Raw genomic sequence first — 56,962 nt, 5'->3', positions numbered from 1 at the left:
CGCTCACATAGGTCTGCACATTGCCGGTCTGGGCGCGCCGTACGGCGGCACCGAGCAGACGCGGTAGGGCGCCTGCGCCGCGTACGTAGGTCTCGACGACCTCGCGGTCCAGGAAGCGGACGAGACTCGCTCCGGCCTGGACCGGGCGGACGAAGAGGGCCGCGTACACCGCGTCGAGGTGGAAGCCGACGGCTGCGTGCCGGTGCAGCGGGCCGAGCAGCAGCCGCCCCGGGTCTGCCGGGTCGGGCGCGTATGCCACTCCCCCGTAGGCGGGCGCGTGACTGGCGATGGCCTCGGCCTCGACGAGTCCGGCGTCGCCCTCGGGGTGGGCCGCGACCGCACCGAGCGGGGCGCGGGACGCGAGGGCGGTGGTGTGCCGCCAGGCCGCATAGGTGACGATGCCGCCGACCAGAGCCATGCCCGTGCCGAGCACGGAAGTGGTGAGCGTCGGGGTGAGGTCACGGCCGTCGAACCAGTCGGGCAGCGAGCGGTAGGTGAGCCCGCCGAGCGCGAGGGAGGGGACGGCGAGGACCCACAGCACTACGGTCATGGTCAGTGGCTGGCGGCCGTGGTCGGGGGCCTCGGCACCCCGGCCGTGGAAGGCCAGCAGCCACAGGCGCATCGCGTACGCCGCGGTGAGTACAGCGGTGAGCAGGCCGGCTACAAGGGTGATCCAGCCTGCGACAAGGGGGGTGCTCCCGGTGTGGCCGGTGACCACGTGCTCGGCGGCGCCGAGGACGGACTCCTTGGAGAAGAAGCCGCTGAAGGGCGGGATCGCGGCGAGCGCGAGAAGCGCCACGGTCATCGTCCAGTAGGCGTCGGGGATGCGTTCGCGCAGGCCCTGCATGCGGGACATGGTGGCCAGGGAGTTGGTGCCGGCGGCGTGGATGATCACGCCGGCCGCGAGGAACAGCAGCGCCTTGAAGGCGCCGTGGGACAGGAGGTGGAAGACGGCCGCTCCGCGGTCGCCGACGGCGAGGGCGCCGGTCATGTACCCGAGCTGCCCAATCGTCGAGTAGGCGAGGACGCGCTTGATGTCGTCCTGGGCGAGCGCGGCGAGACCCGAGCCGACCATCGTGACAGCCGCCATGACGGCGAGGACGACCATCGCGGCCCGGGAGGCCTCGAAGACCGGGAGGAGGCGTGCGATGAAGTACACGCCGGCGGCCACCATCGTCGCGGCGTGGATCAGCGCGGAGACGGGCGTCGGGCCCGCCATCGCGTCGGGGAGCCAGGTGTGCAGCGGGAACTGCGCCGACTTGCCCGCCACCCCCGCCAGGAGCAGCAGGGCAATCAGTGTCGGGTGGTGGAGTCCACCGCTCGCGACGGTGCCGAGCACCTTGGTGATGCGGAAGGAGCCGGCATCGGTGGCGAGGGCGAACAGGCCGATGAGGAAGGGGACGTCGCCGAGCTTGGTGACCAGGAAGGCCTTGATGGAGGCGGCGCGGGCCTCCGGGGTCTCCCAGTAGTGGCCGACCAGGAAGTACGAGCAGATGCCCATGATCTCCCAGCCGACCAGCAGCACGATCAGGTCGCCGGAGTAGACGACGAGCAGCATCGCGGAGGTGAAGAGGGAGACCAGGGCGGCGTACGAGGGGTAGCGCGGGTCGTCGCGCAGGTAGCCGGTCGAGTAGATCTGCACGCAGGTGGCTACGACGCCGACCAGAACGGCGACGAGGACCGCGAAGCCGTCGAGGTGCAGGGCGAGTTCGATGGGAACGGAGCCGGTGGGTGTGAGTTCGGTGGCGGCGTCGATCGTCTGGTCGCCGCCCTGGCGCACGGCGACCAGCACCGCCAGCACGAGGGAGGCAAGGGTGGGCAGGACGGCGAGCGGGCGGACGAAGCCGGGTGCCGTGCGGCCCAGGAGCAGGCCGCAGGCGGCGCCCAGGAACGGCAGGAGGGGGACGAGGACGGCGAGGGTGGTCGTGGTCACGCGGTGGCCTCAGCCTTCCCGGTCTCTTCCGCCGTGAGGGCGCTGCCGTCGGGGCCGTCGCTCTCGTGGCCCTCGGCGCTGTCGCGGAGCTTGTCGATGGCCGAGGTGCCGCGGTTGCGGTAGACGGCGAGGACGATGGCCAGGCCGATGCCGATCTCGGCGGCGGCGATGGCGATGGTGAACAGGGTCAGGGCCTGGCCGGAGTGCAGCTTCTCCTGGGCGGCCTTGCTGAGCCAGACGTCGAAGGCGACGAGGTTGAGGTTGACGGCGTTGAGCATCAGCTCGACGGACATCAGGACCAGGATCGCGTTGCGGCGGGCGAGGACGCCGTACAGGCCGGTGCAGAAGAGGAGGGCGGAGAGTACGGCGGGATAGGCGAGGTGCATCAGCGGGCGCCTTCCTGCTCGGCCGGACTGTTTCCCTCGATCGGGTGATTACGGGAATCAGGGACGGATGGGGAACCACCGGTTGCGGCCCGGGAGTTCACAGGGGGAGAGCTCATCTCCGCCTTCGCCTTGCGGGACAGCACGATCGCGCCGACCAGGGCGGCGAGGAGGAGGACGGAGAGGGCCTCGAAGGGGAGGACCCAGTTCTGGAAGAGGCTCGCTCCGGTGACGGCGGTGGAGCCGGCCGCCGGGCCGTCCAGATCGATCCAGGTCGTGCGGAAGGCGTCCACGACGACCCAGACCAGGGCGGTGGCCGCGGCGAGGGCCACGGTGAGCGCGGCCCACCGGTTCCCGGAGTCGGCGTCCGGGGAGCGGCCGATCGGGGCCTTCGTGAGCATCAGACCGAACAGGAGGAGGACGACGACGGAACCCACGTAGATCAGGACCTGCACCCAGGCGATGAACTCGGCGGTCAGCAGGAGGTATTCGACAGCGAGGCCACCAAGGGTGACCACCAGCCACAGGGCGGCGTGCACCAGTTGCCGGGTGGTGACGGTGACCAGGGCTGCGCCGAAGGTGGCGAGGCCGACGAGGAGGAAGGCGATCTCGACACCGGTCGGCGAGAGGAAGCCGTGGGCGCCGGCGGCGGTCGTGGTGGCGTGGGCTGCCGTCGCGTGAGCTGCCGTGGTCTGTGCCACCGTCGCGGTGGCTGAGATGAGGGTCACGACGCGCCTCCCTCGGGTTCGGTCGGCCGGGGCGGCTCGGCGGCCTCGGTGGGCTCGGCCTGCGCGGCAGCGAGCTTCTCCGCGGTCTTGCGGGCGGCGGCGATCTCCTTCGGCTCCTCCGCGCCGGGGTCGAGGGCGGGCGGGGCCGGGACCGTCCACATCCACTCACGCAGCTTGTCGCGCTCGTGGGTGAGTTCGTGGATGTCGGTCTCGGCGTATTCGAACTCCGGGGACCAGAACAGGGCGTCGAAAGGACAGACCTCGATGCAGATGCCGCAGTACATGCACAGGGAGAAGTCGATGGCGAAGCGATCGAGGACGTTGCGGCTGCGTTCGCGGCCGCCCGGGGTGGCCGCCGGCACCGTCTCCTTGTGGGAGTCGATGTAGATGCACCAGTCCGGGCACTCCCGGGCGCAGAGCATGCAGACCGTGCAGTTCTCCTCGAACAGGCCGATGACGCCGCGGGTGCGGGGTGGCAGGTCGGGCTGGACGTCCGGGTACTGCTCGGTGACGGTCTTCCGCGTCATCGTGCGGAGGGTGACCGCCAGGCCCTTGGCCAGGCCGGAGCCGGGGATGCGGGAGCGGGTGGGCGGGAGCGGCTCAGCCATCAGGAGATCACCACCTTGACGATGCCGGTGAGGGCGATCTGAGCGAGGGAGAGAGGAACGAGGAGAGTCCAGGAGAGCTTCTGGAGCTGGTCCTCGCGTAGCCGGGGATAGGTGACGCGGAGCCAGATCACGAGGAAGGCGAGGACGGCCGTCTTCAGCAGGGTCCAGACCCAGCCGAGTCCGTCGGCGCCCCACGGGCCGTGCCAGCCGCCCAGGAAGAGGACGGTGGTCAGGCCGCACAGGACGATGATTCCGGCGTACTCGGCGAGGAGGAAGAGGGCGAAACGCAGGCCGGTGTACTCGGTGTACGCGCCGAAGATGATCTCCGAGTCGGCGACGGGCATGTCAAAAGGCGGGCGCTGGAGTTCGGCGAGACCGGCGACGAAGAAGACGATCGCGCCCACGATCTGCCAGGGCAGCCACCACCAGTGGAAGGCGTCCAGGATGCCGGGGAGGGAGACCGTGCCGGCCGCCATTGCGACGGAGGCGGCGGCGAGGAGCATCGGGAGTTCGTAGGCGAGGAGCTGCGCGGCGGTGCGGAGGCCGCCGAGGAGGGAGAACTTGTTGGCGGAGGCCCAGCCGGCCATGAGGGAGCCGAGGACGCCTACGCCCATCACCGCCAGGACGAAGAAGATGCCCGCGTCCAGGACCTGGCCGACGGCGCCCTCGCTGGGGCCGATGGGGATGGCGAGGAGAACCAGGAGGTACGGGAGGAGGGCCACGGCGGGGGCGAGCTGGAAGATGCGGCGGTCCGCGCCCGCCGGGACGACGTCTTCCTTCTGCGCGAATTTCACACCGTCGGCGACGAGTTGGGCCCAGCCGTGGAAGCCGCCGGCGTACATCGGGCCGAGGCGGCCCTGCATGTGGGCCATGACCTTGTGCTCGGTCTGGCCGACGATCAGGGGGAAGGTGAGGAAGACGACGAACACGATCAGGAGTCGCAGGGTGACGTCCAGAGCGTCGGTCACTGCGGGCCTCCTGCGGGGTCTTCTGGGTCCGGAGTCGGATCTTCGGGGGACGGATCTTCGGGGGTGGCGTGGGGGGACTTCTCGGCGGGGGCCTCTTTGGCGGAGGCCAGGCTTGAGGAGCTGTCACCGGGGGTTGACTCGGCGGAGGGGCCTGAACCCGCGTCGGAGTCGGCGCCGACGGACGGTTTCGGGCTGGGTTCGGCTTCGCTCGGCGGTTGGGCGACAGGCTCGGCATCGGGGGCCGACTCAGCCGCCGGCTGCCGCTCGGGCACTGGGCTCGGTTCGCCCTCCGACTTCGAGTCCGCGCTGGGCTTCGTTTCCGGGCTGGACTTCGTCCCAGGCCCCGCTTCGGTCTCCGGGGCAGGCCCACCCTCGGCCGTCGGCCCGCTCTTCAGCCTCGGCTCGTCCTCAGACCTCGGCTCCGGCTCGTCGAAAGCCGGGCGGGCGTGGTGCCACGGGGCGTCCGAACTGCGCGGGGCGGGTGCGGGTCGGGTGGTTGGGCTCTGTGGCGACTGGCTTCGGGGGGTCTGCGAGGCCGAGCCTTCGCTCGCGCTGCGTGTGCGTCGCGGCGCTGCCGCATCGGCGGCACCGGGCTGCCGGTCGGCCGGGGCACCCTCGGCCGGAGTCGAAGCCACCTGACTCGCCGACCCCTCCGCCGCCGACCGCGCACGACGCGGAGCAGCCGGTGCATCGGCAGAAGGCGGTGTCGCCACCTGGCTCGCCGAGCCCTCCGCCGCCGACCGCGCACGACGCGGAGCAGCCGGTGCATCGGCAGAAGGCGATGTCGTCGCCTGGCTCGCCGAGCCCTCCGCTGCCGAGCGGGCGCGGCGGGCCGGGCGGTCGGCTGCTGGGCGGGTCGGGCGGTCGGTCGGGGGGCGGCCTGCGGCTCGGGCTGGGCGTGCCGGGGCAGGGGGGAGTTGACCCTTCAGGGGGCCCCATTCGTTCGGGTCGGGGACGCCCGGGGGGAGCATCTGGCGGCGCTTGGGGCCGCCGTGGTCGGACTCGCCGGGTTCCTTGGCGCCCGGCCAGGCCTTGGCCACGCGGGCGGCCAGGACGAAGTCCTTGCGCAGGGGGTGGCCTTCGAAGGTTTCCGGGAGGAGGAGGTGGTCCAGGGCGGGGTGGCCCTCGAAGACGACGCCGAACATTTCGTGGGTCTCGCGTTCGTGCCAGGCCGCGCCCGCGTAGACGCCGACGGCGGAGGCCAGCGTCGGCGCCTCGTGCGGGACCGTGGTGCGCAGCAGCAGACGGCGCACGGGAGACAGGGAGACCACGTGCGCCGAGACGCGGAAACCCGTGCCCGGTTCGTCGACCGCGCTCAGCCAGTCGAAGTAGGTGCACGACAGCTGGTCGCGGGCCACCTGCAGCGCTGCCGGCCAGCTCGCCGGCGGGACGTCGACCGTCAGGAGCTCGTACGACTCCTCGGCGGTGGCCTCCGTACCGAACAGCTGGTCGGCGGGGGCGGGGAGCCAGCCGACCGTGCTCATCGGTCCTCCTCCGAAGGAGCGTCGGGCGACGGGGGCTTCACCAGGCCGCTCTGCAGGGCCGCCGCCGACGGGCGTGCCGGTGCGGTTCCGTACCGCTCCCCCAGCGACTCGCGGGCGATCTTCTCCTGGAGCTTGAGGATCCCCTGGAGGAGGGCCTCGGGGCGGGGCGGGCAGCCGGGGACGTAGACATCGACCGGGATGATCTGGTCGACGCCCTTGGTGACGGAGTAGGAGTCCCAGTAGGGGCCGCCGCAGTTGCTGCAGGCGCCGAAGGAGATGACGTACTTGGGTTCCGGCATCTGTTCGTACAGCCGCTTCACGGCCGGGGCCATCTTGTCCGTGACCGTGCCGGAGACGACCATCAGGTCGGCCTGGCGGGGGCCCGGTGCAAAGGGGATGACGCCCAGGCGGATGAAGTCGTGGCGGGCCATCGACGCGGCGATGAACTCGATCGCGCAGCAGGCGAGACCGAAGTTGAAGACCCACAGCGAGTACCGGCGGCCCCAGTTCAGGACCACCTTCATCGGTTCGGGGGCCAGGCGGGCGAGGGCGCCCAGCCGTTTCGGCTCCGGGAGGAGTACGGGCTGACCGTTGGTGTCCGGCGTCGTCACGTCCATGCCAGGACGCCCTTCTTGTATGCGTACAGCAGGCCCACGGCCAGGAAGCCGAGGAAGATGAACATCTCCACCAGTGTGGTCACGCCGTACCCGTGCGCGGCAAACACCGTCGCCCAGGGGAACAGGAAGATCGAGTCGACGGCGAAGATGACGTAAAGGAAGGCGTAGACGTAGTAGCGGACCTGGGTGTGGGCCCAGCCCTCGCCGACGGGGTCGACTCCGCACTCGTACGTCAGGAGTTTCTCGGGGGTGGGGACCATGGGCCGCAGCAGTCGGCCGGCGCCGAAGGCGACCGCGACGAAGAGCACGCCGACGACGGCGAGCAGTCCGACGACCGAGTACGACTGGAAGTAGTCCGCCGCGACGACGGTCGGACCGGCGACGGTCGATTCCCGCACGTCCGTACCCCTCGCTCCCTGCGACCTTGATGAACGCTGCTGTTCGACGATCTGTACGCACGGGAGTCTAGGCCCTGATAAAGACACGGTAAGCAGCCCGTCACCGCTTGAGACGACCTTGAGATGCCAGGAGGCCGCCGAGGAGCGGTCGGGGTGGGGTTTTCCCCAGGAGACGTGGGCGGCCGACCTCATGGCGCGGGCGTCCGGCGCGCGGCACGCTAGCCCATATGACCGAACGACACGCGCGCCCGATGGGGGCCCAGGAAGGTGACGGCGACCGTCTGCCGCCTGCCCGTTTCGCCTACGACCGGCACACCTGGAAGGAGATCGCGCATCTGCTGGCGAACCTTCCGGTGTCGCTGATCGGGTTCGTCTATGTCGTGACGGTGCTGTTCACCGGCTTCTGGCTGACCGTGACGGTGGTCGGGTTCCCGCTGCTGGCGGCCGGTCTGACCGGTGCGCGGCTGCTGGGCAGGATGGAGCGGGCGCGGGCCAGGAAGCTGCTCGGGGTGCGGGTGGAGGAGCCGAGCCGGCTGCCCGGAGGCGGCACCGGCTTCCTGCCGTGGCTGTGGATGCGGGTGAAGGACCCGGTGGGCTGGCGCACGGTGCTGTACGACTTCATCCGGCTGCCCTGGGGGATCCTGACCTTTGTCATCACGCTGACCTCGCTGTTCGTGCTGTGGCCGGTGCTGCCGTTCATCGCGCGGGCTCTGGCCAACGCCGACCGGGCGATGGTGCGCGGGCTGCTGTCGCCCTCCGACGAGCTGGAGCGGCGTATCGCGGAGCTGGAGTCGGACCGGGGGGTCGTGGTCGACACTGCCAACGCCGATCTGCGGCGGATCGAGCGCGATCTGCACGACGGGGCGCAGGCCCGCCTGGTCAATCTGGCGATGGGTCTTGGCCTGGCCAAGGAGAAGCTCCTGGAGGACCCCGACTCGGCGGCGGAGATGGTCGCGGAGGCGCACGGCGAGGTGAAGCTCGCGCTGCAGGAGCTGCGGGATCTGGCCAGGGGGATCCATCCCGCCGTACTGACGGACCGGGGGCTGGATGCCGCGCTGTCCGCGGTGGCCTCGCGGTGCACGGTGCCCGTGAAGGTGACCGTCGATCTGGCCTCACGGCCCGCCGCGGCCATCGAGGGCATCGCCTATTTCACCGTCTCCGAGCTGCTGCAGAACATCAGCAAGCACAGTGCGGCGAAGACAGCGTCGGTGGAGGTGTGGCGGGCGACGGACCGGCTGCTCATCCAGGTCGAGGACGACGGCCGCGGGGGCGCGCGCCTGGACGGCGGCTCGGGGATGCAGGGGCTCGCCGACCGGCTGGACGCCGTCGACGGACTGTTCGTCATCGACTCGCCGCAGGGCGGGCCGACCGTGGTCACCGCGGAGCTGCCGTGGCGCGACCGCGCTGCCGGCAAGGGGTAGGGAAAACCCCCCTTCCAAGAGGCCGACGGCCTCCATGGTCCGCGGACCTGCGGCGCAGCAGTGTGGGGATACGGCAGGACAGCCGCAGCCGGACAGGGCGAACGGGACGAGTAGAACGGACGACGCCGATGGCCACGGAGTACGGACAGGGCTACGGGCACGACAGCGGGCTCGGGTTCACCGAGGGGACGCGGCGCCGGCTGCCGGCCGGGCTGCGGGCCCCCTTCGAGGCGCGCAGCTGGCGCGAGTTCGGGTATGTGCTGCTGAGCCTGCCGATCGGCATCATGCTCTTCGTCTACGCCGTCACGATGGTGTCGCTCGGGGCGGGTCTGCTGGTGACGTTCCTGGGGATTCCGGTGCTGGCGGCGGGGCTGGCCGGCTGCCGGGGCTTCGGCGCGCTGGAGCGGGCGCGGGCGCGGGGGCTGCTGGGGCTCGAGGTGGCCGACCCGGAGCCGCTGCGGATGAAGAAGTCCGGCGTGATGGCCTGGATGGGGGCCGTGCTGAAGAGCGGCACGTCGTGGCGGGCGCTGCTGTATGCACTGGTGCAGTTCCCGTGGTCGGTGTTCTCGTTCGTGGTCGCCGTCAACTTCTGGGCGTACGGCTGGGGGCTGCTGACGTATCCGCTGTGGTTCTGGCTCTTTCCGATGTACGGCGGTCAGGGCGGGCTTCAGCTGTACGGCGACGGCAGCCACAGCATCTACCTCGACAACCCCTTCGAGATCACCGTCACCGCACTGGTGGGGCTGTTGTTCACGCTGGCCACGCCGTGGATCGTGCGGGCGCTGACCATGGTGGACCGGGTGCTGGTGCACGGGCTGCTCGGGCCGTCCCGGCTGGCGACGCGGGTGGTGGAGCTGGAGTCGGACCGGGGCGTCGTGGTGGACACGGCGGCTGCGGATCTGCGGCGGATCGAGCGCGATCTGCACGACGGGGCGCAGGCCCGGCTGGTGGCCTTGGCCATGGATCTGGGGCTGGCGAAGGAGAAGCTGGCGGAGGATCCGCGGGCGGCGGCGCGGATGGTGGACGAGGCGCACGGTGAGGTGAAGACGGCGCTGCAGGAGCTGCGGGATCTGGCCAGGGGGATCCATCCCGCCGTACTGACGGACCGGGGGCTGGATGCGGCGCTGTCCGCGGTGGCCTCGCGGTGCACGGTGCCGGTGCAGGTGGAGGTGGATCTGGCCGAGCGGCCGGCGCCGGCCATCGAGGGGATCGCGTACTTCACGGTGTCGGAGCTGCTGCAGAACATCAGCAAGCATGCGCGGGCCACGTGGGCCGCGGTGGATGTGTGGCGGGTGGAGAGCCGGCTGATGGTGCAGGTCGTGGACAACGGGGTGGGTGGGGCGGATGCCTCCCGGGGGTCCGGGCTGGGGGGGCTTGCCGAGCGGTTGGATGCGGTGGACGGGATTCTGGTGGTGGATTCGCCGGTGGGGGGGCCTACTCGGGTGACCGCGGAGTTGCCGTGGCGCGGGGAGCGGGCGGTGGGGTGAGCACCGGGGCCCGCGGCGGAGCCGCTGATGGATGCAGCTCGGCCCCGCCAGGGGGCTCCGCCCCCTGGACCCCCGATCGGCCTGACGGCCTCGTCCTCGACCGCCGGACGGGCTGAAAAACTCAGGGATTCCCGTTGGTCACAGGCACGCGGATCCGAATGCTGGAATGCTGGACCACTGGCAGACGGAGTCGGGCTGGGGGAGCCGGGGGAATCGTGGAGGACAGAGTGCGGGTGGTCATCGCCGAGGATTCAGTGCTGCTCAGGGAGGGGCTGACCCGGCTGTTGACCGACCGCGGGCATGACGTGGTCGCCGGGGTGGGTGACGGCGACGCGCTGATCAAGACCATCACCGAGCTGGACGCGCAGGGCGAGCTGCCCGATGTCGTGGTCGCGGACGTGCGGATGCCGCCCACGCACACCGACGAAGGGGTGCGGGCCGCGGTGCAGCTGCGCAAGGCCCATCCGGGCCTCGGGGTGCTCGTGCTGTCGCAGTACGTGGAGGAGCGCTACGCCACCGAGCTGCTGGCCGGTTCCAGTCATGGCGTCGGATATCTGCTCAAGGACCGGGTGGCCGAGGTCCGGGAGTTCGTGGATGCCGTGGTGCGGGTGGCCCAGGGGGGTACCGCGCTGGACCCTGAAGTGGTCGCGCAGCTGCTCGGGCGCAGCCGTAAGCAGGACGTGCTGACCGGGCTCACCCCGCGGGAGCGGGAGGTGCTGGGGCTGATGGCCGAGGGGCGGACCAACTCGGCCATCGCGCGGCAGCTGGTGGTGAGCGACGGCGCCGTGGAGAAGCACGTCAGCAACATCTTCCTCAAGCTCGGGCTGTCCCAGAGTGACGGGGATCACCGGCGCGTTCTCGCGGTCCTCACCTATCTGAACTCCTGAGGGGCTGACACTGAGTCAGTAAGCGCGCGTTCAGTCATCGATCCAGGATCCATCCAGCCTCCGTCCACGCACAGAACCGAACGAATCGCACGAAGCGTCTTCAAAGGGAGCGCCGAGGGGCGAGAAATCATGACAAGTCAGGGCGTCACACCGTCTCAAAACTGTGTCCATGATGCGAATGGCCACGGGAAGGCGACCCTGCCGGACGTAGGGTTGATTTTGGGAAGGCCTACGGGAAGGCCGGTCCCAGACAGCCGCCTCGAGGGAGGTCCAGTTCAGTGACCAGCCAGGTCAGCAGGACAGCGGAGCAGGCAGACGGAGCCGTCGTCGGAGAGCAGCGGGGGCCGGGCGGAACGAAGGACGTACGCAAGCTGGACCGGGTGATCATCCGGTTCGCGGGGGACTCCGGTGACGGAATGCAGCTCACCGGTGACCGTTTCACCTCCGAAACCGCGTCCTTCGGGAACGATCTGTCCACTCTTCCGAACTTCCCCGCCGAGATCCGGGCCCCTGCCGGGACCCTGCCGGGTGTGTCGTCCTTCCAGCTGCACTTCGCCGACCACGACATCCTCACGCCGGGCGACGCGCCCAACGTACTGGTCGCGATGAACCCCGCCGCCCTCAAGGCCAACATCGCCGACCTGCCGCGCGGCGCGGAGATCATCGTCAACACGGACGAGTTCACCAAACGGGCGATGCAGAAGGTCGGGTACGCCGCCTCTCCGCTGGAGGACGGCTCGCTCGACGGGTACAGCCTGCACGAGGTGCCGCTGACGACGCTGACGGTCGAGGCGCTCAAGGAGTTCGATCTCTCCCGCAAGGAGGCCGAGCGCAGCAAGAACATGTTCGCGCTGGGGCTGCTGAGCTGGATGTATCACCGGCCCACCGAGGGCACCGAGAAGTTCCTGCGGACCAAGTTCGCGAAGAAGCCGGAGATCGCCGAGGCGAACCTCGCCGCGTTCCGCGCGGGCTGGAACTTCGGCGAGACGACCGAGGACTTCGCGGTCTCCTACGAGATCGCCCCGGCCACGACCGCCTTCCCGACCGGGACCTACCGCAACATCTCCGGGAACCTGGCCCTCGCCTACGGCCTGATCGCCGCCTCGCGCCAGGCCGACCTGCCGCTGTTCCTGGGCTCGTACCCGATCACTCCGGCCTCGGACATCCTGCACGAGCTGAGCAAGCACAAGAACTTCGGCGTACGGACCTTCCAGGCGGAGGACGAGATCGCCGGCATCGGCGCGGCGCTGGGCGCGGCCTTCGGCGGCTCGCTGGGGGTGACGACGACCTCCGGTCCGGGTGTGGCGCTCAAGAGCGAGACCATCGGGCTCGCCGTCTCGCTGGAGCTGCCGCTGCTCGTCATCGACATCCAGCGCGGCGGGCCGTCCACCGGTCTGCCGACCAAGACCGAGCAGGCCGATCTGCTGCAGGCCATGTTCGGGCGGAACGGCGAGGCACCGGTCCCGGTGATCGCCCCCAGGACCCCGGCCGACTGCTTCGACGCGGCCATGGAGGCGGCGCGGATCGCGCTGACGTACCGCACCCCCGTGATGCTGCTCTCCGACGGCTATCTGGCCAACGGCTCGGAGCCCTGGCGCATCCCGGAGCTGGACGAACTGCCGGATCTGACCGTGCAGTTCGCGCAGGGCCCGAACCACACTCTGGAGGACGGCACCGAGGTCTTCTGGCCGTACAAGCGCGACCCGCAGACCCTCGCCCGCCCTTGGGCCATCCCCGGCACCCCCGGCCTCGAACACCGCATCGGCGGTATCGAGAAGGAGGACGGGACCGGCAACATCTCGTACGCCCCCGCCAACCACGACTTCATGGTCCGCACCCGGCAGGCCAAGATCGACGGCATCGACGTGCCGGAGCTGGAGGTCGACGACCCGCACGAGGCGCGCACGCTGGTGCTCGGCTGGGGATCGACCTATGGACCGATCACGGCGGCGGTACGGCGGCTGCGCACGGCCGGGGAGTCCATCGCGCAGGCCCATCTGCGGCATCTGAACCCCTTCCCGAGGAATCTCGGCGCGGTCCTGAAGCGTTACGACAAAGTGGTGATTCCCGAGATGAACCTCGGGCAGCTCGCCACGCTGATCCGGGCGAAGTACCTGGTCGACGCCCACTCGTACAACCAGGTGAACGGCATGCCGTTCAAGGCTGAGCAGCTCGCCACGGCTCTCAAGGAGGCCATCGATGGCTGAGACGTCCACGGAAGGCACGGGCACGATCGAGGCGCTCTCGCTCGTTCCCAAGGCCGAGGCCCGCCAGTCCATGAAGGACTTCAAGTCCGACCAGGAAGTGCGCTGGTGCCCCGGCTGCGGTGACTACGCGATCCTGGCGGCCGTCCAGGGCTTCATGCCGGAGCTGGGCCTCGCCAAGGAGAACATCGTCTTCGTCTCGGGCATCGGCTGCTCGTCCCGCTTCCCGTACTACATGAACACGTACGGCATGCACTCGATCCACGGCCGGGCGCCCGCCATCGCGACCGGGCTCGCCTCCAGCCGGCGGGATCTGTCGGTGTGGGTGGTCACCGGTGACGGCGACGCCCTGTCCATCGGCGGCAACCACCTCATCCATGCGCTGCGCCGCAATGTGAACCTGAAGATCCTGCTGTTCAACAACCGGATCTACGGCCTGACCAAGGGGCAGTACTCGCCGACCTCGGAGGTCGGCAAGATCACCAAGTCGACGCCGATGGGCTCGCTGGACGCGCCCTTCAACCCGGTGTCGCTGGCGCTCGGAGCGGAGGCCTCCTTCGTCGCCCGCACCATCGACTCCGACCGCAAGCATCTGACCGAGGTGCTGCGCCAGGCGGCCGCCCACCCGGGCACCGCGCTGATCGAGATCTACCAGAACTGCAACATCTTCAACGACGGCGCCTTCGAGGCCCTGAAGGACAAGCAGCAGGCCGAGGAGGCGGTGATCCGGCTGGAGCACGGGCAGCCGATCCGCTTCGGCAGCGATCTGTCCAAGGGCGTCGTCCGGGATGCGGCCACCGGCGATCTGAAGGTGGTCGACGTGACCGCGGACAACGAGTCCCGCATTCTGGTCCACGACGCCCACGCCGAGTCGCCGACCACCGCCTTCGCGCTGTCCCGACTGGCCGACCCGGACACCCTGCACAACACCCCGATCGGTGTGCTGCGGTCGGTGGACCGGCCGGTGTACGACACCCAGATGGCCGACCAGCTGGACACGGCGATCGTGCAGAACGGCAAGGGCGACCTGGCCGCGCTGCTGGCGGGCGGGGACACCTGGACGGTCGTCGGCTGACCGACACGTACAAGCGGAGGGCCCGGATGCGGCGGTGCGGCATCCGGGCCCTCCCGTGCGGTGTCACACGTCGGGGATGTCCTTCTTGGCACGGATGAGGGTCTCGCGGGTGATGACGACGATGCGTTCGTAGTCGGCGCGGGCGGCGTCCGGGGGCAGATGGGGGTCGAGGGCGGTGGTGGCTTCGGTGCCGATGACAGCGAAGTTGCCATCGGTCAGTTCGAACAGGTCGGGGCAGGTCTCGGAGGAATAGCTGCCTCTTTTGCGGGGTGGATCGCCGAGGCGGCGGGCTATCCGAACAGACATCGATTCGTCAGGCAACTGAGCGTCCCCTCCCGGAGTCACAGCCAACGTCCAGAGCATGACCGGGCCGACCTGTGCTCACACCCACCCGTCGGAGTACAGGTGCGGCATACGCCCTCAGCCGTGCGCCGGGGGCTCGGGCTCCGGCTCAGGCACGGCGCCCACCACCCACCACTCGTCCGGCTCCTCGGCCAGCTCCTCCATCATCACGTCGACGGCCGCGCCGATCCTCGCCTCGACGGAGTCCTGAGGCAGACTCCGCCGGTGCTCCACGGTCCGGTCCCAGTACTCGGCGAAGACGGAATTGATGCACAACACGCGGAGATGGCCGAGAAGTTCGTCCCAGCCGAGCGCTCCGACCCGGTGGGCGAGCACCAGGGAGCCGTACTGCTGGTTGGCGAAGATCATCTGACGGCGCCTGTCATCGGAAAGACCCCCCAGCGTGCTCGACGCCTCGGCCAGCAAGGGGTCGTCCAGCTTGCGGTCGTTCTGGTCCACGATGAGGCGGTAGTGCTGGATGAGGTTGGCCCGGCGGATCTCCTCGGTCATCAGCCCGAGTTGCTGCACCAGCTCGGTCCGCAGCTGCTCCAGACGCCGGCGGCGCCCCCGCGCGAAGGACACCCCCCTCAGCCCCAGTCCCGCCGCTACTGCAGAACCGATACTTCGCGCGGCCGCGTTCCGCCGTGAAGCCATCTCGAGGAATCCCCCTGGATCAGGTGGCCGTGCACCGGCCGACGGTGCACGGACCGGCGCACGGGAGGGCACGACATTCCGCCTCCAGCGTGCCCGGTGCCGTCAGGCGGTGCGGAAGGCGGAGAGGGGGCGCATGGAAGGACGTAGCGCTTCTGCCCGTCCGCACCCTGACACTCGTGTGCCCGGCGAGCGCCCGCCGCATGCGTCCGGCAGCTGCCGACGGACGCGTCGGCCCTGCTCAGCCCACACTCAGCGCTGCCGCTTCGCCGCGTCGTACGCGTCCCGCGCCTGCTGTACGGCGTCCATCCGCCGCTCGGTCCACACCGCCAGCGCCCGCACCTGCTGCGCCGCCTCTCGCCCCAGGTCGGTCAGGGAGTAGTCGACCCTCGGCGGGATCACCGGCTTGGCGTCGCGGTGCACCAGTCCGTCGCGCTCCAGGGTCTGCAGGGTCTGGGTGAGCATCTTCTCGCTGACGCGGCCGATGGCCCGGCGCAGTTCGCTGAAGCGGTAGGGGCGCTCCAGAAGCTCGATCAGGACCAGCACACCCCAGCGGCTGGTGAGGTGTTCCAGGACGAGGCGGTAGGGGCACATCGCCTCGCCGGTGTCGTACTTGGCGAGGGGTCCCGGCTCGACGACGGATTCCGGAGTACTTACTGCCATGCCAGTACCTTACTTCAAAGTGGGTACTTTCCAATAGTTAGCGCCGCTCCTAGGGTTAGTGGCACATCCGCACCCCACAAGGAGATCGCAGATCATGAGCATCGTCGTCACCGGGTCCACCGGACACCTCGGCCGTCATGTCGTGGAGCAGCTGCTGGAGAAGGTCCCGGCAGAGCAGATCACCGCCGTCGTACGTGACGAGGCGAAGGGCGCCGACTTCGCCGCGCGCGGAGTGAAGCTCGCGGTCGCCGACTACAACGCGCCGGAGACCTTCGGCAGCCTCTTCTCGGCCGGTGACAAGGTGCTGCTCATCTCCGGCAACGAGTTCGACAAGGGCCGTGTCGGCCAGCACAAGGTGGTCATCGAGGCCGCGAAGGCCGCCGGTGTCGCGCTCCTCGCCTACACCAGCGCCCCCGGCAGCCTGACGGCCGCGCTCGCCGACGACCACCGCGGCACCGAGGAGGCCCTTCTCGCCTCCGGCGTGCCGTTCACGCTGCTGCGCAACGGCTGGTACCACGAGAACTACACCGAGAACCTGGCCCCCGTGCTGGAGCACAACGCCGTCGTGGCCGCCGCCGGTGACGGCCGGGTCTCCTCCGCCTCGCGTGCCGACTACGCTGCCGCCGCCGTCGCCGTACTGACCGGCGAGGGCCACGAGAACAAGACGTACGAGCTGGGCGGCGACGAGGCGTGGAGCTTCGCCGAGTACGCGGCCGAGCTCAGCAAGCAGACCGGCCAGGAGATCGTCTACAGCCCCGTCTCGGTCGAGGCCCTCACCGGGATCCTGACCGGCGCCGGGCTGCCCGGCCCGCTCGCCGCGATCCTTGCGGGCGTGGACGCCTCCATCGAGAAGGGCGAGCTGGTCGTCTCCACCGGCGACCTGTCCCGCCTGGCCGGCCGTCCGACCACGCCGCTCGCCGACGCGATCGCGGCGGCTGTCAAGGGCTGACGCTCCCGGGCGCCCCGGGTGCGACACCCCCGCCTGTCATGACCGTATGGCGATACGGGTATGACAGGCGGGGGCGCTCGGCGTTACCTTCTGCCTGGGACGCGTGCGCGACGAGGTGAGGAGGGGGCCGTGACCGGGAAGTCCAGGGGCGAGCGGCACATAGGACTGCTGAACGGCTTCGCCGCCTACGGGATGTGGGGTCTGGTCCCCCTCTTCTGGCCCCTGCTGAAGCCCGCCGGCGCGATCGAGATCCTCGCCCACCGGATGGCCTGGTCCCTGGTCTTCGTGGGCGCCGCGCTCGTCGTGATGCGGCGCTGGGCCTGGGCGGGTGAGCTGCTGCGGCAGCCGCGCAGGCTGGGGCTGGTCGCGGTCGCCGCGGCCGTCATCACCGTCAACTGGGGCGTGTACATCTGGTCCGTCAACAGCGGGCATGTCGTCGAGGCCTCGCTCGGGTACTTCATCAATCCGCTGGTCACCATCGCCATGGGCGTGCTGATCCTGAAGGAGCGGCTGCGGCCCGTGCAGTGGGTGGCGGTCGGGACCGGTTTCGCCGCGGTGGTCGTGCTCACGGTGGGGTACGGGCAGCCGCCGTGGATCTCGCTCACGCTCGCCTTCTCCTTCGCGACGTACGGGCTGGTGAAGAAGAAGGTCGGGCTCGGCGGGATCGAGTCGCTGGCCGCGGAGACCGCGATCCAGTTCCTGCCCGCCGTGGGCTATCTGCTGTGGCTGAGCTCGCGCGGCTCGTCGACGTTCACGACCCACGGGGTGGGGCACGGCGCGCTGCTCGCCGCCACCGGGGTGGTGACCGCGTTGCCGCTGGTGTGTTTCGGGGCGGCGGCGATTCGGGTGCCGTTGTCGACGCTGGGGCTGCTGCAGTATCTGGCGCCGGTGTTTCAGTTTCTGCTCGGGGTGCTGTACTTCCATGAGGCGATGCCGGTGGAGCGGTGGGCCGGGTTTGCGTTGGTGTGGGTTGCCCTGTGCTTGCTGACGTGGGATGCCTGGCGCTCTGCGACCAGGCCGGCCCGGGTTCGCGTGCCGCAGGTCGAGGCGGCGCCCTCCGCTGCGGTGGACGTCTGACTGGGGGTCTGCCCCAGGCCCCCGTGTCGGCCTGAACGGCCTCGTCCTCAAACGCCGGACGGGCTGAAAGACGAACGCCGACCGGCGCTGGGAGTTGTCAACCCGGCAGACATTGGCCGCGGTGCCGCATATAAGTGGTCCCATGACACAGACGCCCGCACCCACGCCCCCGTCCGACCCCTCCCCCGTCCACTGGAAGCTGGTCGTCGACGCCGGTGACCCGCATGCGCAGGCCGACTTCTGGGCCGCCGCGTTGCGGTATGAGGTCGAGGACAACAGTGCGTTCGTGGAGCGGCTGCTGGAGCTCGGGGCACTGCCCGTCGCGGCCACCGTCGAGTTCCATGGGCGGCGGGCCTTCCGGGACCTGATTGCGGTGCGGCATCCGGACGATCCGTACGACAAGGAGCGCGGGACGGGGCTCGGGCGGCGGCTGCTGTTCCAGCGGGTGCCGGAGGCCAAGACCGTCAAGAACCGGCTGCATCTCGATCTGCATCCCGGCGACGGGCGGCGTGACGGCGAGGTCGAGCGGCTGGTGGAGTTGGGGGCGAGCGTGCTGCGGCGGGTGAAGGAGCCCGCCGGGGAGTGGGTGGTGATGGCGGACCCGGAGGGGAACGAGTTCTGCGTGCAGTAGGTCATAGCGGGTGTCCCGGCGGGCGGGATGTTCCGTTATGCGAACTGGCTCAGCAGCCGTCGGCGCGTGTGATGTCATGTTCCTGACCGGCGGTTTCCCCGGCCGGCGCGGCGTCTTCGACGACGGCGGCCCCTCCGCCGCGCATCGCTCGAAGATCAGCGGCTGGCTGAACTTCGACATGATCGGCTCGCCGGACCGGGTGACGGCCGCTGCGAATACATGCCGTTCAAGGACGCGGGTGTCCCGGTGGGCGGGATGTTCAGCGGCGCAGGCTGCCAAGTGGGCGGTACGTCGGGGCCTTCGACGCCCGCCTACCACCACCGCTCCTGCGACCCGACGTCCGACATCGACGACATCGCTCTGGACCGCACGACGCCATCGCGCACGCGGTGTGGGAGCTGTCCGAGTGGCCGCCCCCGGTCGTCAGCCCGGCGTCTGCTGGGCCGACTTGCGGGCGCGTTCCGTGAGCCGGCCCATGCGGGTGCGGGCCGACTCCAGCCGCTCGATGTCGTCGGCCGCCGGGCCGTCCTCGGCCGTGAGCTCGGTCCACAGGCCGATCAGCTCGTGGCCGAGGTCCAGGCCCTGCTGCGGATCGCGCACGGCACGCCAGGCGGAGGCCGCGCTCTGGATGTTGCCGTAGGCCGCCTCCGCGTCCCCGGTGCGGCGGTGGAGCCGGGCCAGGTCGAGCGAGAGCCGGAACGCGCGGATCGGCTCGCCCGCCAAGTAGGCGATGTACGCGGTGAGTTCACGCAACCGGAGCACTTCGGGGTGCTCCGGTCCGAGCGCCGCCGACGCCTCCTCGACCGTGGTCTCGGCCAGCCCGGCCGCTGTCTCTGTCCGCCCCGCTTTCACGGCCTCGTTGATCTGCGCCATCGGCTCCGCGAGGAAGGCGGGGCCGGTCGGCGGTTCGTCACCGAGAACGGCTTCGGCCACGGCGTCGAAGCCGCGGGCGGGGGTGGGCTTGGGGTCGGGGTCGAGGGCCGGGTCCGGGGGGACCAGGAGAAGGGGGGCGGTCGCCGGACGCTTGGGTGCGGGGGCGTTGACGGACTCCTCGCGGGGTACGGGTGCGTCCTCGGCGTCCGGGTGGTGCTGCGGGACCGCGTCCATCGGCGGGGGCGGGCCGAACTCGCCGGTCGGGGCCGCCACCGTGCCCGGGGCCCTGTCCTGCGCCGGTTGTGGCAGCGCACGCAGCACGAACGTCGGGGAGGTCTCCCGCGCGGGTTCCGCGGGCGCCCGCAGCACATGCGTCGGCTGGTCGCCCTGGGACGACTGCTCGGGCGGCCGCGGCGGGGACGGCGGAGCCTGCGCCGCGGGAACGGTCATCCCTACGGGTTCCCCGGTGAAACTGCTGGCCCCGTCCGTGTCCACCCGAAGGTGTACGACGCAGGCGATCCGCTCGTCGTGCACGGTGGCGAGGACGGGGTGGCCGGTGGCGAGGGCGATGCGATGGAGATGGTTCAGGACGGCCTGCTGGATCTCCTCACCGGCGGCCGCGGTGACCGGCACACCGCCGACCCAGGCGCCGACCGCACCGGCTTCGGGCACGCGGACGTCGATCGGTGCCGCCACCAGGGCCGCCGAGCCCTCGGCGCGCTGCTGTTCCCGCTTCTTCTCGCGGCTGAGTCGAGCCATCGGTTCCCTCACTCGGATGCGTCGGGGAGTCTGCGGACAGCGCGTTCGGGTTCCATGGTGCTCCCTCCCGCCGTCGGGTTTCCGCTCCCCCGGCGTCAAGATCCGTTCGTGCACGTACTGTTGAGTCTCGCCGGTCGCTGCCGGTTCTCCGGTCACCGTGGCGTCACAGACTCGTCCCAGGAGCTCGCCCCCGTCGTGTGGCCGGCGCCATGAGCACCGGTGGGTGTACGAGGGAGGAAGGCGGGCATGCGGACGGACGTGCAGCAGGGACCTGAGATCTGGATCCGCGGCCCGGTCACCGTACCGGAGCCGGGACCGCAGCAGCCCGCCCCGTCCACCGCCACCGCCCGGCGCTACTCCTGGGTGGGCGCGCACGGCGGCGCGGGCGTGTCCACCCTCGCCGCCGTCTACGGCGGTCACGACTGCGGCCGCGCCTGGCCAGGCCCCGAGGACCCGCCGTCCGTCCTGCTCGTCGCCCGTACGCATGCGTCGGGGCTGACGGCCGCCCTGCGCACCCTGGAGGTCTTCCGTCTCGGGGAGGCCCCGCCGGGGCTCGACCTCGACGCCGTCGTACTCGTCGCGGACGCGCCGGGGCGGCTGCCGCGGCCCCTCGACCGGCAGCTGCGGCTGATCGAGTCGCTCATCGACGTCTACCGCGTGCCCTGGGTGTCCGACTGGCGCCTCGGTGACCTCGGCGGGTCGCCGCCGCGCGAGACGCAGCCACTGGCCCGCCTCACGGGGGCGGCTAGGCGGTGATGTCCTTCGACGTGAACCGGGCCCATGCCGCCGAGCCGAACACGGCCGCGTAAAGGGCCTGGATCTCAAGGTTCTTCACCAGGTCGTCCCAGTAGACCGGGTCGCGCATCAGGTCGGCGAAGGACAGCCAGTAGTGGGAGAAGAAGTACGGCTGTATCGCGTGGAGCTGGGGTATCTGGTCGAGGATCTGGACGGTGATCAGCAGTCCGACGGTCGTCGCCATCGCGGCGATGCCGCTGCCGGTCAGGGTGGAGACGAACAGGCCCAGTGCCGCGACGCCGATGAGGGACACCGCGACGATCAGGGCGATCAGCACGGCTCTGCCCAGGCCCTCGGTGAAGCTGATCTGTGTGCCGGAGATGGTCGTCAGTTCGCCGAGCGGGAAGAGTATCGCCCCGACGGTGAGCGCCGAGACGGCCACCACGAGGGTGGCGACCAGGCAGAAGGTCATCACCGTCGTGTACTTGGTGAGCAGCAGGCGGGTGCGGCCGGCGGGGGCGACCAGCAGATAGCGCAGGGTGCCCGAGTTGGCCTCGCCGGCGATGGCGTCGCCCGCGATGACGCCGATCGCCATCGGCAGGAAGAACGGGAGCGTCGCGGCCAGTGCGGTGAACACCAGGAACAGGCCGTTGTTGGTGATCTGCGAGATGAAGGCGGGGCCGCCGCCGCGCCCGGGGCCGTCCGGCGAACCGCCGCTGGTCTCGATCTTGACTGCGATGCCGACCAGGATCGGGACGGCCGCGAGTACGGCCAGCAGAGCGAGGGTCCGCCACCGGCGGAACGTGGTGACCAGTTCGCTGCGGAAGAGCCCGAAGGTCCACAGGGGACTCGGCTGACGCACCTCGGACACGACCGCTTCAGCCCGCGACATCGAAGCCCTCCCCCGTCAGTGCCACGAAGGCGTCCTCCAGGGACGCTCGTTCCACGCCGAAGCCGCGGACCCGGACGCCGGCCGTGACCAGCGCGGCATTCACCTCGGCCAGGTCACGGTCCGGGGGCTCGGCGGTCACCCGGTCGTCGGTGACCACGACGTCGGCGGCGCCCTGCTCCTTCAGCACGCGGGCCGCGTCGCCGGGGTCGGGCGTGGTGACGACCAGCCGGCCGCGCACCCCCGCGGCCAGGTCGGCCACGGCGCCCTGGGTGATCAGACGGCCCTGCGCCATCACCGCGGCATGGGTGCAGACCTGCTCGATCTCGTCGAGGAGGTGGGAGGAGAGGAAGACCGTCGTGCCGTCGGAAGCCAACTCCCTGACCAGCGAACGGATTTCGCGCATGCCCTGGGGGTCGAGCCCGTTGGTCGGCTCGTCGAGCACGAGCAGTCTGCGGGGCTGCAGCAGCGCCGCGGCCAGGCCGAGCCGCTGCTTCATGCCCAGCGAGTACGCCTTCGCCTTCTTGCCGGCCGCCGCGGTCAGGCCCACCCGGTCCAGCGCGGCCGCGACACGGGCACGCCGGGTGCGCGGATCGGCGGTCGGGTCGGCGGCGTCGTAACGCAGCAGGTTGTCGCGGCCGGAGAGGAAGCCGTACAGGGCGGGGCCCTCGATGAGGGCCCCGACGTGCGGGAGCACGGTGCGCGAGGCGCGCGGCATGGGCCGCCCGAGGACGCGCGCCGTACCCGACGTGGGTTCGATCAGACCCATCAGCATGCGGATGGTGGTGGTCTTGCCCGAGCCGTTCGGACCGAGGAAGCCGAAGACGCTGGCCGCCGGGACGGTCAGGTCCAGGCCGTCGACGGCGAGTTGCCCGCCGCGGTAGCGCTTGGTGAGCCCATGGGTGGCGATGACGCTGTCACCCGGCGGCTCGCTCTGCTCCGGCTCCGTGGCGGACTCCTCGCCCATCGGCTTCCTCGATTCGTGCATGTGCTGCCTCTCGCGCGGCGGCTACGTACAGTGACTACGTACGAGCGTCGCGCAAGGTTCCCGGCCAAGCGCTCGACGGCTGTGCCGCGATGGGCGGTCGATCGTCAGCGGGCCCGTCGTGGCTGGTCGAGCCCACGCGGCGGAGCCGCATATCGATACAGCCTCGCGCCCCTTTCGGGGCGCTGCGCTCAGCCCGCGTTCGCCGCCCTGATCAAGGCGTCCTTGCTCACCGCGCCGACGTAGACCTTGCCCTTGTCGGTGATCAGGGCGTTGATCAGGCGGGTCTTGAAGACCGTGCCCGAGCCGAACTTGCCGGAGACCTTGTCGCCGAGCGAGTCGAGGAAGCCACCGAACTGGCCGCCGGCCTTGGAGCCGGACGGGATGCCCTTGCCGCCGGTGTCGAAGGTGGCGATGGAGTTCCAGCCCTTGCCGATGACGTTCAGTCCGTCGGCCCCCTTGCCGAGGTCCTGGCCGGGCCTGCCGTGGGGCTTGCCGGCCTTGTGGTCGCCCTTCGGGCCGCCCTCGAAGCGGCCCTTCGCGTGGTCGCCCTGCTTGTCCTCGGTGACCTTGGCACCCTTCGGCGGGGTGAAGGCGAAGGTCGAGGCGCTCGGCTTGGCGAAGCTGACCTGGGTGAAGCCGGCGTCGATCACGGCGGCGCCGCCGCTCGCCGGGGTCAGGGTGAACTTCAGCGGCAGCCCGGTCTTCGAGTCCACGGCCACGGTGATCTGACCGACCGTCGAACCGGACTGCTTCGGCTTGATGACCAGCCGGTACGCGTCACGGCCCGCGACCTGGGCGGTCCCTTCGACGGTCACCGAGGTGGTGGAGTCGACCGACTTCAGGGCGTCCTTGGTGAGGTCCTTGGGTGTGGCGGGGACGTCTTGCTTCTGCTGCTTGTCCGCGCCGGCGGGGGCGGTCGAGTGGTAGACCTCGTTCGACTGGCTGTCGTAGCCCCAGACGTCCTTGCCGTTGTGGATGATGCTGTATTCGGCCGCGTTCTCCAGCAGCGACAGCTTCTGCCTGTCCTGGCCGTCGGCCGCGACGCGCAGGGTGTGCGTGCCGGTGGCGAGCTCCGTGAGCTTGGAGGTCGGATCGGCGGACGAGCCGCCGCCCGACTTGCCGGCGCCGGACGTCAGGCTGCTCTCGAGACCGCCGAGGTTCGGCAGCCCCAGATCCGTGGTGATCTTCACCGTGCCGGACATCTGCTGTACGTCCGACTTGGCGATCTTGTCGATGAGTTGCTGTGCGCTGATCTTCGGCAGACTGGGGTCGCCGGAGTCGGCGAGCGCCGGGACCAGCCCGATGGTCGCCGCCGCCACCCCCACCACCGCGACCGGGACGACGTACCGCGCGGCCTTGCGCCGACCCGCGCGCAGGTCGTCGGCCTCCTCGGCGGTCGTGCTGTCGTCGGATTCGTACGGTGCCATGTGTGCGCTACCTCCGTCGTCGGCGGCGGCTTGTCCAACTCGTGTGTTTCTGTTGTCCACCCCGAGCCGCCATTCTCACCCGAATCGGTGATCAGTGGTGATTTCCGTGGTTTCCATCTCACCAAATCGGCCAGGAGGAAGCGTCAGCCCCGGGGGCCAACTCCGTGTACATCTGGGGTATGACGCGAGAGGGCGACGCCCGCCCCGACCCGTAGGGGTCGCAGGGGAAGACGCCGCCCGCCCGAGGTGAGCTCCCGTCAGCTCTGCAGGAAGACGTAGTCCGCCCGGTACGGGACTCCTACGATCGCGCCGGGCGTGCAGGAGCCTGCCGGGGCCACTCCGCCCACGGTGTTGAGCCGCAGGATCTCGGCGGTGTTCGCGAGCAGGCCGTGGTGCTTGCCGGCCTCGGTGGCCTTGAGGTCGAGCTCGGGGATGTTGCCGTCCCCGTTCGGCGTCCTGGACAGGACGGCCCCGGTCACCGCGCTCCCGTCCGGCGCGATCCACTGCGGGGTACCGGAGTTGGGCGCGACGAAGGAGTGCCGGATGCCGCCGCCGAGCAGGGCACCGACGTCCCGCTGGGCGAAGGCGTAGCCACCGCCGGCGGCGGGCTTGCACTCGTAGATCTGCTTGCCCTTGATCACGGACGCCTGGAAGTTGTGCAGGGCGTCACGGAAGTCGAAGGCGGCGACGGTGACCTTGTGGAGCTGGCCGCGGACGGCTCCGCCGGGGAACTCGGTGGTGTGCAGGTTGGCGTAGAACGAACCCGGGTCGGACTTCAGGGCGGCGAGCAGCGCGGCGTCCTTGACCTCGACCGTGCCGGTGACGCTGTGCCGCCTGCTGTTCTTCAGCAGCTCGGTGAAGTCGACCTTGACGCCGCCGTTGGTGCCCTTGGCGCCCTGGTGGATGTGGAGCATGGTCGGTTTGCCGGTGCCACGCCAGGTCACGGCGACGGACACCTTGTCGTCCTGCACCTTGATGAACTCGAGAGCGGCGCCGTCCTGGTCGCCGACGGCCGGACCGCCCGCCACGGGCACCTCATTGGCCCCGCGCAGACCGGCGGCCAGAAGGGTTCCCCCGGCGTCGTCGGACGCGGTCCCTGCGGTGGCGTGGGCCGGGATCGCCGCGGCGGCGATCCCCCCGGCGGCGGCCACCGCGACAGCGGTGGCCATCAGGCTCTTACGGTGCCTGGAGAACGTCGTCTTCATGCCCATGATTCTGTTTTCTCCCCGTGGACCGGCCGACACCCCCTGCGTCGGCCTTCTGGGGATGACTACGGAAGCGATCTGACTCTGGACTCAGTCCAGGTTTGTGACATGCATCACATCGCCCGAAGCGTGGGTCAGAGGGCCGCTCGACCGACAGCTCAGCCGGCCCGGTGCACCACGGCGTCGCACATCTCCATCAGCGCGAGCTTCGCATCGCACTCCTGCAGCGGAGCCAGGGCCGCCCGCGCCTCCTCCGCGTAGCGCACCGTGTCCCGCCGCGCCTGCTCCAGCGCAGGATGCGCCCGCAGCCCGGCGAGCGCCTCGGCGTGCCGCGCGTCGTCGCTCAGGTCGGAGTCCAGCAGCTCGCACAGGGCGATGTCCTCGGCAAGCCCCAGCCGGGCCGCCCGCTCCCGCAGCCGCAGCACCGGAAGCGTGGGAACCCCCTCGCGCAGGTCGGTGCCCGGGGTCTTGCCGGACTCTCGGGACTCGGAGGCGATGTCCAGTACGTCGTCCGCCAGCTGGAAGGCGACTCCGAGCCGCTCCCCGTACTGTGTGAGCACGTCCACGACCGTCTCGTCGGCGCCCGACATCATCGCCCCGAAGCGGCACGACACGGCCACCAGCGAGCCCGTCTTGCCGCCGAGCACGTCCAGGTAGTGGTCGACCGGGTCCCGGCCGTCCTGCGGCCCCGCCGTCTCCAGGATCTGCCCGGTGACCAGGCGCTCGAACGCCTCGGCCTGCACCCGGACCGCCTCGGGCCCGAGGTCGGCGAGGATGTGCGAGGCGCGCGCGAACAGGAAGTCGCCGGTGAGGACCGCCACCGAGTTGCCCCAGCGGGTGTTGGCGCTGTCCACGCCGCGCCGCACGGCGGCCTCGTCCATCACGTCGTCGTGGTACAGCGTCGCCAGATGGGTCAGCTCCACCACCACGGCCGACGGCACGACCCCCGGCGCGTACGGGTCGCCGAACTGGGCGGCGAGCATCACGAGCAGCGGACGGAACCGCTTCCCGCCCGCCCGCACCAGGTGCTGGGCGGCCTCCGTGATGAAGGGCACCTCACTCTTGGTGGCTTCGAGCAAACCTTCCTCGACGGCCGCCAATCCGGCCTGGACATCGGCTTCCAGAGCCTGGTCCCGCACGCTCAGCCCGAACGGCCCGACGACGGTCACGAGGGGTCTCCTGTCTGCTGGTGTCTACTGGCGGTTACACGGTTTGTCGATAGGTCGCTGACATCACTCAAGTCAGCGTATCCGGTCACCTTTCGATCACCGATGCCGCCCACCCGTCCAGCCTGGGCGGTATCGGATCACGACCGGTATGTTTTTGATCAACCGATAAGAACGAATATCTATCGACTTGTCTATCGGGGTGTCGGCCGACGCGCCTCTCGGCGTGTCCCCCGGCGCGTCCGTACGAGTCGGCACGCCCGATCGCCCCTCCCTCACGAAACGACTCACGAGGACCTCCGGATCCCGGCACGGGGCGCTCGACGGGCGACCGTCATGACAACGACGTGCACCACACGCCAGGTTCCGCTTTCGCCCCCCAATGAGGCGATGGACGGCTGGTTGACCACGAGTTGGGGTCATTGCCCTATTTGCCGTTCTTGCGGATGCCGGTGACTTGACTCACACGGCGGCTCGGACCGACAAGCGCGGCCCCCTCGCCGGTTCCCCTCCCCCGTACGCGAGTTGAGCCTTGGCAACCGCAAAGGATCAAGTGCCCCATAAGCCTCAGCCCAAGGTCAATAGGTGTGATCTGTGAAGCCGACACTTGTTCCCGCCATGTGCTCTCGCATACGTTCCCGGCCAGTCGGGTGGACGCCGAATCCTGCCGCCGCCCGGGCACGACCATCGACCAACTCACTCGCACGGCAGGAGCGGGGGAACCAGGTAGGCCGCCGGACCGGGCATCGTCCCGGGCCGGCTAGGGGTGAAGTCGCGTTGCCGTACGGCTGCGCGGCCGGGCATCTCCCCGCCCGAACCCGACAGCTCACCTCGCAGGCGACGGAGAGGATCCCGCCATGCCTGCAACAGGTCAGCACCGTCGTCCCAGAAGCAACCGCCTCGCCCGCAAGCTCGCCGTCACCGGTACGGGTGCCGCCGTTCTCGCCCTCCCGCTCATCGGGGCGAACAGCGCGTCCGCGGCCACCCCGACCGTCGCCAACGTGAAGTCGATGGGCTACGCCGACAACCTCGACGGCTGGATCCGGGGCGCCCTCCAGGTCATGAAGCAGAACGGCATCCCGGGGACGTACAACGGCATTTACCGCAACATCATCCGCGAGTCCTCGGGCGACCCGGCCGCCATCAACAACTGGGACTCGAACGCGGTCGCCGGCACCCCGTCCAAGGGACTGCTGCAGGTCATCGACCCGACGTTCCTCGCCTACCATGTGCCCGGCACGGCGATGAACCCCTTCGACCCGATCGCGAACATCACGGCCGCCTGCAAGTACGCCGCCGCGCGGTACGGGTCGATCGACAACGTGTTCGGCGCCTACTGAGCGCTCCGCGGGATGTGCGGCAATGTGCCGTCCTTCCTCTGCGGCGTCGTCGTGGCTGGTCGTGCGGTTCCCCGCGTCCCTTGAGGGCGCTGCCGAACCGCACCGGACTTCGCCGAGGCCGCTTGGAGTTCCCCCAGTTCCCCGAGTTCATGGAGCTCGTCGAGTTCCATGAACTCGAAGAACAGTCGCTCGAGGACGACGGCGATGCCGTCGTCCTCGTTCGACAGGGTGATCTCGTCGGCCACCGCCTTGAGTTCGGGGTGGGCGTTGGCCATGGCGACGCCGTGGGCGGCCCAGTCGAACATGGGAATGTCGTTGGGCATGTCACCGAAGGCGATCGTCTGCTGCGGGCCGAGCCCCAGGTGCGCGGCGGCCAGTGCGAGGCCCGTCGCCTTGGTGATGCCGCATGGCTGGAGTTCGACGGTCCCCGGCCCCGACATGGTGACCGTGGCCAGCGAACCCACCACCGAGCGCGCCGTCGCCGCCAACTCGTCGTCGGACAGGTCGGGATGGCGCAGCAGCACCTTGCTGATGGGTTCGCACCACAGGTCGGCGCGCCGGTCGACCCGGACCGCGGGCAGCGTCGGATGCGGCATCAGGTAGCCCGGTTCGATGAGCGTGAGTCCCTCCACACCGTCCTGGTCGACAGCCGCGTACACCTGGCCCACCTCGGCCTCGATCTTGCCGAGGGCGGTCTCGGCCAGTTCCCGGTCCAGGGTGACGGACCACAGCAGACGGTCCGCGCCCACGTCGTACACCTGCGCGCCCTGCCCGCACACCGCGAGCCCCCTGCTGCCCAGTTGGTCGAAGAGCGGCCGCACCCTGGGGGCCGGCCGGCCCGTCACGACCAGGTGCCGGGCGCCGGCCCCGGCGACCCGCGCGAGAGCGGCGAGGGACCGGTCGGAGAGCGTGTCGTCGCCTCGGAGCAGCGTGCCGTCCAGGTCGGTGGCGATGAGTGCATATGCGGTGGGTGCGGCCATGATCAGAGAATACGGACAGGACGCCCCACCGACTCATCGCGAACCGGACGACGGCCGATTGCCCCACCGTCCCTCGCTCAACTCCCTTATCCTTGTGGGCTCTTCATCGTCAGGCAGGGGCCCGCGGCCGCTGCCTAGCCGTGCGCTGCCGCCAGGTGTTTGGCCAGCCTCGGAGAGGCGAACTCGGTGCCGCACACGAAGCGCATCACCGGGCCGTACGACGCCGCGGCCGGCAGGCCGGTGAAGTACAGGCCGGGGACCGAGGAGACGTATCCCGCGCCCAGTTTGGGTGTGCCGCGGCTCACCGCGAGACGCGTGCGCAGCTCGTGGCCGAGGAAGTCCATGGCCGCGATGTCCACCCGGTATCCGGTGGCCGCGATGACATGGTCCGCGGACATATCCAGGATGCGGCCCGCGTGGGTGCGGACCGTCAGCTTGGGGGTGCCCTCGGCCGCGTCCGCCCGCACGATCCGGTCGACCTCGCTGACCTGCACCTTCCCCTCGAAGCGGTCGCGCAGCCACCATGCGCCGAGCGGACCGAGGACGCGCCGCACCAGGTAGTGGCGGGCCTCGGCCGGCAGATAGCGGTAGGGGTGCGGGTAGTAGCTGAGGGCCCACAGGGACCAGGCGCGGCCGAAGGGCGACTCCGGGCGCAGCTTCGGCTGCTTCCACGGCGGTGCGCCGAAGGCGACCCTGCCGCGGCCGCGGGAGACCACCCGCACCCGTGCGCCCGCCTCCGCCGCCAGTGCCGCCGTCTCCAGCGCGGACTGGCCGGCGCCGATCACGATCAGTTCCTTGCCGGCGTAGCGCGTGAGGTCGTGCTGCTGGGAGCTGTGGGAGACCGGGCCCGTGGGGGTGGGTCCGTCCGCGGCGGCGGTGGCCAGTTCGGCCGGCAGGTGCGCGAGGCCGGACAGGCCGGTCGCCACGACGACCGCGCGGGCGGTGAACAACTCGCCGGAGTCCAGCTTGAGTTCGAAGCCTCCGCCCCCCCGCCGGTCGACCGACACCACCCGCACCTGCTCCAGTTCGGGCACCAGCTTCTGCTGGAACCACTCGCCGTAGGCGATGAAGGTCTCGACGGGGATGATGTCCTCGTCCGTCACCAGCCGCCTGATGCCGGCGGCGTCGCAGTAGTCGGCGAGTGTGTGGCCCTGCTGCGGCGCGTCCAGACTGGAGGCGACCGGGGTCGACTTGAGGAGCATTCCGGCGGGCATGTGGTCGCGCCAGCTGACCATGGGCTCGCCGAAGACGCGGACCGGCAGTCCGCGGGCTCGGAGATGGGCGGCGGTGGACAGGCCGAAGGGCCCGGCGCCGATGACTGCAACCGGTTGAATCACGAAGTCCCTCCCCAGGACGCTCACTTCGTCACTTCGTGTGGTTCGTCTCGGGCTGCTGACCGGTCCGGCTAGCCGCCCGAACTGGTGGTGCTGCCGCGGCGGTTGGTCCGCCACAGCTGGTACAGGTGCTTCGCGCCCGGCCGTACGAAGCGCGCGAGCATCGTGAGGAACGGCAGCGGGTCGTCACCCGCGAGCCAGGCCAGCTCCGTCCCGCTCGCGTGCGCCGGTGCGTGCGGCGTCGTATAGCCGCTGCGGCGGTAGGCGAGCAGGGCGGGCAGGTCGATGTTCTCCACGATGTACCGGTGGCCGGCCCGCTGTTCCCCCTCCGGGACGGAGCGGCCGGTCAGGTCGAGATGCATGGCGCGGACGACGTCCACCCCCGACTCGTTCTCGAAGAGCCGGAACTGGGCGCCCATGCGTGGATTGAAGTCGAGGAGTTTGTACTGTCCGTCGCGCCGGTCGAAGCGCAGGTCGAGGTCGATGATGCCGCTGAAGCCGATCTGTTTGATGAAACGCGCGGCGATGTCCGCGAGTTCCGGGTTGTCGACCACGTACGCGTTCGCCGTCATCCCCGCGTGCGGCGGCCAGGAGCGCACCTTCACGCCCGTGAACATCGCGAGCGGGGTGGAGTCCTGGTCGAAGTAGGCGTGCACGATCCAGTCCTCGGCGTCCTCCCTGGGCAGGTACTCCTGGAGGATCACCCCGGGGCACTCGCCCCAGTCGCGGGCGAGACCGAGCAGGCCCTCGCGGGTGGCGATCCGCGTCGTGCCGTTCACCGCCGGCCGTTTGCGCCGTACGAACGCCTCACGGTTCTTGGCCACCACCGGGAAACGGGCCTTCTCGGCGAACGTGACGATGTCGTCGTACGACTGCGGGAAGGCGGCCGTGGGGCTCGGGATGCCGTGTTCCACGCACAGTTCGTGCAGGCCCTGTTTGCTCGCGAGGCGGCGCGGCAGGGCGGGCTCGACCCGCGGGAACAGGAAGCGGCCGGCGAGTTCGTCCTGGTGCTCGGCGATCAGGACGGCCGCCTCCTCGTCGGTGGGGACGAGGACGGTGGGGCGGCCGATGCGGCGCCCGATACGCAGCAGGCCCTCCACCAGACGGGCGGGGTCCTCCGTGCCGGTGGTCGGCCAGACGAAGGCTTTCTCGAGGTAGCGGGAGGAGGCGGCGGGTGTGTAACGGTCCTCGGTGATCGCGTACATGGGCACGCCCAGGCGGCCCAGGCTGCGGATCGCACCCACACCGCCGTGGTGCAGCGGGTAGTCGCCGAACTTGACGATCAGGCCGGGCACTTCACGGTCGGCCGCGAAAGGCACACTGCGCGTGCTGCTGGCCACGGGTCCCCCCACGCGTCCCCCCTACGGACCGGACCCACCCCGTCCGTGTCCCCCAAAGGACGCTAAGCCGGAATTGCCACGTCCGACAAGCCCAATTCGGACATTGCAAACTCTTTAGACACTGCCCAAGACGGGCCACGCGGCCGTAACGTGTGGCGCGGCCACCCAGCGGCCGTATAACGGTTCGCGCAGGTGGCACACGACAGACGGTTCGCGACACAGTGAGAGTGAGGCAGCACCCCATGCCCCCCTTCGATGTCCCCGAGGGCGATCCCTTCGGTCCGCACAACCTTCCGTACGGCGTCTTCTCCCCTGCCGGCTCGACGGAGCGGACCGTCGGCGTCCGGCTCGGCGACCACGTCCTCGACGCGGGCGCGGCGGCGCGCGCGCTCGGCTCGCCGTACGCCTCCCTGCTCGTGCAGCCCTCGCTGAACCCGCTGCTCGCCGCGGGCCGCACCACCTGGTCGGACGTGCGGCGCGCCCTGACGGCGTGGGTGACGGTCCCGGCGCACCAGGAGGCGGTCGAACCCTTCCTGCATCCGCTGGCGTCGGTGACGCTCCACCTCCCGTTCGAGGTCGCGGACTACGTCGACTTCTACGCCTCCGAGGACCACGCCCGCAACGTCGGCCAGATCTTCCGCCCGGACGCCGCGGACTCGCTGACGCCGAACTGGAAGCACCTCCCGATCGGTTACCACGGGCGGTCCGGCACGGTCGTGGTGTCGGGCACGGACGTCGTACGGCCGTCCGGGCAGCGCAAGGCCCCGGCCGATGCGGCGCCCGTCTTCGGGCCGTCCGTCCGCCTGGACATCGAGGCCGAGGTCGGTTTCGTGGTGGGTGTGCCCTCGGAGCGCGGGCGGCCGGTGGCGCTCGGCGACTTCCGGGAGCACGTCTTCGGTCTGTGCCTGCTCAACGACTGGTCCGCGCGCGACATCCAGGCATGGGAGTACGTCCCCCTCGGCCCGTTCCTCGGCAAGTCCTTCGCCACGTCGGTGTCGGCGTGGATCACCCCGCTGGACGCACTGGAGGACGCGCGGGTGGCGCCCCCGGAGCGGACCCATGAGCTGCTGCCGTATCTGGACGACGCGGCCGACTCGGGGGGCGAGCCCGGCGGGTACGACCTGCGGATCTCCGTCGCGATCAACGGTTCCGTCGTCTCCGAGCCGCCGTTCTCCACCATGTACTGGACGGCCGCGCAGCAGCTGGCCCACATGACGGTGAACGGCGCCTCCCTGCGGACCGGCGACCTCTACGGGTCGGGCACGGTGAGCGGCCCGGAGCCCGCGCAGCGCGGGTCGCTGCTTGAGCTGACCTGGAACGGGCGCGATCCGCTGGAACTTCCTGAGGGCAAGCGGACGTTCCTGGAGGACGGGGACGTGGTGACGTTGTCGGCGTGGGCGCCCGGACCGGGCGGGAGCCGCGTGGGCCTCGGCGACGTGAGCGGCCGGATCGTGGCAAGCGCGACGGAGTGAGCGGGAGTTGCGGGGCGTGACGGCGGCGGTACGGGTCGTGCGGGTGGCCGTACGGGACGTGCGAGATGTACGAGGTGTGTCGTACGGGATGGCCGTCGTCCCCTGACTCCTGCGCCGTTCGCCGTCATACTGGCGGCGGGCGCAGTGTGCGCCGAGCCGCACCACCGCACCGCCCCGCCCCTTCCTCCGACCAGGATCCGGAGACCGTGGCATGACCGTCTGTCTGCTCCTGCTCAGCGTCGTCGCCTTCATGGCCGCCGTGCCGGTGCCGCGTGCGCTGGTGCGGTCGGCGTGGCCCGAGCGTGAGCCCGTGGTCGCGCTGTGGGTGTGGCAGTGCCTGGTCGCCACCGTCCTGCTGTGCTGTCTGACGGCGCTCGTGCTCGGCGCGGCCGCCGTGTTCCACACCTTCCGCGACCACGTCTTCGCGCCGGCGCCGCCGGCCGTGACCGCGGCGTACGACCTGACCGCCGCCCCCGCCTGGTCCGCGGCCCTCACGCTGCTGCTGGCCTGCGGAGCCGCCTGGACGACGGCGATGCTCGCCCGCGAACTCGTCGAGGCGCGCCGCCGCCGCGGGCAGACCCGGGCACATCTGCGCGAACGCGCCCCCGAGCTGCCCGCCGGACTGGAGGAGGCGGCGCGCGGCCCGCTGCTGGTGCTGGAGGACGAGTACCCGGACGCCTGGTGGATGCCCGGCCACCCGCCCCAGCTGGTCGTCACCACGGGCGCCCTGCACCGGCTCACCGACCACCAGCTCGACGCGGTCCTGACGCATGAACGCGATCATGCGCGGGCGCACCACGACTGGCTGCTGCATCTGTCCAGCGCGCTGGCCACCGGCTTCCCCCGCATCCCGCTGTTCGCCCACTTCTGCGAGCAGACCCACCGGCTGGTGGAACTGGCCGCGGACGACACGGCGTCCCGCCGGTGCGGCCATCTGACCACCGCGCTCGCCCTGATCGAGCTGAACCAGCACCGCGGCGTGCTGTCCTGCGCCTCCAGCCACCGCCTCCTCGGCGAACGTGTCGACCGCCTCCTGGAGCCGCCGCCGCGGCTTGGCCGCCGGCACCGGGCGCTGACGACGACGGTGGCGGCGCTGGTGCCATTGCTGCCGCTGCTGATCGCGTTCGCGCCGGGGTTGACGGCGCTGGGGTGATCCCTTCCTGGGGGCTGCCGCCCCCAGCCCCCCGCTTCGGCCTGACGGCCTCGTCCTCAAACGCCGGACGGGCTGAAATTGGCTGAGCTGGTCTCGTCCGTGCATGCCGACAGGCACGGGCGTCATGGCAGATCTTGCTCTGGAGCGGACGTATCGGCAGGTCAGCGGGCGACCTGACGCCCCGGCAAGTGGCGCAACACTGCTGCAACACTCCATTCCCTACCAGCTCGCTATGGTTCGAAGCATGCCTCCCGTCGACCGCATCCGAGACCACGCCGGACAGGGCGCGACCACCGTCGCCGCCCACCGCGCGCGGCGCCGGCTGCGTGCCGACCAGGCCAGGCAGCTCGCCGACCTGCTCCGCCACCAGCTCCTGGCCGGCGGTTTCCCGGACCGCGCACTCCCGCACGAGACGACCCTCGCCACGGAGTACCGCGCCACCCGCAACACCGTCCGCCAGGCCCTGGACCTGCTCAGGGCCGAAGGCCTCGTGGAACGGCTCCCCGGAGTGGGCACCGTGGTCGTCGCCGAGAAGTACCCGCACGGCCTCGACCATCTGATGGGCCTCGCGGAAACCCTCCACGAGCACGGCCGTGTCACCAACGAGGTCCGCACCATGGGCCCCGCCCCCGCACCCGCCCCCGTCGCCGAACGCCTTCGCGTCCCCGCCGGCGACGACGTCCTCTACATCGAACGCCTGCGTCGGCTGAACGGCCTTCCTCTCTCCCTGGACCTCACCTACATCCCGCTCGACATCGGCACCGCCCTGCTCGGCGCCGACCTGGAGAACACCGACGTCTTCCGCCTCCTGGAGACGAGCACCGGGCAGCGTCTCGGGCACGCCGAGATCACCCTGGAGGCGGTCAACGCGGACACCCACTCCGCCGCCGTGCTCGAAGCCCCGCGCGGCGCGGCCGTCCTCATGCTGGAACGGCTCACGCACCTCGCCGACGGCCGCCCGGTCGACCTGGAGTTCATCCGCTTCCGCGGCGACCGCATCACGATGAGCGGTCTGCTGCACCGCTCCCTCTGACCTCTCCCCGTCCCCTTTCAGACCCGTTTCCTGGAGACAGCCATGCCTTTGGCGCCCCAGCGGGCCGACGTGCCCGTGACCATCGACGAGTCGAAGTGCATCGACGGCTGCACCCTCTGCGTCGACATGTGCCCGCTGGACTCCCTCGCCATCGACGAGAGCAGCGGCAAGGCCTATATGCACGTCGACGAGTGCTGGTACTGCGGCCCGTGCGCGGCCCGCTGTCCCACCGGAGCCGTGACCGTCAACATGCCCTATCTGCTCCGGTGAAAGGCCCCGAACTTCCATGAAACGCACAGCAGTTGCCGCAGCCGCCCTCCTTCTCCTCCCTCTGACGGCCTGCGGTGGCAACGCGGTGGCCGGAAGCGACGGCTCCACGGTCACCGTCACCGTCGGCTACCAGTCCAAGACCATCAACACGGTCACCGCGGGCACCCTTCTGCGCTCCCTCGGCTACTTCGAGAAGGAGCTGAACGCGCTGGGCGACGGCAAGCACTACAAGGTCGACTGGCAGGACTACGCCACGGGCGCCCCCATCACCGCCCAGATGACCGCCGGGAAGATCGACATCGGCTCGATGGGCGACTTCCCGCTCCTCATCAACGCAGCCCGCGGCAAGCAGCTCGGCAGGCCGACCCACCTGGTCTCGGTCACCGGCTACAACCTGCGGGGCGGTCTCAACACGATCGTCACCTCCCCGGACTCGAAGCTGGCCACTCTCACCGACCTGAAGGGCAAGAAGGTCTCCACGAGCGTCGGCTCCGCCGCCGACGGCACGCTCGTACGGGCCCTGCAGCGCGTCGGCATCGACCCCGACAAGGGCATCCAGAAGCTCAACCAGCAGCCCGCGGTCGGCGCCTCGGCCCTGTCGGCGGGCAGCGCGGACGCCCTGTCGCAGTTCGTCGCCTGGCCAGGACTGCTCACCTTCCAGGGCAAGGCGAAAGCCCTGTACGACGGCGCCCAGCTGAACCTCCCCACCTTCCACGGCGTCACCGCCCGCGAGGACTTCGCCAAGCAGCGGCCCGCCGTCCTCGAGGCCTTCCTCAAGGCCCAGTCGCAGGCCACGGACTTTCTCAACGCCCACCCGGTCGCCGCCGCCGAGTCGGTCGCCAAGGCCACCGGACTGCCCGCCGAGGTCGTCTACCTCTACAACGGCGCCCACGGCATCTCCACCTTCGACCCGGCGGTCAAGCCGCAGCTGGTCTCCGCCCTGAAGAAGGATGTCGCGGTCCTGAAGTCGGCCAAGCTGACCGGCGACATCGACGTGGACTCCTTCGTCGACGACCAGTACGTGAGGAAGGCCCTCGGCGCGGACTACGCCCAGCGGCTCACCGCGACGCCGCCGGCCTCCGCGAGCGAGGTGTGGCCCAAGGGCGCCGAGAAGACCGTCTCCTTCAAGTCGCCTGCCGAGCTGCTCGGTTACGTGAAGACGCACAAGGACGGCATCCGCGCCGCCTACGTCCCCGACGCCACCACCGGCACCCTCTGGTTCGCCGACAAGGCGGTCTGGGTGGCCGACGGCAGCCGGCTCCTCCCCTTCGTCGCCCCCGCCACCGCCACGGCATACGTCGCCGCTCACGGAGGCGCCCGCGTCATCACGTACGCCGACGCGCTGGGGCGGGCGTCGTGACCCGGCGAACGCCGCGACAGGAGAACCGGTTCGCGCCCCGCCGTCCGCGGCGCTCGGGCCGGTACGCCCTGCGGCTCGCCTCGCTCGCGGCCGCCCTCGGCGCCTGGCAACTGCTGGCCGGACTCAAGGTCGACCTGTGGCTGCGCTTCTCGCAGTTCCCGACCGTCACCGATGTGGCCCGCACCTTCGCCGACCGGCTGTCCGGCCCCGACTACTGGACGGACCTCACCGACAGCCTCACCCGCATCCTCACCGGCTTCCTGCTCGCCGCCGTGCTCGGCGTGGCGACGGGCGTGCTCGTGGCGCGCTCCCGCCTCGCCGAGGACCTGCTCGGGCCGGTGCTGGAGGTCATCCGCCCGATTCCGGCGATCGCCCTGGTCCCCGTCGCGATCCTGCTCTTCCCCTCCAACGAACAGGGCATCGTCTTCATCACCTGCACCGCCGCCTTCTTCCCCGTCCTGGTCTCCACCCGGCATGCGGTCCGCGCGCTGACCCCCGTCTGGGAGGAGGCGGTCCTCACCATGGGCGGCGGCCGGTGGCGGATCCTCGGCTCCGTCGTCCTGCCGGGCGCGCTGCCCGGCATCTTCGGCGGGCTGTCGGTCGGCATCGGCGTCTCGTGGATCTGTGTGATCTCCGCCGAGATGATCTCCGGCCAGTACGGCGTCGGGTACCGCACCTGGCAGGACTACACCGTCGTCAACTACGCGGGCGTCTTCGTCGGCATGATCACGATCGGCGTGCTCGGCTGGGTCACGTCCACGGCGGTGGAGCTCCTCGGCCGCCGGCTGACCCGCTGGCTGCCGCGCACGTCGTACATCCCCGGCGCACGGACTCCCCGTCCGGCGCGCGGTGCCGCCGCCCCCGCACCGGTGAGCCCCACCGCCAAGGAGGAGGCGCCTCATGACCAGCTCGTCTGACCTCCGCTCGCCCGTCCGCGCAGGCGCGGGACTGGCCCTGCGGGACGCCACGCTCGGACGGCCCGGCGCACCCGTGCTGGAGGGAGTCGACCTCGACGTGGCGCCCGGCGAGATCCTCACCCTCGTCGGCCCCTCCGGCTGTGGCAAGTCGACCCTGCTGCGCACCCTGGCCGGACTGCTCGCGCCCCTCGCCGGGGACGTCGGCCAGGACGGGCACCCGCTGACCGGTCCCGCCGCCGACCGCACACTGATCTTCCAGGAGGACGCCCTCCTGCCCTGGCGCACCTTGCGCGCGAACGTGGAACTGCCCCTCGCCATCAAGGGACTGCCCCGTGCGGAGCGCCGGCGCCAGGCGGAGGACTGGCTGGAGCGCGTCGGCCTCGCCGAACAGTCACGGCAGCTGCCCCACCGCGTCTCCGGCGGACAGCGCGGGAGGGCCCAGCTGGCGCGCGCGCTCGCGGGCGCACCCCGCGCCGTCCTCATGGACGAACCCTTCGGCGCCCTCGACGCCCAGACCCGCGCCGGCATGCAGGGCCTGCTGGTGGAGGTACTGCGCGGCACGGGCGCGACGGTCGTCTTCGTCACCCACGACGTGGACGAAGCCCTCTTCCTCGGCGACCGTGTGGCCCTCCTCGGCAACGGCCGTCTGACCGCCGTACGCGAAGTGCCGCGTCCGCGCGACCGTACGGCGCACGACGATCCCGCGCGCGTGGCGCTGCGGCGCGACGTCCTCACCTCGCTCGGTACCTGAAAGGCCCCCCGGTGACCACCCCCTCCGTGAACACGCCCCTGGAGATCCCCGCCCTCACCGACGCCGAGGAGATCCGCTGCGACGTCCTCGTCGTCGGTGGCGGCACCGCCGGCACCATGGCCGCGCTGACCGCCGCCGAGCACGGCGCGAACGTCCTCCTGCTGGAGAAGGCCCACGTCCGCCACTCCGGCGCGCTCGCCATGGGCATGGACGGCGTCAACAACGCGGTCATCCCCGGCCGCGCCGAGCCCGACGACTACGTCGCCGAGATCACCCGCGCCAACGACGGCATCGTCGACCAGTCCACCGTCCGCCAGACCGCCACCCGCGGCTTCGGCATGGTGCAGCGCCTGGAGTCGTACGGCGTGAAGTTCGAGAAGGACGAGCACGGCGACTACGCGGTCCGCCAGGTCCACCGCTCCGGCTCCTACGTCCTGCCGATGCCGGAGGGCAAGGACGTCAAGAAGGTCCTGTACCGGCAGCTGCGGCGACGCGAGATGCGGGAGCGGATCCGCATCGAGAACCGGGTGATGCCGGTGCGCGTGCTCACCGCCGAGGGGCGCGCGGTGGGGGCGGTCGGCTTCAATACGCGCACCGGCGCGTTCGTGGTGGTGCGCGCGGGCGCGGTGATCCTGGCGACCGGCGCATGCGGCCGGCTCGGCCTCCCGGCTTCCGGCTATCTCTACGGCACGTACGAGAACCCGACCAACGCCGGTGACGGATACGCCATGGCCTACCACGCGGGCGCCGAGCTCACCGGTATCGAGTGCTTCCAGATCAACCCGCTGATCAAGGACTACAACGGGCCGGCCTGCGCCTACGTCGCCAACCCCTTCGGCGGCTACCAGGTCAACCGGCACGGTGAGCGCTTCGTCGACTCCGACTACTGGTCGGGCCAGATGATGGCCGAGTTCGCGGCGGAGGTCGCGAGCGACCGGGGTCCTGTGTACCTGAAGCTGAGTCACCTCCCTGAGGAGTCGATCTCCTCCCTGGAGTCGATCCTGCACTCGACGGAGCGGCCCACCCGGGGGACCTTCCATGCGGGCCGAGGCCACGACTACCGCACCCACGACGTCGAGATGCACATCTCCGAGATCGGCCTGTGCGGCGGCCATTCGGCCTCGGGCGTACGAGTCGACGACCACGCCCGCACGACCGTCCCCCGCCTGTACGCCGCCGGCGACCTGGCCTGCGTGCCGCACAACTACATGATCGGCGCATTCGTCTTCGGCGACCTGGCGGGCGCGGACGCCTCCCCGTACACGCCGTACGAAGGCGAGTTGCCCGCCGACCAGCTCCAGGACGCGCACGAGCTGATCTACCGCCCCCTGCGCAACCCGGACGGCCCGCCGCAGCCCCAGGTCGAGTACAAGCTGCGCCGCTTCGTGAACGACTACGTGGCCCCGCCGAAGTCCGGCGCCCGCCTGTCCCTGGCCCTGGAGGCCTTCGAGCGGATGCACGACGACATCGCGGCGATGGGTGCGCGCACCCCTCACGAACTGATGCGCTGCGCCGAGGTCTCCTTCATCCGCGACTGCGCGGAAATGGCCGCCCGGTCCTCCCTGGCGCGCACGGAGTCGCGCTGGGGCCTCTACCACGACCGCATCGACCACCCCCGGCGCGACGACGCCTCCTGGTTCCACCACCTCGACCTGCACAAGTCCCCCTCCGGTTCGATGGAGTTCACGGCCCGTCCCGTGGCTCCCTATCTGGTCCCCGTCGACGGGTTCACGCCCGTGGGCGGCCCGTCGCGGTACATCGGCGAGGTCCACGCCGAGGACGTGGCGACCGCCGGGTCGCGGGATGTGGCGCCGGTCGCCACGGGGCCGACCTCCGCACGTGCCACCACGCCCGTGGGCCACGGCTCGGGCGCGACCGCCTCGCCCCGGCTGCTGGAGCTGCTGGAGCTGGCCGAGGAGCAGCCTGAACTCGCCGCGATCGAGCCCTACTTGACCGACCTCGACGCCGCCGTGCGGCGCACTGCGGTCTCGGTCCTCACCGAGACGGTGCCGCCCGGCACCGGGCAGGCCCTGGCCGGCGCCCTCAGCGACCCCGACGGCGACGTGCGTGCGGCCGCCGCGGCCTCACTGCGCGAGCTGGTCGAGACCCTCCCGCCCGAACCCGACCTGGGTGCCGCCCTCACCGCTGCGGTCGCCGAGGCGGACCCCGTGGTCCGCGCCGCCGCCCTCGACGTGCTGCGCGCCCTGCGCCTGGGGAACGTCGGGGTGTTCGCCGGGGCGCTGGACGATCCCGACATCGCCGTCCGTATCGAAGCCGTGCGCGCGCTCGTCTCGGTCGACGCGGTCGAACCGCTGTCCGGTGCGGCGGCCGACGCCTCGCGCGAGGTCCGCGTCACCGTGGCCAAGGCGCTCGCCGCCGTCAGCCCCCAGGCCCGTACTGCGAGCGGCCGGGAGCTGCTCACCGGCACCCTGGACCGGCTCACCGAGGACAGCGATCCCCTGGTCCGCGGTGCCGCGCTCGGCGCGCTGGCCACCGTCGGCTGCCCGGCCCCGCTCGCCGCGCGTGCCGTGGCCGCGCTGGCCGACCCGGCGTGGCAGGTCCGCGCCGGTGCCGTCACCGCCCTGTCCGCCGCGCCCGCCGACACCGCCGTGCCCGCCCTCGCCAAGGCGCTCGCCGACCCCAACGCCGACGTGCGCAAGGCGGCGGTGCTCGCCCTGACCCGGCACAACGGCACAGCGGAGGCCCGGGCGGCCCTCGCCACCGTCACGTCGGACCCGGACGCGGACGTCAGGGCGTATGCGGCGCGGGGGCTGTGACGGCGCCCGGGGCCCTGTGATGTGCCCTCAGCCTCGGGTCGGCTCCGACCAGCCGGCCCGCCTCTATATCCAGTCCGGTTCCGGCTCCGCGTCCATCTCGGGCCAGTCGTCCTCGGCGGCTGCACCGGCTCCCGCACCGGCATCCCCGGCGGGAGCCGTGTGAGGTGCGCCGTCCAGTGAGGCCAGTACCTCCAGCACCCCTTCCCCATAAGTCGCCAGCTTCTTCTCACCGACCCCGCTGATGCCGCCGAGCTGAGTCACCGACGTCGGCCAGGCGGTCGCGATCTCTCTAAGCGTGGCGTCGTGGAAGATGACGTACGCCGGGACGCCCTGTTCGCGGGCCTGCTCGGCGCGCCAGGCGCGCAGCGCCTCGAACGCGGGCTGCAGTTCCTCGGGCAGCTCGGCCGCCGCGGCCCTGGCCTTGCGCTCGCCCCTGCCGGAGGCGCCCGATGCAGAGCGCGAGGCCACCGGCTTCTTCGGCTCCTTGCGCAGCGGTACTTCCCGCTCGCGCCGGAGCACCGACCCGCTGGCCTCGGTGAGCACCAGCGTGCCGTACTCCCCCTCGACCGCGAGCAGCCCCTGCGCCAGCAACTGCCGTACGACGCCCCGCCATTCGCCCTCGTCGAGCTCCTCGCCGATGCCGAACACGGACAGCTGGTCGTGGTCGAACTGGATCACCTTGGCCGTGCGCTTGCCGAGCAGGATGTCGACGATCTGCACGGCACCGAACTTCTGCCCCCGCTCCCGTTGCAGCCGCACCACCGTCGACAGGACCTTCTGCGCGGCGACCGTGCCGTCCCAGGTCTCCGGCGGGACCAGGCAGGTGTCGCAGTTGCCGCAGCCCGCGGGGTCGGGCTCCTGGCCGAAGTAGGCGAGCAGCTGGCCGCGCCGGCACCGGGCGGTCTCGCACAGCGCCAGCATCGAGTCGAGATGGGCGGCGGCCCGGCGCCGGAACGCCTCGTCGCCCTCGCCGGACTGGATCAGTTTGCGCTGCTGTATGACATCGTTGAGGCCGTACGCCATCCATGCCGTCGACGGCAGCCCGTCCCGGCCGGCGCGGCCCGTCTCCTGGTAGTAGCCCTCGACCGACTTCGGCAGGTCGAGGTGGGCGACGAACCGGACGTCCGGCTTGTCGATGCCCATGCCGAAGGCGATGGTCGCGACCACGACCAGGCCGTCCTCCCGCAGGAAGCGCGACTGGTGGGCCGCGCGCGTGCCTGCGTCCAGGCCTGCGTGGTAGGGCACCGCCTCGATGCCGTTGCGTGACAGGAACTCTGCCGTCGACTCCACCGACTTGCGGGACAGGCAGTACACGATGCCCGCGTCCCCTTCGTGCTCCTGCCGCAGAAAGCTCAGCAGCTGCTTCTTGGGGTCGGCCTTGGGCACGATCCGGTACTGGATGTTGGGCCGGTCGAAGCTCGCGACGAAGTGCCGGGCCGTCGGCATGTGCAGCCGCTGGGTGATCTCCTGGTGCGTGGCGTGCGTGGCCGTGGCCGTGAGCGCGATCCGAGGGACGTCCGGCCAGCGCTCGCCGAGGAGGGACAGGGAGAGATAGTCGGGGCGGAAGTCGTGGCCCCACTGGGACACGCAGTGTGCCTCGTCGATCGCGAAGACCGCGATCTTGCCGCGGGAGAGCAGGTCCAGCGTCGAGTCGAGGCGCAGTCGCTCCGGTGCGAGGTACAGCAGGTCCAGCTCGCCGGCCAGGTATTCGGCCTCGACGACCCTGCGCTCGTCGAAGTCCTGCGTGGAGTTCATGAACCCGGCGCGCACGCCGAGCGCACGCAGCGCGTCCACCTGGTCCTGCATCAGCGCGATGAGGGGCGAGATCACGATGCCGGTGCCGGGTCTGACCAGGGCGGGGATCTGGTAGCACAGCGACTTGCCGCCGCCGGTCGGCATGAGCACCACGGCGTCGCCGCCGGTCACCACATGCTCGATGACGGCTTCCTGCTCGCCGCGGAAGGCCTCGTAGCCGAAGACCCGGTGCAGCGTGGCCAGCGCCTCGCTCTCGGTCACCCCTGGCATCTCGCTGATCCCGCCCATCCCACCCATAGTTCCGTCCCCCGTACGTCGTCCCTCGACCACTGCCTCCACGATAGGGGCCCGCACTGACAGCCCAAGAGTTATCCACAGGCCCGGGCCCCTCCTTACGGCAGTGTGGGCCCCGGTTCCTGTTCGAGAACCGGGGCCCACACCCGCGCAATGCAGGTCCGTGCAGGTCAGCGCACGAACACTCCCGCCTGGCTCGCCAGGTCCAGGAAGTACTGCGGTGCCACACCGAGCACCAACGTGACCACGACGCCGAGCCCGATCGCGGCCATCGTCAACGGCGACGGCACGGCGACCGTCGGCCCCTCGGGCCGTGGCTCGCTGAAGAACATCAGCACGATCACCCGGATGTAGAAGAAGGCCGCGACCGCGGACGAGATCACACCGATCACGACCAACGGGGCCGCCCCGCCCTCCGCGGCCGCCTTGAACACGGCGAACTTCCCGGCGAAGCCGGAGGTCAGCGGAATGCCGGCGAAGGCCAGCAGGAACACCGCGAACACGGCCGCCACCAGCGGTGAGCGCCTGCCGAGACCGGCCCACTTGGACAGATGCGTCGCCTCGCCACCCGCGTCGCGCACCAGTGTCACCACCGCGAAGGCGCCGATGGTCACGAAGGAGTACGCGCCCAGGTAGAAGAGGACGGAGGAGACGCCGTCCTTCGACGTGGCGATGACACCCGCGAGGATGAATCCGGCGTGTGCGATCGACGAGTACGCCAGCAGCCGCTTGATGTCGGTCTGCGTGATCGCGACGATCGCACCGCCGAGCATGGTGACGATCGCGACGGCCCACATGACCGGCCGCCAGTCCCAGCGCAGGCCGGGCAGGACGACGTAGAGCAGCCGGAGCAGCGCACCGAACGCGGCCACCTTCGTCGCCGCCGCCATGAACCCGGTCACCGGGGTCGGCGCGCCCTGGTAGACGTCCGGGGTCCACATGTGGAACGGGATGGCGCCGACCTTGAACAGCAGCCCCATGACGATCATCGCGCCGCCGACGAGCAGCAGCGCGTCGTTGCCCATCGTGTTGGCGAGGGCCGGGTCGACGTTCGTGACCGAGCCGTCGACGACATGCGCGATCGTCGCGTACGACACGGAGCCCGCGTAGCCGTAGAGCAGTGCGATGCCGAACAGCGTGAACGCGGAGGCGAAGGCGCCGAGCAGGAAGTACTTGACTGCGGCTTCCTGCGACATGAGCCGCTTGCGGCGGGCCAAGGCGCACAGCAGGTACAGCGGCAGCGAGAAGACTTCCAGGGCCACGAACAGGGTCAGCAGGTCGTTGGCCGAGGGGAAGACCAGCATGCCGGCGATCGCGAAGAGCAGCAGCGGGAACACCTCGGTGGTGGTGAACCCGGCCTTCACGGCCGCCTTCTCGCTGTCGCTGCCGGGCACGGAGGCGGCCTGCGCGGCGAACGAGTCGACGCGGTTGCCGTGCGCCTCCGGGTCCAGGCGCCGCTCGGCGAAGGTGAACAGGCCGACCAGTCCGGACAGCAGGATCGTGCCCTGAAGGAACAGGGACGGTCCGTCGACCGCGATGGCGCCCATCGCCGCGATGTGCGCCTTGGTGGTGCCGTATCCGCCGGCCGCGAGCGCCACGACCGCCGCGAAGGCGGCGACGAGCGCGACGGCGGACACGAACACCTGGGCGTAGTAGCGGGACTTGCGCGGCACGAAGGCCTCGATCAGTACCCCGACGATCGCCGCGCCCACGACGATCAAGGTGGGCGACAATTGCCCGTATTCGATCTTCGGTGCGGGGATCTTCGAGATCGGATCGGCCGCGGTTGCCGCCGTTGTCCACAGGCTGTGGACGACTGATGCGCTCACTTGGCCACCGCCTCCACCTCAGGCTTGGGGTCCTTCTTGTGTACGTCGGACAGGGTCGACTTCACCGCCGGGTTGACGATGTCGGTGACCGGCTTCGGATAGACGCCCAGGAAGATCAGCAACACGATCAGGGGGGCGACGACCACGAGTTCGCGTGCCCTGAGGTCGGGCATCGCGGAGACCTCCTGTTTCACCGGGCCGGTCATCGTCCGCTGATAGAGGACGAGGGTGTAGAGCGCGGCGAGGACGATGCCGAAGGTGGCGATGATCCCGATGGCCGGGTAGCGCGTGAACGTGCCGACCAGCACCAGGAACTCACTCACGAACGGCGCGAGACCGGGGAGCGACAGGGTGGCCAGGCCCCCGACCAGGAAGGTGCCGGCGAGGACCGGGGCGACCTTCTGCACACCGCCGTAGTCGGCGATGAGCCGCGAGCCGCGCCGGGAGATCAGGAAGCCCGCCACGAGCATCAACGCGGCGGTGGAGATGCCGTGGTTGACCATGTAGAGGGTCGCTCCGGACTGGCCCTGGCTGGTCATCGCGAAGATGCCCAGGATGATGAACCCGAAGTGCGAGATCGACGCGTACGCCACCAGCCGCTTGATGTCCCGCTGCCCGACGGCGAGCAGCGCCCCGTAGATGATGCTGATCAGGGCCAGGACGAGGATGGCGGGCGTCGCCCACTTGGAGGCCTCCGGGAAGAGCTGGAGGCAGAAGCGGAGCATCGCGAAGGTGCCCACCTTGTCGACGACCGCCGTGATGAGGACGGCGACCGGGGCGGTGGCCTCCTGCATGGCGTTGGGCAGCCAGGTGTGCAGCGGCCACAGCGGCGCCTTCACCGCGAAGGCGAAGAAGAAGCCCAGGAACAGCCAGCGTTCGGTGTTCGTCGCCATGTGCAGCGAGCCATTGGCGCGGGCCTGCGCGATCTCCTGGAGGCTGAAGTTCCCGGCCACCACGTACAGGCCGATCACGGCGGCCAGCATGATCAGGCCGCCGACCAGGTTGTAGAGGAGGAACTTCACGGCCGCGTACGACCGCTGCGTCGACGCCGCCTCCTCGCCGTGCTCGTGGGCACGGTCCCCGAAGCCGCCGATGAGGAAGTACATCGGGATCAGCATGGCTTCGAAGAAGATGTAGAAGAGGAAGACGTCGGTGGCCTCGAAGGAGATGATCACCATCGCCTCGACGCCGAGGATCAGGGCGAAGAAGCCCTGCGTCGGCCGCCACCGCTTGCTGCCTGTCTCCAGCGGGTCGGCGTCATGCCAGCCCGCGAGGATGATGAACGGGATCAGCAGCGCGGTCAGCGCGATCAGCGCCACTGCGATGCCGTCGACGCCCAGCTCGTACCGGACTCCGAAGTCCTTGATCCAGGCGTGGGACTCGGTGAGCTGGTAGCGGTCGCCGTCCGGGTCGAAGCGGACCAGGACGACGATCGCCAGGGCGAGTGTGGCGAGCGAGACGATCAGCGCGAGCCACTTGGCGGCGGTGCGCTGCGCGGCCGGCACGGCGGCCGTGGCGATGGCCCCGATCGCCGGGAGCACCGCCGTCGCTGTCAGCAGAGGAAAGGACATCGGTATCAGACCGCCCTCATCAGCAGGGTCGCGGCGATGAGGAGCGCCGCACCGCCGAACATCGAGACCGCGTACGACCGCGCGAAGCCGTTCTGCAGCTTGCGCATACGCCCGGACAGGCCGCCGACCGAGGCCGCCGTGCCGTTGACGACGCCGTCGACCAGGGTGTGGTCGACGTACACCAGGGAGCGCGTGAGGTGTTCGCCGCCGCGGACCAGGACGACGTGGTTGAAGTCGTCCTGCAGCAGATCGCGGCGGGCGGCCCGGGTGAGCAGCGATCCGCGGGGGGCGACGGACGGGACCGGGCGGCGGCCGTACATGGCGTAGGCGATGCCGACGCCGATGAGCAGGCAGACCATCGTCCCGCCGGTGACCGCCGCCGCACTGAGCGGGGAGTTGCCCTCGCTGTGGCCGGTGACCGGCTCCAGCCAGTGCAGGAAGCGGTCGCCGATGCTGAAGAACGCGCCGCCGAAGACCGAGCCGACGGCCAGCACGATCATGGGGATCGTCATGACCTTCGGCGACTCGTGCGGATGCGGCTCGGCGTGCTCACCGCGGTGCTCGGCGGCGGGCTCCGCGCTCGGCGCCTCAGGGGAGCGCGTGGGCTGGTTGCGCCAGCGCTCCTCGCCGAAGAACGTCATCAGCATCACGCGCGTCATGTAGAACGCGGTGATGGCCGCGCCCAGCAGGGCCGCGCCGCCGAGGATCCAGCCCTCGGTGCCGCCCTTCGCGAAGGCCGCCTCGATGATCTTGTCCTTGGAGAAGAAGCCGGACAGACCGGGGAAGCCGATGATGGCGAGGTAGCCGAGGCCGAAGGTGATGAAGGTGACCGGCATGTACTTGCGCAGGCCCCCGTACTTCCTCATGTCGACCTCGTCGTTCATGCCGTGCATGACCGATCCGGCGCCGAGGAAGAGCCCGGCCTTGAAGAAGCCGTGCGTCACCAGGTGCATGATCGCGAAGACGTAGCCGATCGGGCCGAGGCCCGCGGCCAGCACCATGTAGCCGATCTGCGACATGGTCGAGCCGGCCAGCGCCTTCTTGATGTCGTCCTTCGCGCAACCGACGATCGCACCGAACAGGAGCGTGACGGCACCGACCACAGTGACCGCCAGCTGCGCGTCGGGCGCGGCGTTGAAGATCGCCCCGGAGCGGACGATGAGGTAGACGCCTGCGGTCACCATGGTCGCGGCGTGGATGAGGGCCGAGACCGGGGTCGGGCCCTCCATCGCGTCCCCGAGCCAGGACTGCAGCGGCACCTGGGCGGACTTGCCGCACGCGGCGAGCAGGAGCATCAGGCCGATGGCGGTGAGCTTGCCCTCGCCGGTGTCCCCGGTGTGGCTGAGGACCGGCCCGAAGGCGAAGGTCCCGAAGGTCGTGAACATCAGCATGATCGCGATGGACAGGCCCATGTCGCCGACGCGGTTGACCAGGAAGGCCTTCTTCGCCGCGGTCGCCGCGCTGGGCTTGTGCTGCCAGAAGCCGATCAGCAGGTAGGAGGCGAGGCCGACGCCCTCCCAACCGACGTACAGCAGCAGGTAGTTGTCGGCGAGGACGAGCAGCAGCATCGCCGCGAGGAACAGGTTCAGATAGCCGAAGAAGCGGCGCCGGCGCTCGTCGTGCTCCATGTACCCGACCGAGTACAGATGGATCAGCGAGCCGACACCGGTGATCAGCAGGACGAACGTCATCGACAGCTGGTCCAGGCGGAAGGTGACGTCCGCCTGGAAGCCCTGGACCGGGACCCAGCTGAACAGGTGCTGCATCAGGGTCCGGTGTTCGGCGTCCTTGCCGAGCAGGTCGGCGAAGAGGACGACGCCGATGACGAAGGAGGCGCCGGCGAGGACCGTGCCGATCCAGTGGCCGACGGCATCGAGCCGCCGGCCACCGCACAGCAGTACGGCCGCTCCGAGCAGTGGCGCCGCCACCAGCAGCGCAATCAGGTTCTCCACGATTCAGCGACCCCTCAGAGCTTCATCAGGCTGGCGTCGTCGACCGAGGCCGAGTGGCGGGAACGGAACAGGGACACGATGATCGCGAGGCCGACCACGACCTCCGCGGCGGCCACGACCATCGTGAAGAAGGCGATGATCTGGCCGTCGAGATTGCCGTGCATCCGGGAGAAGGTGACGAACGCGAGGTTGCAGGCGTTGAGCATGAGCTCGATGCACATGAACACGACGATCGCGTTGCGCCTGATCAGTACGCCGGTGGCACCGATCGTGAACAACAGGGCGGCGAGATACAGGTAGTTGACCGGGTTCACTTCGACGCCTCCTCGGCCCGCTTGAGGTTCGCCGGATCGATCGCGGTCCGCTCCAGGCGCTCCTGAGCGCGCTGCTCCAGCGCCCGCAGGTCGTTGAGCGCTTCGGCCGACACGTCACGGATCTGGCCGCGCTCACGCAGCGTCTTGCTGACCGTGAGCTCGGAGGGGGTGCCGTCGGGGAGCAGGCCCGCGATGTCCACCGCGTTGTGCCGGGCGTACACGCCGGGCGCCGGCAGTGGCGGCACGTACTTGCCTTCCCGGACGCGCTGTTCGGACAGCTCGCGCTGGGTCTTGGCACGTTCGGTGCGCTCGCGGTGCGTGAGCACCATGGCGCCGACCGCAGCCGTGATCAGCAGGGCGCCGGTGATTTCGAAGGCGAAGACGTACTTGGTGAAGATGAGGGCCGCGAGGCCCTCCACATTGCCGTTCGCGTTCGCCTCGCCCAGGCCGTTGAAGTCCTTCAGGGACGCGTTGCCGATCCCGGCGAGCAGCAGGATGCCGAAGCCGAGCCCGCACAGAAGGGCCAGCCAGCGCTGGCCCTTGATGGTCTCCTTCAGGGAGTCCGCGGCCGTCACGCCGACGAGCATCACCACGAACAGGAACAGCATCATGATCGCGCCGGTGTAGACGACGATCTGCACGATGCCCAGGAAGTAGGCGCCGTTGGCGAGGTAGAAGATCGCCAGGATGATCATGGTGCCGGCGAGCGAGAGCGCGCTGTGCACGGCCCTCTTCATGAAGACGGTCGCCAGGGCGCCGATCACGGCGACGGTGCCGAGGACCCAGAACTGGAAGGCCTCTCCGGTGGAGGTGGAGTAGGCGGCGAGTTGCGCGCTCATCGTCCGATCACCTTCTCCGAGGCGGGCTCTTCCTCACCGAAGGTGGAGGCGGCCTCCTGGACGACCTCGCCCTTGGAGACGGCCACCTGGCGCTCGGTGCCGGGCGCGGCCTCGGTGACGAGCCCCCGGTAGTAGTCCTGCTCGTCCATCCCCGGGTAGATGGCGTGCGGGCTGTCGACCATGCCCTCTTCGAGGCCGGCGAGCAGCTGTTCCTTGGTGTAGATGAGGTTGGCGCGGCTGCTGTCCGCAAGTTCGAACTCGTTGGTCATCGTGAGCGCGCGCGTGGGACACGCCTCGATGCACAGGCCGCACAGGATGCAGCGGGCGTAGTTGATCTGGTACACGCGCCCGTACCGCTCGCCCGGCGAGTAGCGTTCCTCGTCCGTGTTGTCGGCGCCCTCCACATAGATGGCGTCGGCAGGGCAGGCCCAGGCGCACAGCTCGCAGCCCACGCACTTCTCCAGGCCGTCCGGATGGCGGTTGAGCTGGTGCCGTCCGTGGAACCGCGGAGCCGTGGTCTTCTTCTGCTCCGGGTACTGCTCGGTCAGCCGCTTCTTGAACATGGCCTTGAAGGTCACGCCGAAGCCTGCGACGGGGTTCATGAAGCCGGGCTTCAACTGCTCGGTCTCCTTGGGCTCCTCAGCCATCGGACGCCTCCTTTCCATCCGAAGATCCGTCACTGGCAGTATCCGACCCACCACTGACAATCAGCTCTCGCTCGCGGCGCGGACTGCGCCTCGGCACCGGCGGCAGCTCCTGTCCCGGCAGCGGCGGTACGGGGAATCCGCCCGCCATCGGGTCGAATCCGGCGGCCTGTTCGGCAGGCTGCTCGGCTTTCCCGCCCTTGTCGCGGAAGATGTCGGCGACGAAGGACAGAAGCAGCAGGGCGAGGACGCCGCCGGCGATGTAAAGGGCGATGTCGGCGAAGTCGTAGTGCTCGTTCCTGAGGGCCCGGACGGTCGCGACCAGCATCAGCCAGACCACGGAGACCGGGATGAGGACCTTCCAGCCGAGCTTCATCAGCTGGTCGTAGCGGACCCGCGGGAGGGTGCCGCGCAGCCAGATGAAGCCGAACAGCAGCAGCTGCACCTTGATCACGAACCACAGCAGCGGCCACCAGCCGTGGTTGGCGCCCTCCCAGAAGGTGCTGATCGGCCAAGGGGCGCGCCAGCCGCCGAGGAAGAGCGTGGTCGACACGGCCGAGACCGTCACCATGTTCACGTACTCGGCGAGCATGAACATCGCGAACTTGATCGACGAGTACTCGGTGTTGAAGCCGCCGACCAGGTCGCCCTCGGACTCCGGCATGTCGAAGGGGGCGCGGTTGGTCTCGCCGACCATCGTGACGATGTAGAGGATGAAGGAGACCGGCAGCAGGACGATGTACCAGCGGTCGTGCTGCTGCGCGACGATCGTCGACGTCGACATCGACCCCGAGTAGAGGAACACGGAGGCGAAGGCGGCGCCCATGGCGATCTCGTAGGAGATCATCTGCGCGCAGGAGCGCAGGCCGCCGAGGAGCGGATAGGTGGATCCGGAACTCCAACCCGCCAGCACGATGCCGTAGATGCCGACCGAGGCGACCGCGAGGATGTACAGCATCGCGATCGGCAGATCGGTCAGCTGCATCGTCGTACGGTGACCGAAGATCGAGATCTCGTTGTCGGCCGGACCGAAGGGGATCACCGCGATCGCCATGAAGGCCGGGATGGCCGCGACGATCGGCGCGAGGACGTAGACGACCTTGTCCGCGCGTTTGACGATGACGTCTTCCTTGAGCATCAGCTTGATGCCGTCGGCGAGCGACTGGAGCATGCCCCAGGGGCCGTGCCGGTTGGGACCGATGCGCAGCTGCATCCAGGCGACGACCTTGCGCTCCCAGACGATGGAGAACAGCACGGTCACCATCAGGAAGGCGAAGCAGAAGACGGCCTTGACGACGACCAGCCACCAGGGGTCGCGGCCGAACATCGAGAGGTCTTCAGCGGCGAGGTACGGGCTCATGCCTCCACCTCCTCGGGGGCCTCGCCGACGAGCGTCGCCGGGCCGATACGGACGAGAGCGCCGGGCAGCGCCCCGGTGTCGGAGGCGACGCCCCCGCCTGCGGAGTTCAGCGGGAGCCAGACCACCCGGTCGGGCATCTCCGCGATCCGCAGTGGCAGTTCGACCGCTCCGGAGGGACCGGTCACCGCGATGGTGTCGCCGTCCTCGACTCCCGCCTCGGCGGCGGTCGCGGCGGACACGCGCGCGTGGGCGGCGTGCCGGGTTCCGGCGAGCGCTTCGTCGCCCTCCTGGAGGAGCCCCTGGTCGAGCAGCAGCCGGTGCCCGGCCAGTACGGCCTCACCGGCGGCGGGCCGCGGCAGCTGGGCCGCGGTTTCGAGGGGTTCCGTGGCCCTCGGCCCGTCCCAGGGGCCGAGCCGGTCGATCTCCGCCCGTACGGTGCGCAGATCGGGCAGTCCCAGGTGGACGTCCATGGCGTCGGCCAGCATCTGCAGCACGCGCGCGTCGGTGGGCGCGAGGCGGCGGGTCATCTGGTCCGGCTTGAGCGCGGCCTCGAAGAACCGCACCCGGCCTTCCCAGTTGAGGAAGGTGCCGGCCTTCTCGGCGACCGCGGCGACCGGAAGGACGACGTCGGCGCGTTCGGTGACCTCACTGGGGCGCAGCTCCAGCGACACCACGAATCCGGCTTCCTGCAGTGCTTCACGCGCGCGTGCCGGGTCCGGCAGGTCGGCGACCTCGACGCCCGCGACCAGCAGTGCCTGCAGCTCGCCGGTCGCCGCGGCCTCGACGATCTGGCTGGTGTCGCGGCCGTAGCGGTGCGGGAGTTCGGCGAGGCCCCAGGCCGCGGCGACCTCCTCACGCGCGCGTGGATCGGTGGCCGGACGTCCGCCCGGCAGCAGTGAGGGCAGCGCGCCCGCCTCGAGGGCACCGCGCTCACCGGCCCGCCGCGGGATCCACACCAGCTGGGCGCCGGTCGCGGAGGCGGCCCGTACGGCTGCGGTGAGTCCGCCTGCCACGGCGGCCAGCCGCTCGCCGACGACGATCACCGCGCCCTCGGCGCGCAGCGCCTCGGCCGCCCTGGCCCCGTCGTCCTCCAGTCCGACGCCGCTCGCGAGTGCGTCCAGCCATTCGGTCTCGGTACCCGGGGCGGCCGGCAGCAACGTGCCACCGGCCTTCTCCAGGCCGCGCGTGGTGTGCGTGGCGAGCGAGAACACCTGCTGGCCGTGCCTGCGCCAGGCCTTGCGCAGCCGCAGGAAGACGCCGGGCGCCTCCTCCTCGGCCTCGAACCCGACCAGCAGAACGGCCGGTGCCTGCTCCAGGGAGGTGTAGGTGACGCCCGTACCGTCGAGATCGCGTCCGCGTCCGGCGATCCTCGCGGCGAGGAAGTCGGCTTCCTCGCTGCCGTGCACGCGCGCGCGGAAGTCGATGTCGTTCGTGTCGAGGGCCACGCGCGCGAACTTGCTGTACGCGTAGGCGTCCTCGACGGTGAGGCGGCCGCCGGTCAGGACGCCGGTCCTGCCGCGGGAGGCGAGCAGTCCCTGAGCGGCGATCTGCAGCGCCTCCGGCCAGGAGGCCGGTTCGAGATCGCCCTCCGCGTTCCGTACGAGGGGTGTCTGGAGCCGGTCCCGCTGCTGTGCGTAGCGGAACGCGAAGCGCCCCTTGTCGCAGATCCACTCCTCGTTGACCTCGGGGTCGTTGGCGGCGAGCCGCCGCATGACCTTGCCGCGCCGGTGGTCGGTGCGGGTGGCGCAGCCGCCGGAGCAGTGCTCGCACACGCTCGGCGAGGACACGAGGTCGAAGGGCCGGGAGCGGAAGCGGTAGGCCGCCGAGGTCAGCGCGCCGACCGGGCAGATCTGGATGGTGTTGCCGGAGAAGTACGACTCGAAGGGGTCGCCCTCGCCGGTGCCGACCTGCTGCAGGGCGCCCCGCTCGATCAGCTCGATCATCGGGTCGCCCGCGATCTGGTTGGAGAAGCGGGTGCAGCGGGCGCACAGCACGCACCGCTCACGGTCGAGCAGCACCTGCGTGGAGATCGGCACGGGCTTCTCGTACGTCCGCTTCTTGCCCTCGAAGCGCGACTCGGCCTGTCCGTGCGACATGGCCTGGTTCTGCAGGGGGCACTCGCCGCCCTTGTCGCAGACCGGGCAGTCGAGCGGGTGGTTGATGAGGAGCAGCTCCATCACGCCGTGCTGGGCCTTCTCGGCGACCGGCGAGGTGAGGTGGGTCTTCACGACCATGCCGTCCGTGCACGTGATGGTGCAGGACGCCATCGGCTTGCGCTGGCCCTCGACCTCGACGATGCACTGCCGGCAGGCGCCGGCCGGGTCGAGCAGGGGATGGTCGCAGAACCGGGGGATCTCGATGCCGAGCTGCTCGGCGGCCCGGATGACCAGGGTGCCCTTGGGCACGCTGATCTCGGCGCCGTCGATCGTCAGCGAGACGAGATCCTCCGGCGGGACCGCCGCCTCTCCCCCACCCGTGGGAGCGCTGGTGGTCACGGTCATGCGTTCACCTCCGTGCGGTCGGCCCAGGCCGTCGACTTGGCCGGGTCGAAGGGGCAGCCGCGGCCCGTGATGTGCTGCTCGTACTCCTCGCGGAAGTACTTCAGCGAGGAGAAGATCGGCGAGGCGGCGCCGTCGCCGAGGGCGCAGAACGACTTGCCGTTGATGTTGTCGGCGATGTCGTTCAGCTTGTCGAGGTCGGACATCACGCCCTTGCCGGCCTCGATGTCGCGGAGCAACTGCACGAGCCAGTACGTCCCTTCGCGGCACGGCGTGCACTTGCCGCAGGACTCGTGGGCGTAGAACTCGGTCCAGCGGGTGACGGCGCGTACGACGCAGGTCGTCTCGTCGAAGCACTGCAGGGCCTTGGTGCCGAGCATGGAACCGGCGGCGCCCACTCCCTCGTAGTCGAGGGGTACGTCGAGGTGCTCGTCGGTGAACATCGGCGTCGAGGAGCCGCCCGGCGTCCAGAACTTGAGCCGGTGGCCCGGCCGCATCCCGCCGCTCATCTCGAGGAGCTGGCGGAGCGTGATGCCGAGCGGGGCCTCGTACTGGCCGGGGCTCGCGACATGGCCGCTGAGCGAGTAGAGCGTGAAGCCGGGGGACTTCTCGCTGCCCATCGACCGGAACCATTCTTTGCCCCGGTTCAGAATCGCGGGAACCGACGCGATCGACTCGACGTTGTTCACAACAGTCGGGCACGCATAGAGGCCCGCCACCGCAGGGAAGGGGGGACGGAGCCGCGGTTGACCCCGGCGGCCTTCGAGCGAGTCGAGCAGTGCGGTCTCCTCACCGCAGATGTACGCGCCGGCACCGGCGTGCACGGTGAGCTGGAGGTTCAGCCCGCTGCCCAGGATGTTCTCGCCGAGGTAGCCGGCCTCGTAGGCCTCGCGCACGGCCTCGTGCAACCGCCGCAACACGGGGACGACTTCACCACGCAGATAGATGAAGGCATGCGAAGACCTGATGGCATAACACGCGATGACAATGCCCTCGATGAGGCTGTGCGGGTTCGCGAAGAGGAGCGGGATGTCCTTGCACGTCCCAGGCTCCGACTCGTCGGCGTTGACAACTAGATAGTGCGGCTTTCCATCACCCTGGGGAATGAACTGCCATTTCATTCCCGTCGGGAATCCCGCGCCGCCACGGCCGCGCAGCCCGGAGTCCTTGACGTACGCGATCAGGTCGTCCGGGGACATCGCGAGCGCCTTGCGGAGCCCCTCGTATCCCTCGTGCCTTCGGTAGACGTCCAGAGTCCAGGACCGGTCCTCGTCCCAGAAGGCCGACAGCACGGGTGCGAGCAGCTTCTCGGGGCTGTTGTTCCTGAGTTCGGGTGCCAAGGTCATCACTCCCCCTCCTCGGCGGCAGGCCCTGCCGGGTGGGCCGGGTCGGAGGCCGACGTGTCCTGTGGCGCATCGTGTGAGCTGAGGTGCTCGGTCGGCGACGGCTCGTGCACTTCCCTGTCCTGCGGCTCGTCCTCGTGCGGGCCGCCGTCCCGCGGATGGACCACGCGCGCGGGTGCGGCCTCTCCCCTTGCCAGGCGGAGGCCCACCAGCGACGCCGGTCCCGCACTGCCGCTCTCCTCGACGGCCCCTGGCCGCTCGTCGGGGAAGCCGGCCAGCATCCGCGCGGTGTCCTTGAAGGTGCACAGGCGCGCCCCGCGCGTGGGCTCGACGTCCCGTCCCGCGCGCAGATCGTCGACGAGGCGCTTGGCGCTGGCGGGGGTCTGGTTGTCGAAGAACTCCCAGTTGACCATCACCACCGGCGCGAAGTCGCAGGCCGCGTTGCACTCGATGTGCTCCAGGGTGACCTTGCCGTCGTCGGTGGTCTCGCCGTTGCCGACGCCGAGGTGCTCCTGGAGCTCCTCGAAGATCGCGTCACCGCCCATCACGGCACACAGCGTGTTGGTGCAGACGCCCACCTGGTAGTCACCGCTCGGCTTGCGCCGGTACATCGTGTAGAAGGTCGCGACGGCGGTGACCTCGGCCGTGGTCAGACCCAGCACGTCCGCGCAGAACTGCATCCCGGTGCGCGTGACATGGCCCTCCTCCGACTGCACGAGATGCAGCAACGGCAGGAGCGCGGACCGGGAGTCGGGGTAGCGGGCGATCACCTCGCGCGCGTCCGCCTCGAGCCGGGCTCGGACGTCGTCCGGGTAGGCGGGCGCGGGCAGTTCGGGCATGCCCAGGCTGACGCCCCGCTCCGAAGAACTGGTGGTCACCGGTCGACGCCTCCCATCACGGGGTCGATGGACGCGACGGCGACGATGACGTCGGCGACCTGGCCGCCCTCGCACATCGCCGCCATGGCCTGCAGGTTGGTGAAGGACGGGTCACGGAAGTGGACCCGGAAGGGGCGTGTGCCGCCGTCGGACACGGCATGCACGCCGAGTTCGCCCTTGGGTGACTCGACGGCCGCGTACGCCTGTCCCGGCGGGACGCGGAAGCCCTCGGTGACCAGCTTGAAGTGGTGGATCAGGGCCTCCATGGAGGTGCCCATGATCTTCTTGATGTGGTCGAGGGAGTTGCCGAGCCCGTCCGGTCCCAGGGCGAGCTGGGCGGGCCAGGCGATCTTCTTGTCGGCGACCATGACCGGTCCGGGCTGCAGCCGGTCCAGGCACTGCTCGACGAT

Annotated in this window: 49 protein-coding genes, 2 pseudogenes and 1 riboswitch (2 of these 52 only partly in view); of the genes and pseudogenes, 19 read left to right on the top strand and 32 right to left on the bottom strand. The window is 70.4% G+C overall.

Annotated features, from left to right (window positions below):
• The 8 genes in view from ABD355_RS28790 to ABD355_RS28755 are tightly spaced (at most 23 nt apart) and all read right to left on the bottom strand, a layout consistent with a single transcriptional unit that may run on beyond the window.
• Nucleotides 1-1,933 carry the 5' portion of an NADH-quinone oxidoreductase subunit 5 family protein gene (locus ABD355_RS28790; protein ID WP_344403642.1) on the bottom strand. 62 nt of this gene lie to the left of the window's left edge, so only the first 1,933 of its 1,995 coding nucleotides appear in the window; its start codon is at nt 1,931-1,933; the stop codon falls past the left edge of the window.
• The gene (gene nuoK / locus ABD355_RS28785; protein WP_344403641.1) at nt 1,930-2,319 is read right to left on the bottom strand and encodes an NADH-quinone oxidoreductase subunit NuoK; all 390 of its coding nucleotides are present in this window, start codon (nt 2,317-2,319) and stop codon (nt 1,930-1,932) included. The genes ABD355_RS28790 and nuoK (ABD355_RS28785) overlap by 4 nt, the downstream gene beginning before the upstream one ends.
• Nucleotides 2,319-3,017 carry an NADH-quinone oxidoreductase subunit J family protein gene (locus ABD355_RS28780; RefSeq protein ID WP_425585800.1) on the bottom strand — a complete coding sequence of 233 codons (699 nt, stop codon included), beginning with the start codon at nt 3,015-3,017 and terminating at the stop codon, nt 2,319-2,321. Before ABD355_RS28780 ends, nuoK (ABD355_RS28785) begins: the two co-directional genes overlap by 1 nt.
• A gap of 23 nt (nt 3,018-3,040) precedes the next feature.
• Nucleotides 3,041-3,652, bottom strand: coding sequence for a NuoI/complex I 23 kDa subunit family protein (locus ABD355_RS28775; RefSeq protein ID WP_344403640.1), 612 nt, complete (start codon nt 3,650-3,652; stop codon nt 3,041-3,043).
• Nucleotides 3,652-4,620 carry a complex I subunit 1/NuoH family protein gene (locus ABD355_RS28770; RefSeq protein WP_344403639.1) on the bottom strand — a complete coding sequence of 323 codons (969 nt, stop codon included), beginning with the start codon at nt 4,618-4,620 and terminating at the stop codon, nt 3,652-3,654. Before ABD355_RS28770 ends, ABD355_RS28775 begins: the two co-directional genes overlap by 1 nt.
• The gene (locus ABD355_RS28765) at nt 4,617-6,104 is read right to left on the bottom strand and encodes an NADH-quinone oxidoreductase subunit C (RefSeq protein ID WP_344403638.1); all 1,488 of its coding nucleotides are present in this window, start codon (nt 6,102-6,104) and stop codon (nt 4,617-4,619) included. The genes ABD355_RS28770 and ABD355_RS28765 overlap by 4 nt, the downstream gene beginning before the upstream one ends.
• The gene (locus ABD355_RS28760) at nt 6,101-6,721 is read right to left on the bottom strand and encodes an NADH-quinone oxidoreductase subunit B (RefSeq protein ID WP_344403637.1); all 621 of its coding nucleotides are present in this window, start codon (nt 6,719-6,721) and stop codon (nt 6,101-6,103) included. The genes ABD355_RS28765 and ABD355_RS28760 overlap by 4 nt, the downstream gene beginning before the upstream one ends.
• Entirely contained in the window at nt 6,712-7,119 is a 408-nt protein-coding gene (locus tag ABD355_RS28755) for an NADH-quinone oxidoreductase subunit A (RefSeq protein ID WP_344403636.1), read from the bottom strand. The genes ABD355_RS28760 and ABD355_RS28755 overlap by 10 nt, the downstream gene beginning before the upstream one ends.
• A gap of 227 nt (nt 7,120-7,346) precedes the next feature.
• Here ABD355_RS28755 and ABD355_RS28750 point away from each other — a divergent pair, with 227 nt between their 5' ends.
• The 5 genes from ABD355_RS28750 (at nt 7,347) to ABD355_RS28730 (ending at nt 14,193) form a co-directional block, all read left to right on the top strand.
• Complete coding sequence (locus tag ABD355_RS28750; protein WP_344403635.1) at nt 7,347-8,540, top strand: sensor histidine kinase; 1,194 nt, start codon at nt 7,347-7,349, stop codon at nt 8,538-8,540.
• Between the two features lie 128 nt (nt 8,541-8,668).
• Nucleotides 8,669-10,027 carry a sensor histidine kinase gene (locus tag ABD355_RS28745; RefSeq protein ID WP_344403634.1) on the top strand — a complete coding sequence of 453 codons (1,359 nt, stop codon included), beginning with the start codon at nt 8,669-8,671 and terminating at the stop codon, nt 10,025-10,027.
• Nucleotides 10,028-10,254: 227 nt separating this feature from the next.
• Entirely contained in the window at nt 10,255-10,914 is a 660-nt protein-coding gene (locus tag ABD355_RS28740) for a LuxR C-terminal-related transcriptional regulator (protein WP_344403670.1), read from the top strand.
• Between the two features lie 278 nt (nt 10,915-11,192).
• A complete protein-coding gene (locus tag ABD355_RS28735; RefSeq protein WP_344403633.1) occupies nt 11,193-13,121 on the top strand; it encodes a 2-oxoacid:acceptor oxidoreductase subunit alpha in 1,929 nt (642 codons plus the stop codon).
• Nucleotides 13,114-14,193: a 2-oxoacid:ferredoxin oxidoreductase subunit beta gene (locus tag ABD355_RS28730; RefSeq protein WP_344403632.1), complete on the top strand. Its 1,080-nt coding sequence runs from the start codon at nt 13,114-13,116 to the stop codon at nt 14,191-14,193. The genes ABD355_RS28735 and ABD355_RS28730 overlap by 8 nt, the downstream gene beginning before the upstream one ends.
• Nucleotides 14,194-14,256: 63 nt before the next feature.
• Here ABD355_RS28730 and ABD355_RS28725 read toward each other — a convergent pair whose 3' ends face one another.
• The 3 genes from ABD355_RS28725 to ABD355_RS28715 all read right to left on the bottom strand — a co-directional run bounded on the left by ABD355_RS28725 (nt 14,257) and on the right by ABD355_RS28715 (nt 15,849).
• Complete coding sequence (locus tag ABD355_RS28725; protein WP_344403631.1) at nt 14,257-14,499, bottom strand: hypothetical protein; 243 nt, start codon at nt 14,497-14,499, stop codon at nt 14,257-14,259.
• A gap of 114 nt (nt 14,500-14,613) precedes the next feature.
• Entirely contained in the window at nt 14,614-15,189 is a 576-nt protein-coding gene (locus ABD355_RS28720) for a DUF6082 family protein (protein WP_344403630.1), read from the bottom strand.
• A gap of 249 nt (nt 15,190-15,438) precedes the next feature.
• Nucleotides 15,439-15,849, bottom strand: coding sequence for a winged helix-turn-helix transcriptional regulator (locus tag ABD355_RS28715; RefSeq protein WP_344403628.1), 411 nt, complete (start codon nt 15,847-15,849; stop codon nt 15,439-15,441).
• Nucleotides 15,850-15,943: 94 nt separating this feature from the next.
• Between ABD355_RS28715 and ABD355_RS28710 the strand changes: the two genes are divergently transcribed.
• From ABD355_RS28710 to ABD355_RS28695, 4 genes and pseudogenes are all read left to right on the top strand, one after another.
• Nucleotides 15,944-16,798, top strand: a complete 855-nt coding sequence (locus ABD355_RS28710; protein WP_344403627.1) for an SDR family oxidoreductase — start codon at nt 15,944-15,946, stop codon at nt 16,796-16,798.
• A gap of 129 nt (nt 16,799-16,927) precedes the next feature.
• Nucleotides 16,928-17,875, top strand: a complete 948-nt coding sequence (gene rarD, locus ABD355_RS28705) for an EamA family transporter RarD (RefSeq protein WP_344403626.1) — start codon at nt 16,928-16,930, stop codon at nt 17,873-17,875.
• A gap of 142 nt (nt 17,876-18,017) precedes the next feature.
• Complete coding sequence (locus tag ABD355_RS28700) at nt 18,018-18,506, top strand: VOC family protein (protein WP_344403625.1); 489 nt, start codon at nt 18,018-18,020, stop codon at nt 18,504-18,506.
• A gap of 133 nt (nt 18,507-18,639) precedes the next feature.
• Nucleotides 18,640-18,973 (top strand): annotated as a pseudogene (locus ABD355_RS28695) (hypothetical protein); the annotation flags it as partial.
• Here ABD355_RS28695 and ABD355_RS28690 read toward each other — a convergent pair.
• Nucleotides 18,930-20,138, bottom strand: coding sequence for a tetratricopeptide repeat protein (locus tag ABD355_RS28690; RefSeq protein ID WP_344403624.1), 1,209 nt, complete (start codon nt 20,136-20,138; stop codon nt 18,930-18,932). The pseudogene ABD355_RS28695 and the gene ABD355_RS28690 sit on opposite strands and share 44 nt — an antisense overlap.
• A 246-nt stretch (nt 20,139-20,384) precedes the next feature.
• On the opposite strand from ABD355_RS28690, the gene ABD355_RS28685 reads away from it, so the two are divergent.
• Nucleotides 20,385-20,894, top strand: a complete 510-nt coding sequence (locus ABD355_RS28685) for a DUF6668 family protein (protein ID WP_344403623.1) — start codon at nt 20,385-20,387, stop codon at nt 20,892-20,894.
• Here ABD355_RS28685 and ABD355_RS28680 read toward each other — a convergent pair.
• The 5 genes from ABD355_RS28680 to ABD355_RS28660 form a co-directional block, all read right to left on the bottom strand.
• Nucleotides 20,884-21,765 carry an ABC transporter permease gene (locus ABD355_RS28680; RefSeq protein WP_344403622.1) on the bottom strand — a complete coding sequence of 294 codons (882 nt, stop codon included), beginning with the start codon at nt 21,763-21,765 and terminating at the stop codon, nt 20,884-20,886. The genes ABD355_RS28685 and ABD355_RS28680 overlap by 11 nt on opposite strands.
• On the bottom strand, nt 21,752-22,729 hold the full coding sequence (locus ABD355_RS28675; RefSeq protein ID WP_344403668.1) for an ABC transporter ATP-binding protein: 978 nt from the start codon (nt 22,727-22,729) through the stop codon (nt 21,752-21,754). The genes ABD355_RS28680 and ABD355_RS28675 overlap by 14 nt, the downstream gene beginning before the upstream one ends.
• 209 nt (nt 22,730-22,938) lie before the next feature.
• Nucleotides 22,939-24,177, bottom strand: a complete 1,239-nt coding sequence (locus ABD355_RS28670) for a LolA family protein (RefSeq protein ID WP_344403621.1) — start codon at nt 24,175-24,177, stop codon at nt 22,939-22,941.
• A 257-nt stretch (nt 24,178-24,434) separates the two neighbouring features.
• The gene (locus ABD355_RS28665) at nt 24,435-25,382 is read right to left on the bottom strand and encodes a CHRD domain-containing protein (RefSeq protein ID WP_344403619.1); all 948 of its coding nucleotides are present in this window, start codon (nt 25,380-25,382) and stop codon (nt 24,435-24,437) included.
• A gap of 158 nt (nt 25,383-25,540) precedes the next feature.
• Entirely contained in the window at nt 25,541-26,551 is a 1,011-nt protein-coding gene (locus ABD355_RS28660) for a polyprenyl synthetase family protein (protein ID WP_344403618.1), read from the bottom strand.
• Between the two features lie 676 nt (nt 26,552-27,227).
• Nucleotides 27,228-27,401: riboswitch (cyclic di-AMP (ydaO/yuaA leader) on the top strand.
• 4 nt (nt 27,402-27,405) lie between these two features.
• Here ABD355_RS28660 and ABD355_RS28655 point away from each other — a divergent pair.
• Nucleotides 27,406-27,888 (top strand): transglycosylase SLT domain-containing protein, encoded by a 483-nt coding sequence (locus tag ABD355_RS28655; protein ID WP_344403617.1) that lies wholly within the window; start codon nt 27,406-27,408, stop codon nt 27,886-27,888.
• 179 nt (nt 27,889-28,067) lie between these two features.
• Here the strand turns inward: ABD355_RS28655 and ABD355_RS28650 are convergent.
• From ABD355_RS28650 to ABD355_RS28640, 3 genes and pseudogenes are all read right to left on the bottom strand, one after another.
• Nucleotides 28,068-28,868, bottom strand: a pseudogene (locus ABD355_RS28650) (HAD family hydrolase); the annotation flags it as partial.
• A 134-nt stretch (nt 28,869-29,002) separates the two neighbouring features.
• Nucleotides 29,003-30,205: an NAD(P)-binding domain-containing protein gene (locus ABD355_RS28645; RefSeq protein ID WP_344403616.1), complete on the bottom strand. Its 1,203-nt coding sequence runs from the start codon at nt 30,203-30,205 to the stop codon at nt 29,003-29,005.
• Between the two features lie 68 nt (nt 30,206-30,273).
• Complete coding sequence (locus ABD355_RS28640) at nt 30,274-31,542, bottom strand: carboxylate--amine ligase (RefSeq protein WP_344403615.1); 1,269 nt, start codon at nt 31,540-31,542, stop codon at nt 30,274-30,276.
• 242 nt (nt 31,543-31,784) lie between these two features.
• Here ABD355_RS28640 and fahA point away from each other — a divergent pair, with 242 nt between their 5' ends.
• From fahA to ABD355_RS28600, 8 genes are all read left to right on the top strand, one after another.
• Nucleotides 31,785-33,014 (top strand): fumarylacetoacetase, encoded by a 1,230-nt coding sequence (fahA, locus tag ABD355_RS28635; RefSeq protein WP_344403614.1) that lies wholly within the window; start codon nt 31,785-31,787, stop codon nt 33,012-33,014.
• 211 nt (nt 33,015-33,225) lie between these two features.
• Complete coding sequence (locus tag ABD355_RS28630; protein ID WP_344403613.1) at nt 33,226-34,167, top strand: M56 family metallopeptidase; 942 nt, start codon at nt 33,226-33,228, stop codon at nt 34,165-34,167.
• Between the two features lie 244 nt (nt 34,168-34,411).
• Entirely contained in the window at nt 34,412-35,200 is a 789-nt protein-coding gene (locus tag ABD355_RS28625) for a GntR family transcriptional regulator (RefSeq protein WP_344403612.1), read from the top strand.
• A gap of 42 nt (nt 35,201-35,242) precedes the next feature.
• Complete coding sequence (locus ABD355_RS28620; protein WP_030347217.1) at nt 35,243-35,470, top strand: 4Fe-4S dicluster domain-containing protein; 228 nt, start codon at nt 35,243-35,245, stop codon at nt 35,468-35,470.
• A 16-nt stretch (nt 35,471-35,486) separates the two neighbouring features.
• On the top strand, nt 35,487-36,830 hold the full coding sequence (locus tag ABD355_RS28615) for an ABC transporter substrate-binding protein (protein WP_344403608.1): 1,344 nt from the start codon (nt 35,487-35,489) through the stop codon (nt 36,828-36,830).
• Nucleotides 36,831-36,898: 68 nt separating this feature from the next.
• Nucleotides 36,899-37,747: an ABC transporter permease gene (locus ABD355_RS28610; protein ID WP_344403666.1), complete on the top strand. Its 849-nt coding sequence runs from the start codon at nt 36,899-36,901 to the stop codon at nt 37,745-37,747.
• Nucleotides 37,731-38,498 (top strand): ABC transporter ATP-binding protein, encoded by a 768-nt coding sequence (locus ABD355_RS28605; RefSeq protein ID WP_344403606.1) that lies wholly within the window; start codon nt 37,731-37,733, stop codon nt 38,496-38,498. Before ABD355_RS28610 ends, ABD355_RS28605 begins: the two co-directional genes overlap by 17 nt.
• 11 nt (nt 38,499-38,509) lie before the next feature.
• Nucleotides 38,510-41,275: a fumarate reductase/succinate dehydrogenase flavoprotein subunit gene (locus ABD355_RS28600; RefSeq protein WP_344403605.1), complete on the top strand. Its 2,766-nt coding sequence runs from the start codon at nt 38,510-38,512 to the stop codon at nt 41,273-41,275.
• A 63-nt stretch (nt 41,276-41,338) separates the two neighbouring features.
• On the opposite strand, the gene recQ is transcribed toward ABD355_RS28600, so the two are convergent.
• From recQ to ABD355_RS28540, 12 genes are all read right to left on the bottom strand, one after another.
• The gene (gene recQ / locus ABD355_RS28595) at nt 41,339-43,327 is read right to left on the bottom strand and encodes a DNA helicase RecQ (RefSeq protein WP_344403604.1); all 1,989 of its coding nucleotides are present in this window, start codon (nt 43,325-43,327) and stop codon (nt 41,339-41,341) included.
• Between the two features lie 167 nt (nt 43,328-43,494).
• Nucleotides 43,495-45,153 (bottom strand): NADH-quinone oxidoreductase subunit NuoN, encoded by a 1,659-nt coding sequence (gene nuoN, locus ABD355_RS28590; protein ID WP_344403603.1) that lies wholly within the window; start codon nt 45,151-45,153, stop codon nt 43,495-43,497.
• Nucleotides 45,150-46,724 carry an NADH-quinone oxidoreductase subunit M gene (locus ABD355_RS28585; protein WP_344403602.1) on the bottom strand — a complete coding sequence of 525 codons (1,575 nt, stop codon included), beginning with the start codon at nt 46,722-46,724 and terminating at the stop codon, nt 45,150-45,152. Before ABD355_RS28585 ends, nuoN begins: the two co-directional genes overlap by 4 nt.
• A 5-nt stretch (nt 46,725-46,729) precedes the next feature.
• On the bottom strand, nt 46,730-48,676 hold the full coding sequence (gene nuoL / locus ABD355_RS28580) for an NADH-quinone oxidoreductase subunit L (RefSeq protein ID WP_344403601.1): 1,947 nt from the start codon (nt 48,674-48,676) through the stop codon (nt 46,730-46,732).
• A 14-nt stretch (nt 48,677-48,690) separates the two neighbouring features.
• Entirely contained in the window at nt 48,691-48,990 is a 300-nt protein-coding gene (gene nuoK / locus ABD355_RS28575) for an NADH-quinone oxidoreductase subunit NuoK (protein WP_020130147.1), read from the bottom strand.
• Complete coding sequence (locus ABD355_RS28570) at nt 48,987-49,829, bottom strand: NADH-quinone oxidoreductase subunit J (RefSeq protein ID WP_344403599.1); 843 nt, start codon at nt 49,827-49,829, stop codon at nt 48,987-48,989. The genes nuoK (ABD355_RS28575) and ABD355_RS28570 overlap by 4 nt, the downstream gene beginning before the upstream one ends.
• A complete protein-coding gene (nuoI, locus tag ABD355_RS28565) occupies nt 49,826-50,476 on the bottom strand; it encodes an NADH-quinone oxidoreductase subunit NuoI (RefSeq protein ID WP_344403598.1) in 651 nt (216 codons plus the stop codon). The genes ABD355_RS28570 and nuoI overlap by 4 nt, the downstream gene beginning before the upstream one ends.
• Nucleotides 50,469-51,833 carry an NADH-quinone oxidoreductase subunit NuoH gene (nuoH, locus tag ABD355_RS28560; protein ID WP_344403597.1) on the bottom strand — a complete coding sequence of 455 codons (1,365 nt, stop codon included), beginning with the start codon at nt 51,831-51,833 and terminating at the stop codon, nt 50,469-50,471. Before nuoH ends, nuoI begins: the two co-directional genes overlap by 8 nt.
• Nucleotides 51,830-54,334 carry an NADH-quinone oxidoreductase subunit G gene (locus ABD355_RS28555; RefSeq protein ID WP_344403596.1) on the bottom strand — a complete coding sequence of 835 codons (2,505 nt, stop codon included), beginning with the start codon at nt 54,332-54,334 and terminating at the stop codon, nt 51,830-51,832. The genes nuoH and ABD355_RS28555 overlap by 4 nt, the downstream gene beginning before the upstream one ends.
• A complete protein-coding gene (nuoF, locus tag ABD355_RS28550) occupies nt 54,331-55,680 on the bottom strand; it encodes an NADH-quinone oxidoreductase subunit NuoF (RefSeq protein WP_181922353.1) in 1,350 nt (449 codons plus the stop codon). The genes ABD355_RS28555 and nuoF overlap by 4 nt, the downstream gene beginning before the upstream one ends.
• The gene (nuoE, locus tag ABD355_RS28545) at nt 55,677-56,552 is read right to left on the bottom strand and encodes an NADH-quinone oxidoreductase subunit NuoE (protein WP_344403595.1); all 876 of its coding nucleotides are present in this window, start codon (nt 56,550-56,552) and stop codon (nt 55,677-55,679) included. Before nuoE ends, nuoF begins: the two co-directional genes overlap by 4 nt.
• Nucleotides 56,549-56,962, bottom strand: the end of a protein-coding gene (locus ABD355_RS28540) for an NADH-quinone oxidoreductase subunit D (protein WP_344403594.1). 909 nt of this gene lie beyond the right edge of the window; 414 of the gene's 1,323 nt are visible here — the last part of the coding sequence; its start codon lies beyond the right edge, outside the window; the stop codon is at nt 56,549-56,551. The genes nuoE and ABD355_RS28540 overlap by 4 nt, the downstream gene beginning before the upstream one ends.

Origin of the sequence: Streptomyces longisporus (assembly GCF_039532765.1) — a bacterium.
Classification (GTDB): domain Bacteria; phylum Actinomycetota; class Actinomycetes; order Streptomycetales; family Streptomycetaceae; genus Streptomyces; species Streptomyces longisporus.
The sequence above is the reverse complement of the archived record's forward strand: the minus strand, read 5'-3'. Positions and strand labels throughout refer to the sequence as shown.

What these genes read in the sequence shown, in the direction of transcription:
- ABD355_RS28615 (WP_344403608.1), top strand. Translation starts at nt 35,487, where the DNA reads ATGAAACGCACAGCAGTTGCCGCAGCCGCCCTCCTTCTCCTCCCTCTG.
- ABD355_RS28670 (WP_344403621.1), bottom strand. Translation starts at nt 24,177, where the DNA reads ATGGCACCGTACGAATCCGACGACAGCACGACCGCCGAGGAGGCCGAC.
- ABD355_RS28620 (WP_030347217.1), top strand. Translation starts at nt 35,243, where the DNA reads ATGCCTTTGGCGCCCCAGCGGGCCGACGTGCCCGTGACCATCGACGAG.
- ABD355_RS28730 (WP_344403632.1), top strand. Translation starts at nt 13,114, where the DNA reads ATGGCTGAGACGTCCACGGAAGGCACGGGCACGATCGAGGCGCTCTCG.
- ABD355_RS28655 (WP_344403617.1), top strand. Translation starts at nt 27,406, where the DNA reads ATGCCTGCAACAGGTCAGCACCGTCGTCCCAGAAGCAACCGCCTCGCC.
- ABD355_RS28690 (WP_344403624.1), bottom strand. Translation starts at nt 20,138, where the DNA reads ATGGCTCGACTCAGCCGCGAGAAGAAGCGGGAACAGCAGCGCGCCGAG.
- ABD355_RS28570 (WP_344403599.1), bottom strand. Translation starts at nt 49,829, where the DNA reads ATGAGCGCGCAACTCGCCGCCTACTCCACCTCCACCGGAGAGGCCTTC.
- ABD355_RS28750 (WP_344403635.1), top strand. Translation starts at nt 7,347, where the DNA reads ATGACCGAACGACACGCGCGCCCGATGGGGGCCCAGGAAGGTGACGGC.
- ABD355_RS28715 (WP_344403628.1), bottom strand. Translation starts at nt 15,849, where the DNA reads ATGGCAGTAAGTACTCCGGAATCCGTCGTCGAGCCGGGACCCCTCGCC.
- nuoH (WP_344403597.1), bottom strand. Translation starts at nt 51,833, where the DNA reads ATGAGCCCGTACCTCGCCGCTGAAGACCTCTCGATGTTCGGCCGCGAC.
- recQ (WP_344403604.1), bottom strand. Translation starts at nt 43,327, where the DNA reads ATGGGTGGGATGGGCGGGATCAGCGAGATGCCAGGGGTGACCGAGAGC.
- ABD355_RS28765 (WP_344403638.1), bottom strand. Translation starts at nt 6,104, where the DNA reads ATGAGCACGGTCGGCTGGCTCCCCGCCCCCGCCGACCAGCTGTTCGGT.
- ABD355_RS28775 (WP_344403640.1), bottom strand. Translation starts at nt 3,652, where the DNA reads ATGGCTGAGCCGCTCCCGCCCACCCGCTCCCGCATCCCCGGCTCCGGC.
- nuoK (WP_344403641.1), bottom strand. Translation starts at nt 2,319, where the DNA reads ATGCACCTCGCCTATCCCGCCGTACTCTCCGCCCTCCTCTTCTGCACC.
- ABD355_RS28680 (WP_344403622.1), bottom strand. Translation starts at nt 21,765, where the DNA reads ATGTCGCGGGCTGAAGCGGTCGTGTCCGAGGTGCGTCAGCCGAGTCCC.
- ABD355_RS28675 (WP_344403668.1), bottom strand. Translation starts at nt 22,729, where the DNA reads ATGGGCGAGGAGTCCGCCACGGAGCCGGAGCAGAGCGAGCCGCCGGGT.
- fahA (WP_344403614.1), top strand. Translation starts at nt 31,785, where the DNA reads ATGCCCCCCTTCGATGTCCCCGAGGGCGATCCCTTCGGTCCGCACAAC.
- ABD355_RS28665 (WP_344403619.1), bottom strand. Translation starts at nt 25,382, where the DNA reads ATGAAGACGACGTTCTCCAGGCACCGTAAGAGCCTGATGGCCACCGCT.
- ABD355_RS28720 (WP_344403630.1), bottom strand. Translation starts at nt 15,189, where the DNA reads ATGGCTTCACGGCGGAACGCGGCCGCGCGAAGTATCGGTTCTGCAGTA.
- ABD355_RS28630 (WP_344403613.1), top strand. Translation starts at nt 33,226, where the DNA reads ATGACCGTCTGTCTGCTCCTGCTCAGCGTCGTCGCCTTCATGGCCGCC.
- ABD355_RS28710 (WP_344403627.1), top strand. Translation starts at nt 15,944, where the DNA reads ATGAGCATCGTCGTCACCGGGTCCACCGGACACCTCGGCCGTCATGTC.
- ABD355_RS28700 (WP_344403625.1), top strand. Translation starts at nt 18,018, where the DNA reads ATGACACAGACGCCCGCACCCACGCCCCCGTCCGACCCCTCCCCCGTC.
- nuoI (WP_344403598.1), bottom strand. Translation starts at nt 50,476, where the DNA reads ATGGCTGAGGAGCCCAAGGAGACCGAGCAGTTGAAGCCCGGCTTCATG.
- ABD355_RS28605 (WP_344403606.1), top strand. Translation starts at nt 37,731, where the DNA reads ATGACCAGCTCGTCTGACCTCCGCTCGCCCGTCCGCGCAGGCGCGGGA.
- ABD355_RS28725 (WP_344403631.1), bottom strand. Translation starts at nt 14,499, where the DNA reads ATGTCTGTTCGGATAGCCCGCCGCCTCGGCGATCCACCCCGCAAAAGA.
- ABD355_RS28555 (WP_344403596.1), bottom strand. Translation starts at nt 54,334, where the DNA reads ATGACCGTGACCACCAGCGCTCCCACGGGTGGGGGAGAGGCGGCGGTC.
- ABD355_RS28585 (WP_344403602.1), bottom strand. Translation starts at nt 46,724, where the DNA reads ATGTCCTTTCCTCTGCTGACAGCGACGGCGGTGCTCCCGGCGATCGGG.
- ABD355_RS28685 (WP_344403623.1), top strand. Translation starts at nt 20,385, where the DNA reads ATGCGGACGGACGTGCAGCAGGGACCTGAGATCTGGATCCGCGGCCCG.
- ABD355_RS28760 (WP_344403637.1), bottom strand. Translation starts at nt 6,721, where the DNA reads ATGGACGTGACGACGCCGGACACCAACGGTCAGCCCGTACTCCTCCCG.
- ABD355_RS28745 (WP_344403634.1), top strand. Translation starts at nt 8,669, where the DNA reads ATGGCCACGGAGTACGGACAGGGCTACGGGCACGACAGCGGGCTCGGG.
- ABD355_RS28625 (WP_344403612.1), top strand. Translation starts at nt 34,412, where the DNA reads ATGCCTCCCGTCGACCGCATCCGAGACCACGCCGGACAGGGCGCGACC.